The organism is Amycolatopsis sp. 3B14 (assembly GCF_050958625.1).
Taxonomy (GTDB): Bacteria; Actinomycetota; Actinomycetes; order Mycobacteriales; family Pseudonocardiaceae; genus Amycolatopsis_E; species Amycolatopsis_E thermoflava.
This window is the reverse complement of the sequence record NZ_JBHZEN010000031.1, coordinates 55130-112081: the sequence shown is the minus strand read 5'-3', so window position 1 is coordinate 112081 and position 56952 is coordinate 55130. Positions and strand designations below refer to the sequence as shown.

The window sequence follows — 56952 nt, the reverse complement described above, 5'->3', positions numbered from 1 at the left end:
AGCTCGTCGAGCGGCTCCGGCGCGCGGGGGTGCAGCCGGTGCTGCTCGACGGCGACGCCGTCCGCGCGGCGCTCGACGCCCGGTCCTTCGGCGCGGAGGCGCGCAGGCAGCTGGCGGCCACCTACGGGCGGCTGTGCCGGTTGCTCGCCGAACAGGGGCACATCGTGGTCTGCGCGACGATCTCACTGCGGCACGAGGTGCACCAGTGGAACCGCCGCCACCTGAGCCGGTACGCGGAGGTGTTCCTCGACGTGCCGCTGGAGGAGCTGCGCCGCCGCGATCCGAAGGGGATCTACGCCGGCGGCGCGGAGGTGGTCGGCGCGGGGCAGGCCGCCGAGCTCCCGTTGGCGCCCGACCTGCGGATCACCAACTACGGCGCCACCTCCCCGCGCGCCGCGGCCGACCGGATCTTCACCTACTGCGCCCAGGCCGGGTTGTGGTGACGGTGTCCGGACTGCTCGCGGTGACCCAGCGGCTGCAGCCCGCCAACGAACACGGCGAGGTGCGGCTCGCGCTCGACGTGCGGTGGTGGTCGTTCCTCGCCGCATGCGGGTTCGACGGCGTGCCGATGCCGCTCGACCCGGTCGCCGCGGCGAAGCTGCTGTGGCGGACCGGGTGCCGCGGGCTGGTGCTGACCGGCGGCAACGACCTGGGCTCGGCCCCGGAGCGGGACACCCTCGAACGCTACCTGCTGCGCCGCGCCCTGGAACGCGGCCTGCCGGTGATCGGAGTGTGCCGCGGGATGCAGCTGGTGCTCGACGCGTTCGGCGCACGGCTGCGGCGGGTGCGCGGGCACGTGGCGGTCGAACACCGGGTGACCGGGCCGCGCGGCGGGCGGACCGTCAACAGCTACCACGACTGGGCTGTGCTGCAGGCGCCGCCGGAGTTCGCGGTGACCGCGCGGTGCGGGCCGGTGGTGGAGGCGGTGCGCCACCGGTCGCTGCCGCTGGCCGGGATCATGTGGCACCCCGAGCGCGCGGACCCGGTGCACGACGAGGACGTCGACCTGTTCAGCGAGGTGTTCGGAGGTCGGAATGCGGGCGGTGATCCTGGCCGCGGGACGCGGATCCCGGATGGGCGCGGCGACCGGCGACCGGCCGAAGTGCCTCGTCGAACTGGCGGGCCGCACGCTGCTTGACCGGCAGGTCTCCGCGCTGGCGCTGGCCGGGGCGCGGGAGGTCGCGGTGGTGACCGGGTGGTGCTCGTGGCAGTTCGAGCGGGTGCCGCTGACCCGCTTCCACAACGCGGCGTGGGCGGAGTCGTCCATGGTGGACTCGCTGGCCTGCGCCCGCGAATGGCTCGAAGCCGGCCTGGTCGTGGTGGCCTACGGCGACATCGTGTTCACCCCGGCGGCGGTGACCGCGGTGGCGTCGGCGCCGGGGCCGCTGGTGGTCGGGTACGACCCGGACTGGCTCACGCAGTGGTCCCGCCGCTTCGGCGACCCCCTGATCGACGCGGAGACGTTCGCGGTTGCCGACGGCAGACTGACCGACATCGGCGGCACACCGTCCACTCTGGAGGAGGTGGCGGGGCAGTACCTGGGGCTGCTCAAGCTGGAGCCGGCGGGGTGGGCCGAGCTGTCCGCGGAGCTGTCGCGTTCGGACACGCGTCGCGACACCACCGGTCTGCTGCGGCGGCTGATCGCGCGAAAGTTCGCCGTGCGGGCCGTCCCGGTGCCGGGGCCATGGCACGAGTTCGACTCCGCGCGGGACTGCGTGGTGGGGGAGCCGGTGCTGCGAGAGCTGGACGAGGTGCTGTCCGGCGCGGAGGTGGCGTCGTGACGCTCGTGCACGCGCCCGGCCGGACGGTCGTGGTGGCGATCGTGTTGTCGCTGACCAACTTCGTCGCGGTGTTCGACGGGCTCGTCGTCGCCGTGGCGCTGCCCGCGATCCAGACCGGCTTCGGGCTCCGGCCGGTCGACGGGCAGTGGGTGCTGACCGCCTACGCCGTCGCGCTCGGCGGGACCCTGCTCACCGGAGGCCGCTGCGGCGACGCGTTCGGGCGGCGGAGGATGCTGGTCGCCGGGCTGGCCGTGTTCGTCGCCGGCCTGCTGCTCGCCGGCGTCGCCTGGGACGCGTGGGTGCTCTTCGCGGCGCGGGCCGTGCAGGGGTTCGGCGCGGCCTTCGCCGTGCCCAACGCGTTCGCCACCATCAGCGCCCTGCGCCCGGAAGCCGTGCGCGACCGGGTGTTCGCCGCGGTCGCCGTCGCGGGCGGGCTCGGCGCGGCGGGTGGCGCGATCACCGGCGGGCTCATCACGCAGGGCCTCGGCTGGCGTTTCCTGTTCCTGCTGACCGCACCGGTCGTCGCGGCCGTGGCGATCACCGTCGCACGGGTCCTCGACGAGGACCGCCGCCGGGGTGCGCCCCGGCCCGGGATGCTGGGCGCCGCCCGGGCCGTCACCGCGGCCGCGTTGCTGGTGTACGCGATCACCAACCACGACCTCGCCGTTGCCGCCGTCGGGCTCGTGCTCGTCGTGCCGGTCGTGCGGCTCCTGCCGCGCGGGGTCGTGCGGGACCGGTCGCTGCGGGCCGCGGTGGCCGGGCTGCCCGGGTTCGTCTTCGCCTACGACGGCACGGTCTTCGTCGGGCTCCTGTCCCTGCAGCAGGACCTCACCCCGTTGCAGGCCGGGCTCACCTTCACCCCGCTCGGCATCGCCGTCCTGGTCGGCGCGCCACTGGCCGCACGGCTGCTGAACCGTCGCGTGTGGACGACCGTGTTCGGTGGCGCGCAGGCGGTTTGCGCGGCCGGGCTCGTCCTGCTCGCGCTGGAGCACGTCCTGCCCGGGCTGGTGCTCGTCGGCCTCGGCGCGGCCGTCTCCGCGGTCACGCTCAACGGCGCCGCCGGGCGGCACGCCGAGCCCGCGGACCGCGGCAGCGCCTACGGCTGTTACGAGACGGCGAAGTACCTGTGCGGCGCGCTGGTCGTCGCGGTGCTCGCGACCGCGCTGGAGTGCGGCCACGCGTTCGCCTTCCTGCTCGCCGCCGCGGTCGCGGTGCTCGGTGGGCTCGCCGGATGCGCACTGGGGCGGCGGACGACATGACGGACAAGGTGTTCTACCTGCTGCACGGCCTGCAGGACCGCTACAGCGCGCTGTACCAGGACAACATCGCCCGGCTCGGCCCGCGGGACGTGCTCGTCGCCAGCATCGGCAGCTCCGGCCAGTCCTACCTGGGCGGCATCCTCGCCGAACTGGGCCTCAACTACGCCGACGCCTACACCGAGGCCCTGCGGGAGGACGGCGCCAGCGAACCGGTCGCCGCCTACGACGACTACCGCGAGCGCCTGGCGACCCCGGGCGCGCCGCGGCGGCCCTGGCCCCGGTTCGTCAAGACCCACCTCACGCCGCGGTTCTTCACCGGCCGCCCGCTGCTCGGCGTGTGGATCCTGGTGCGCGATCCCCGCGACGCGCTGTACTCGTGGTACCGCTTCCGCAGCGAGTTCGTGCGGGACCCGCTCGACCGGCTGGCCACCTCGTTCGAGGACTGGCTGTGCCGCCCCGGCCCGACCGGTCTCGACCGGCTCGACGACTGGGCGGACTTCCACCGCCGCTGGCTCTGCGGCGCCGGCCGCCTGCCCCGGTCGGCGATCACGACGTTCGAAGACCTCAAACGCGACCCGCTCCCGACGTTGCGGGCCGGACTGCGCGCGTTCGGACTGTCCATTCCGGACTCGGACATCGCCGCGGCGGTGCTGCGCAGCGACTTCCAGACCGTGCGCCGCCGCGAACGCGACCAGGGCGGCGACGGTCCCGGCATCCTCCGGCGGGGACAGCCGGAGGAATGGCGGACGTGGATGAGCCCGTCCACCGCGGACCTCTTCGGACGGGCGCACGTCGCCGCGCTCGCCCGCCGGTTCGGTTACCACCTCGGAGAAAGGGCACGATCATGACCCTGGCGCAGGGTGACTTCACCACGCTCGCGGAAAGCTACTCGCGCTACCGCGAGGGCTACTCGCCCGCGGTGCGGGACGCGATCCTCGGCCTGTGCGCGCGGCCGGTGTGCAGCCTCGACGTGGCCGACGTCGGCGCGGGCACCGGCATCTGGAGCCGGATGCTGGCCGCGCGGCTGCCCGCGTCGCTGACCGCCGTCGAGCCCAACGACGCGATGCGGGAGCAGGGCATCGAGGACAGCTACGGGCTGCGGATCACCTGGCGCGCGGGCAGCGGGGAACGCACCGGGCTGGACGACGCGTCGGCCGACCTGCTGACCATGGCGTCGTCGTTCCACTGGGTCGAGTTCGACGCCGGGCTGCGGGAGTTCCGGCGCGTGCTGCGGCCGGGCGGGTGGTTCGCCGCGCTGTGGAACCCGCGCGACGTCGAGGCGAACCCGCTGCTCGCCGAGATCGAAGGCGAGATCCGGCGGCTCAAGCCCGATTTGCGGCGGGTGTCCTCGGGCCGGTCCGGTGTCACCGCGACGCTGACCGCGCGGCTGGCGGCCGAGCCCGGCTACGGCCCGCCGCTCTACCTGGAGGGCCGCCACGTGGTGCGGCAGACGGTCGAGCACTACCTCGGCGCGTGGCGCTCGGCGAACGACGTGCAGGCGCAGCTCGGCCCCGAGGCGTTCGCGAAGTTCCTCGACCACGCGCGCGAGGCGCTGGCCGGGCACGACGTCGTGGAGACGACGTATCTGACCCGGGCGTGGGCGGTGCGGCGGCTGGCCTAGAGGTTGAGCAGCGTCTGGTCCGGCCCGGTCGCGTTCAGGTCCAGCGCACGCAGCGCCGCCCACACCGTCGCCTGGTTGGCGGTCACGATCGGCTTGCCGAGCTCCGCTTCCAGGGGCGCGATGAGGTCGTAGGTCGGCAGTGCGGTGCAGCTGACGAATATCGCGTCCGCGTCCGGGCGGTCGCCCGCGCGGATCAGCTCCGCCACCTCGGCGTAGCCGGCGGTCAGCACCTGGCGCACCGGGATGCCCAGCGGCGTGCACGCGACGACGTCGAACCCGGCCGTGCACAGGAAGTCGCGCAGGCGGTTGCCCACCGGGCGCTCGTAGGGGTGCACGACCGCGACCCGCTGCGCCTTGACGGTGCGCAGCGCGGACACCGCCGCCCCGGACGTGGTCAGCGCACGGGGCGCGCCTGCGTCCAGCATGGCCTGGCGCAGCGCGGCCTCGCCGAGCGTGCCGCCGACGAAGCTGCACGCGGTGCAGGCGTAGATCACGACCTCGGCGCCGACCGCGCACACCTCACGCGTCGGGCGGCGGACCGTGGCGGGCCGGTTGAGCGCCGACACCGAATCGAGGTTGTCGCCATCGGGCGAGCCGCCGGTGCGGGCGATGAACAGGCTCACGGTCGGCGGCACCCACCGCCACAGCTCGCGGTCACGGGCGAAGTCGTAGGGCGCGACAATGCCGACGCCCGTCTGGGGTTCCGGCCCCTGAACGTGGCGTTTCATACGCGCAGGGTACCCGAACCGTCCCGTATCCTGCGCCCGTGACCGGCGGAATCGACGAGGCGTCGCGGGTGCCCGGATCGGTGGCCGAGCGGGCGCGGGCCGCGTTGCGGTCCCTGCCGCCGAGCGAGGCGCGGGCCGCGCAGGTGCTGCTGGCACGCGGGTCCGACGTGGTGCGGATGTCGGTCAGCGAGATCGCCGCCGCCGCGGGCACCGGGGTCGGGACTGTGGTGCGGGCGTGCCAGAGCCTGGGGTTCAAGGGCTTCCAGGACGCGAAGATCGCGCTCGCGCAGGACCTCGCACCGCTGGTCGGGGACCGGTCGCCGGAGCACATCGACCGCGGCGATTCTCCCGCCGAGGTGCTGGCGAAGCTGGCCGCGAGCAGTGCCGACGCGCTGCAACGCGCCAGGTCGAGCGTGGACGCGGCAGCGCTGGAGCGGGCGGTCGGGTTGCTGACCGCGGCGACGCGGGTGCTGGTGCTCGGGGTCGGGACGAGCGCGCCGCTCGCGCAGGACGCCGCCTACCGGCTGCTGACGCTGGGCATCGCGGCCGAGGCCCCGGCCGACGTGCACGTCCAGCATGTGCGCGCGGGGTTGCTGCGGCCGGGGGACGTGGTGGTGGCGGTGAGCCATACCGGAGCGACCCGGGAGACGGTGAGCGCGGCCCGGCGGGCGAAGGAGTCCGGCGCGGCGGTGGTCGCGGTGACCAGCTTCGCGACGACGCCGCTGACGGAGGTCGCCGACGCCGCCCTGGTCGCCGGGGGACTGGAGACGAGGTACCGCGTGGAGGCGATGACGAGCAGGCTGGCGCACCTGGTGGTGCTGGACGGGTTGTTCGTGAGCCTGCTGCTCGCGGAGCCCGGGCGGTCGGCGGAGGCGCAGGCTTTGGTGGCGGACGTGCTGAGCGAGCACCGCTTCTGACCGAAGGAGCGCATTGAGGAGGCCGGGGTGGAGCGCTCTGGAGGACCGGCGCGGGCCGAGCCGCTGGCGGCCAGCTCCGGGGTGAGCACTACCTGGTGGTGCTGGACGGGTTGTTCGTGAGTCTGCTGCTCGCGGAGCCCGGGCGGTCGGCGGAGGCGCAGGCCCTGGTGGCGGACGTGCTGAGCGAGCACCGCTACTGAGGCAGCCGCCTGGCTCGTGGTGCTGGACCGCGCCGAGAAGGTGGTGGGCACCAGCTGGTGGTGCTGGAGGCGTTGTTCGTGAGCCTGCTGCTCGCGGAGCCCGGCCGCTCGGCGGAGGCGCAGGCTTTGGTGGCCGACGTGCTGAGCGAGCACCGCTACTGAGGCAGCCGCCCGGCTCGGGGTGCTCCTGGCCTGCGTCGAGGGAGCGCGCCGGCTCAGGCGCCGTGGCGGGTGGAGGCTCGTACCACCAGTTCGGGTGTGAACACGACCTGCTGGTGCTCGTGGCCGGGGTCGCTCGTCTCCTGCAGCAGCAGCTCCGCGGCTGTCCGGCCGAGTTGGCGGCGGGGTTGCCGCACCGAAGTCAGCGGCACGGCGGCCGCCGCGGCGAAGTCGATGTCGTCGTACCCCACGATCGCCAGGTCGTCCGGCACCCGCAGCCGCAGGCTGACACACGTCTGCAGCAACCCCAAAGCCAGCAGATCATTGGCGCAGAACGCGGCCGTCGGGCGCAGTGACGACGGCAGCCCGGCCAGGCGCTGCCCGGCGGTCCGGCCCTCCGCCACCGTCAACGCCGACGTGGTCAGGTCGACCAGGTCCGCCGGCCCCAGCCCGGCCTCCTTCATCGCCCGCAGCGCGCCCTCCCGCCGGTCGCGCACCTGCCCGAGCGAATCCGGACCGCCGATGAACGCCACCCGCCGGTGCCCCAGCTCCAGCAGGTGCTGCACCGCGAGCCGCCCGCCCAGCACATCGTCCACGGCCACCGAGCAGTGGTCGCCCGACTGCCCGGTCCGGTCCACGATCACCAGCGGGATCCCGTGCGCGGCCGTCTCCGCGAGCACCGGGGCGTCCGGGTCGACCGGCGTGATCAGGATGCCCTGCACCCGCTGCTGCTCCAGCCGGCTCAGGTAGTCGCGCTCGCGCTCGGCGCGGTTCGCGCTGTTGCACAGGAACAACGACAGATCGGCTTCGTCGGCCGCGTCCTCCACGCCCTCGGCCACGTCGGTGAAGAACGGGTTGCTCCCGTCGAGCATCACGTACGCCAGGATCCGGCTGCGCCCCGCCCGCAGCTGCCGCGCCGTCTCGTTGCGCACGAACTTCAGCTCGGCCATCGCCGCCTCGACCTTCGCGCGCGTGCGCGGGCTGACGCGGTCCGGCCGGTTGAGCACGTTCGACACGGTCCCCAGTGACACGCCGGCCGCCGCCGCGACGTCCTTGATCCCCGCCGCCCGAGGCTCCGGAACAGCGGCCCCATCCGTGGTCGTGCGCGCCACGTGACCCTCCCGTTGAAACGTGTAACAAGCACCGATGTTATCGGATCGCGACCGGGAAAACCCGCCTGAACTGGGCCAAAAACTTGTCGTTGACTTCGTGATCCAGCGCATAGTAGCGTCAGCGCGCCAGGTTTGTGAAACCTTTCATTTCGGAGGTCGCGATGGTGCGGCAGGACCAGGGCGCGGTGCCCTTGCTGGAGGTCCGCGGCGTCACGAAGTCGTTCGGCGCGGTGGCCGCCGTGCAGGGGGTGTCGTTCCCCCTCCACTCCGGCGAGGCCCACGCGCTGGTGGGTGAGAACGGCGCGGGCAAGTCGACCATCGTCAAGATGCTCGCCGGGGTCCACCGCCCGGACACCGGAACGCTGCTGGTCGACGGGCAGCCCGTCGAGTTCTCCTCCCCGGCCGACGCCAAGGCCGCCGGGATCGCGGTGATCTACCAGGAACCCACGCTGTTCCCCGACCTCACGGTCGAGGAGAACATCGTGATGGGCCGCCACCCGCGCAAGCGGCTGGGCATGATCGACCGCGGCGCGATCCGGGCCGAGGCGGAGAAGCTGTTCGCCCGCCTTGGCGTGCGGATCGACCCGGGCCGCCCGGCCCGCGGCCTGTCGATCGCCGACCAGCAGATCGTCGAGATCGCCAAGGCGCTGTCCGCCGACGCCCGCGTGCTGATCATGGACGAGCCGACCGCGGCGCTGTCGCTGGTCGAGGTCGAGCGCCTGTTCTCGGTCGCGCGCAACCTGCGTGACGAGGGCGCGGCGATCATGTTCATCTCGCACCGCTTCGAGGAGATCACCGAGCTGTGCCAGCGCGTGACGATCATGCGCGACGGCAAGCACGTCTCCACCGACCCGATGGACGACCTGACCGTCGACGAGATGGTCCGCCGCATGGTCGGCCGCGAGTTGGACGCGTTGTTCCCCAAGCAGGACGTCACCCCGGGCGAGGTCGTGCTCGAGGTCGAGGGCCTGTCCCGCGAGGGCGTCTTCCGGGACGTCTCGTTCCAGGTCCGGGCGGGCGAGATCGTCGCGTTCGCCGGTCTGGTCGGCAGTGGACGGTCCGAAGTGGTCCAGGCGGTGTTCGGAGTGGACGAACGCGACTCGGGAACCGTGAAGCTGCGCGGGAAGAAGCTCAAGCCGGGCTCGCCGCGCGCCGCGATGGCCGCGGGCATGGCCCTGGTGCCGGAGGACCGGCGCCAGCAGGGCCTGGTCATGGACCTCTCCATCGAGCGGAACGTGACCCTGCCGCGCTCGGGCGCGCTGGCGAAGCTGGGTTTCCTGTTCGGCGGCGGCGAGCGCCGGGAAGCCCTGCGCTGGACCGAGCGCCTGCAGACCAAGTACGGCCGGCTCAGCGACGCCGTCGGCACGCTGTCCGGCGGGAACCAGCAGAAGGTCGTGCTGGCCAAGTGGCTGTCGATGGCGCCGAGCGTGCTGATCGTCGACGAGCCGACGCGCGGCATCGACGTCGGCACGAAGGCCGAGGTGCACCGGCTGATGTCGTCGCTGGCCGCGGAGGGCGTCGCCGTGATCATGGTGTCGTCCGAGCTGCCCGAGGTGCTCGGCATGGCCGACCGCGTGCTGGTGATGCGCGAGGGACGGATCGTCGCGGAGATCGGCCGCGAGGACGCGAGTGAGGACTCGGTGATGTTCGCAGCGATGGGTCAGGGAGCGGCGGCGTGAACGCGACGAAGGTGGTGGCTCCCACGACGACGAGCCGGTCGGTGTCCCGGAAGTTCTCCCTCGGCGGCCTGTTCAAGGCGCGCGAGGCCGGCATCGTCCTCGCGTTGATCGCGCTGGTGGCGTTCACCGCGACGCAGAACTCGCGGTTCCTGTCCGCGCAGAGCATCCGCGACATCCTGCTCGGCACCGCGATCCTGGCCGTGCTCGCGGTCGGCCAGGCGACGGTGATGATCACCCGCAACATCGACCTGTCGGTCGGGTCGGTGCTCGGCCTGTCCGCGTTCGCGGTCGGCTCGCTGTTGCAGGCCAACCAGGGCATGCCGGTGATCGTCGCGCTGGTCGTCGGCGTCGCGGTCGGCGCCGCTTGCGGTGTCGTCAACGGGTTCCTGGTCCGGTTCGGCCAGGTGCCCGCGCTGGTGGTCACCCTCGGCACGCTCTACGCCTTCCGCGGCGCGGCCTACTTCTGGGCGGGCGGCGAGCAGATCAACGCCGACGAGCTGCCCGGGCACTTCCTGAAGTTCGGCAACTCCTCGATCCTGGGCATCCCGTGGCTGGTGCTGATCGCGGTGATCGTGCTGGTCGTGGCCGGGATCGTGCTGCGCAACTACCGCGCCGGCCGCGAGCTGTACGCGATGGGGTCGAGCCCGCAGGCCGCCGAGCTGGCCGGTATCAAGGTCGGCCGCAACACGATCGCCGCGTTCCTGGTCAGCGGCGCGCTGGCCGGTGTCGCCGGTGTCCTGTTCGCCGCGCGCTTCGGCACGATCGACGCCGCCGCGGGCAACGGTTACGAGCTGAACGTGGTCGCCGCCGCGGTGGTCGGCGGGGTCGCGGTGTTCGGTGGCAGCGGCACGGTGTGGGGCGCGGGCCTCGGCGCCCTGCTGCTCACCGTCATCGGCAGCTCCCTGGCGGTACTCGACATCAACCAGTTCTGGCAGCAGGCCATCGTCGGCGCGCTGATCCTGCTCGCGATCGGGGCCGACCGCCTCGTCGCGGTGCGGGTGGCCAAGTCACTGAAGAAGAGGGATTCCCATGTCTGACAAGCGGCCGGCCTGGCTGTCCCGCCTGGCGAGCTGGGACGCCGCCGTCATCGTGATCACGGTGCTGGTGCTGCTCATCGCCTCCGGCGTGGTGGAGAACTTCGGCAGCAGCCGCAACTTCACCTTCCTGCTGCTGGACCTGTTGCCGATCGCGCTGATCGCGCTGCCGATGACGTTCGTGATCGTGACCGGCGAAATCGACCTGTCGGTGGCGAGCACGCTCGGCCTCACCTCGGCCGTGATGGGTGACCTGTGGAACCGCGGCCTGCCCATCGAGACGATCATCCCGCTGTGCCTGGTGCTCGGCGCCGTCCTGGGCGCGCTCAACGGGTTCTTCGTGACCGTGCTGAAACTGCCGTCGCTGGCGGTCACCATCGGCACGCTCGCGCTCTACCGCGGCCTGGCGTTCGTGGTGCTCGGTGACGGCGCGGTGGCCGACTTCCCGCGCGCCTACACCTCGTGGGTGACCGGCACGATCGGCGACGGCCCGATCCCGAACATGCTGATCCCGCTGGTGGTGCTGGCCGTGGTGTTCGGCCTGGTGCTGCACGCGACCCCGGTCGGCCGGTCGGTGTTCGCGGCCGGCGCCAGCGAGCAGGCCGCGCGTTTCGCCGGCATCCGTGTCGCCCGGCTGAAGTTCTGGCTCTACGTCGTCAGCGGTCTCGTCGCCGGCCTGGCCGGGGTGCTGTGGACGCTGCGCTACTCCAGCGCCCGCGCCGACAACGGCCTCGGCATGGAACTCGCCGTCGTGGCGGCGGTCCTGCTCGGCGGTGTGTCCATCTTCGGCGGCAAGGGCACCCTGCCGGGTGTGCTCGCCGGCGTGGTCCTGCTGGCCACGCTGCAGAACGCGCTGCGGCTGCAGGACGTGTCGAACGAGGCGCTCAACATCGTCACCGGGGTGCTGCTGATCATCTCGGTGCTCCTGCCCAACATCGTGATCAGGTTCCGGGCTGCGCTGCGGCGCCGGGCGACCACATAGAAAGGCGAAACGCCCATGAAGAGACGACTCCTCGCCGGTGCGGTGTCGGCAGCACTCGTGCTGACGGTGTCCGCGTGCGGTGGCACCACGAAGAACGACAGCAGCTCGTCCGGCGGCGGTGGCGCCCAGTCGACGGCGCAGGCCGACCCGAACGCCGCCACCAAGGAAGGCGTCAAGATGGCCTTCCTGCCCAAGCAGCTCAACAACCCGTACTCGGACATCGAGGTGGGTGGCGGCAAGACCGCGCTGGACGAGCTCAAGGGCGAGTACAAGCTCGTCGGCCCGAACGACGCCAGCGCGTCCTCGCAGGTCAGCTACATCAACACGTTGATCCAGCAGCAGCAGGACGTCATCGGCATCGCCGCGAACGACCCGAACGCGGTGTGCCCGTCGCTGAACCAGGCGCGCAGCTCCGGCATCAAGGTCGTGGCCTTCGACTCCGACGCGGCCAAGGACTGCCGCGACGTGTTCATCAACCAGGCCACCACCGCGGGCATCGGCGAGCAGCTGGCGAAGATGGCCAGCGAGCTGGCCGGCGGCTCGGGTGAGATCGCCATCCTGTCGGCGACCCCGAACGCCACCAACCAGAACGCCTGGATCGAGGTGTTCAAGCAGCAGCTGACCAAGCCCGAGTACGCGAACCTGAAGCTGGTGAAGGTCGCCTACGGCAACGACGACGACCAGAAGTCGTTCCAGGAGGCCCAGGGCCTGCTGCAGTCCTACCCGAACCTGAAGGCCATCGTCGCGCCGACCACCGTCGGCATCGCCGCGGCCGCCCGCTACATCAGCTCCTCCAGCTACAAGGGCAAGGTCGCGGTGACCGGCCTCGGCACGCCGAACCAGATGCGCGAGTACATCAAGGACGGCACGGTCACCAAGTTCGCGCTGTGGAACCCGGCCGACATCGGCTACCTGGCCGCCTACGCGGGTGTGGCACTGGCCTCCGGCCAGATCACCGGCGTCGAGGGCCAGAAGTTCAAGGCGGGCAAGCTCGGCGAGTACACGATCGGCAAGGACGGCGAGATCGTCCTCGGCCCGCCGACGGTGTTCGACGCGAGCAACATCGACCAGTACAACTTCTGACAGTCTCCCGGCCGGGCCGCACCGGCGGCCCGGCCGGGGCTCCACCGAGGACGGATCATGGCCCGATACTGCTTCTGCCTGCAGGTGAAGCCTGACCGGATGGCCGAGTACGCCGACCGGCACCGTGCCGTGTGGCCGGAGATGCGGCAGGCGCTGACCGACACCGGATGGCGCAACTACTCGCTGTTCCTCCGGGACGACGGCCTGCTGATCGGCTACGTCGAGGCCGACGACCTCGAAGCCGCGCAGGCGGCCATGGCCCGCACCGAGGTCAACGCCCGCTGGCAGGCCGAGATGGCCGAATTCTTCACGGGCCTGGACGGGCGCGGCCCCGACGAGGGGTTCCAGTTGCTCACCGAGGTCTTCCACCTGGAAGGAAAGTGATCCTGTTGTCCGACCTGACCGCCGTGAAAGCAGCCCTGCGCGCTCAGCGGATCGAGACGCCTTCGTGGGCCTACGCCAACTCCGGCACCCGCTTCAAGGTGTTCCCGCAGCCCGGGGTTCCCCGCACGCCGGAGGAGAAGATCGCCGACGCGGCGAAGGTGCACGAGCTGACCGGCATCGCGCCGAGCGTGGCGCTGCACATCCCGTGGGACCGGGTCGACGACTACGGCGCCCTCACCAAGTACGCGCACGACCTCGGCATCGAGATCGGCGCCATCAACACCAACGTCTTCCAGGACGAGGACTACAAGCTCGGCTCGGTCACCAACCCCGACCCGCGGATCCGCCGCAAAGCCACCGACCACCTGCTCGAGGCGATCGACATCATGGACGCCACGGGCAGCAAGGACCTGAAGTTCTGGTTCTCCGACGGCATCAACTACCCGGGCCAGGACGATCTGCGCTCCCGGCAGGACCGGCTGGCCGCGGCGCTGCGCGAGGCCTACGACCGGCTCGGCGACGACCAGCGGATCCTGCTGGAGTACAAGCTGTTCGAGCCCGCCTTCTATGCCACCGACGTGCCGGACTGGGGCACCTCGTACGCGCACTGCGTCGAACTCGGCCCGAAAGCGACGGTGTGCATCGACACCGGCCACCACGCGCCGGGCACCAACATCGAGTTCATCGTCGCGTTCCTGCTGCGCCAGGGCAAGCTCGGCGCGTTCGACTTCAACTCGCGCTTCTACGCCGACGACGACCTGATGGCAGGCGCCGCCGACCCGTTCCAGCTCTTCCGCATCATGTGGGAGATCGTGCGGGCCGACGCGCTGGACCCGTCCTACGGCATCAACTTCATGCTCGACCAGTGCCACAACATCGAGGCGAAGATCCCGGCGATCATCCGCTCGGTGCTCAACGTGCAGGAGGCCACCGCGAAGGCCCTGCTGGTCGACAAGGAGGCCCTGTTCGCCGCGCAGCAGAACGGGGACGTGCTCGGCGCCAACGCCGTGCTGATGGACGCCTACAACACCGACGTGCGGCCGCTGCTGGCCGAGCTGCGCGAGGAGGCCGGGCTGGACCCGGACCCGATCGCCGCCTACCACCGCAGCGGTTACCAGGAAAAGATCGTCGCCGAACGAGCCGACGGCCGGCAGGCCGGTTGGGGAGCCTGAACCACCATGACGAACAATCCCGCCGCCGAACTCATCCAGCGCAGCAACGCCCTCGGCGCCGACCCGCGCAACACCAACTACGCCGGTGGCAACACCTCGGCCAAGGGCAGCGAGACCGACCCGGTCACCGGGCAGCCGACGGAACTGCTGTGGGTCAAGGGATCCGGGGGTGACCTGGGCACGCTGACCGAGGCCGGGCTGGCCGTGCTGCGGCTGGACCGCCTGCGCGCGCTGGTCGACGTCTACCCGGGCGTCGAGCGCGAGGACGAGATGGTCGCCGCGTTCGACTACTGCCTGCACGGCCGCGGCGGCGCCGCGCCGTCGATCGACACCGCGATGCACGGTCTGGTCGAGGCCACGCACGTGGACCACCTGCACCCGGACTCGGGCATCGCGCTCGCCACGGCCGCCGACGGACTCGCGCTCACCAAGGAGTGCTTCGGCGACCGCGTGGTGTGGGTCGACTGGCGCCGCCCCGGGTTCCAGCTGGGCCTGGACATCGCCGCGGTGAAGAAGGCCAACCCGCAGGCGATCGGCGTGATCCTGGGCGGACACGGCATCACCGCGTGGGGCGAGACGTCGGAGGAGTGCCGGCGGAACTCGCTGGAGATCATCCGGACCGCGGAGAAGTTCCTCGCCGAGCGGGGCAGCGCCGAGCCGTTCGGCGCGGTCGTGCCCGGGTTCGAGCCGCTGCCGGAGGAGGAGCGCCGGAAGCGCGCCGCGGCATTGGCGCCGGTGATCCGCGGGCTGGCGTCGACCGACCAGCGCCAGGTGGGCCACTACAACGACAGTGACGTGGTGCTGGAGTTCCTGTCGCGGGAGAAGCTGCAGCCGCTCGCCGCGCTCGGCACCTCGTGCCCGGACCACTTCCTGCGCACCAAGGTCCGCCCGCTCGTGGTCGACCTGCCCGCGACCGCCCCGCTGGAGGACGTCGTCGCGCGCCTGAAGGAACTGCACGAGGCCTACCGCGCGGACTACCGCGCCTACTACGAGCGGCACGCGACACCGGACAGCCCGGCGATGCGCGGCGCGGACCCGGCGATCGTGCTCGTGCCCGGTGTCGGCATGTTCTCCTTCGGCAAGGACAAGCAGACCGCGCGCGTGGCGGGCGAGTTCTACGTCAACGCGATCAACGTGATGCGCGGCGCCGAGGCGGTCTCCCGCTACGCGCCGATCCCGGAGAGCGAGAAGTTCCGCATCGAGTACTGGGCGCTGGAGGAGGCCAAGCTCCAGCGCATGCCGAAGCCGAAGCCGCTGGCCGGGCGCGTCGCGCTGGTCACCGGCGCCGGTTCGGGCATCGGCCGCGCCATCGCCGAACGGCTCGCCGCCGAGGGCGCGTGCGTGGCGATCGCGGACCTGAACGGCGATGCCGCCGAGGAGGTCGCGCGCTCCATCGGGAACACCGACAAGGCGGTTTCGGTGGTCGCGAACGTCGTCGACGCCGAAGCGGTCGCCGCGGCGGTGGACGCGACCGTGCTGGCATTCGGCGGCATCGACCTGGTCGTCAACAACGCCGGCCTGTCGATCTCGAAGCCGCTGCTGGAGACCACCGAGAAGGACTGGGACCTCCAGCACGACGTGATGGCCAAGGGCTCGTTCCTGGTCTCGCAGGCCGCGGCGAAGGCGATGATCGCGCAGGGACTCGGCGGCGACATCGTCTACATCTCGTCGAAGAACTCGGTGTTCGCCGGCCCCAACAACGTCGCCTACGGCGCGGCCAAGGCCGACCAGGCGCACCAGGTCCGGCTGCTGGCCGCGGAACTCGGCGAGCACGGCATCCGGGTCAACGGCGTCAACCCCGACGGCGTCGTGCGCGGCTCGGGCATCTTCGCGGGCGGCTGGGGCGCGCAGCGCGCCGCGGTCTACGGCGTGCCGGAGGAGGACCTGGGCAAGTTCTACGCCCAGCGCACCATCCTCAAGCGCGAGGTCCTGCCCGAGCACGTGGCCGCGGCGGTGTTCGCGCTCACCGGCGGCGACCTGACGCACACGACCGGCCTGCACGTGCCCGTGGACGCGGGTGTCGCGGCCGCTTTCCTCCGTTGATGTAGGAAGGACTCGAGTGATGAACCTGGAGCGGATCACCCCGAGGCGCACCCGCGTCGGCCTCGTCGCAGGCGGGCTCGGGGCGTACTGGCCACAGTTCCCGGAGCTGCTGCCGCAACTCCAGGCCTCCGCCCGGCGGGTGGCCGAACGACTGTCCGGAATGGACTGCGAGGTGGTGGACGCCGGGTTCGTCTCGGACGAGCGGGAGGGCGCGGCCGCCGCGGAGAAGCTGCGGGTCGCCGACTGCGACCTGATCATCGGCTTCCTCACCACCTACCTGACGTCCAGCATGCTCGCGCCGGTCGCGCAGCGCAGCGGATCGCCGGTGCTGCTGCTCAACCTGCAGCCCACCGAGGCGATGGACCACGCGAACTTCGACACCGGCGCCTGGCTCGCCTACTGCGGCGCCTGCCCGCTGCCGGAGATGGCCAACGCCTTCCGCCGCGTCGGCGTCGAGTTCCGGTCGGTGTCCGGGTACCTGGAGGACGAGCGGGCCTGGACCCGCATCGAGCGCTGGATCAAGGCCGCCGGGGTGCGCGCCGCGTTCCGGCACGGCCGGCACGGCCTGCTCGGCCACCTCTACCCGGGCATGATGGACGTCTCCACCGATCCGACGCTGGTGACCGCGCAGCTCGGCGGGCACGTGGAGATCCTGGAGATCGACGACCTGCGGGTGCGGGTCGAGAAGGTCACCGACGACGAGACCGCCGCCCGGATGGATCTCGCGCGGAAGGTCTTCGACCTGGACGATTCGGTCGTCGAGGAGGACTTCGCGTGGGGCGCCCGCGTCTCGGTGGCGCTGGACCGGCTGGTCGAGGACTTCTCCCTGGACACGCTGGCCTACTACCACCGCGGCCTGGACGGCGAGACCCACGAGCGGGTCGGCGCCGGGTTCATCCTCGGCGCGTCGCTGCTCACCGCGCGCGGCATCCCGGCGGCGGGGGAGTTCGAGCTGCGCAACTCGCTGGCCATGCTGGTGATGGACCGGCTCGGCGCGGGCGGCTCGTTCACCGAGCTGCAGGCGCTGAACTTCCGGGACAACGTGGTCGAGATGGGTCACGACGGCCCGGCGCACCTGGCGATCAGCGCGCGGCGGCCGTTGCTGCGCGGGCTCGGCGTCTACCACGGCAAGCGTGGCTGGGGCGTGTCCGTCGAGTTCGACGTCAAGCACGGCCCGGTCACCCTGCTCGGCCTTGGCCAGGAACGCGACGGGCGGTTCACGCTCGTCGCGTCCGAGGGCGAGGTCGTGCCCGGCCCGCTGCTGGAGATCGGCAACACCACCTCCCGCGTGGACTTCGGCGGCAACCCCGGCGAGTGGACCGACGCGTGGTCGGCCGCCGGCGTCAACCACCACTGGGCGCTGGGCACCGGGCACCGCGTCGCGGAGCTGGAGGCGGTGGCCGACCTGCTCGGTCTCGAACTGCGCGTGGTGCGGGTGTGATGCGACTGGCGGCGGTCGACCTGGGCGCCTCCAGCGGGCGCGTCATGGCGGGGACGGTGGGGCCCGGTGTGCTGTCGGTGGCGGAGGTGCACCGGTTCCCCAACGGCGGCGTCCGGGTCGCCCACGCGGGTGGATCGACCCTGCACTGGGACATCCTCGGCCTCTACCGCGAGCTGCTGACCGGGGTGCAGGCCGCGCACAAGGCCGGTGCGCTGGACGGTCTCGGCATAGACTCCTGGGCCGTGGACTACGGGTTGCTCGACGCCTCCGGGGCGCTGCTGGGCAACCCGGTCAACTACCGCGACGCGCGCACCGAAGGCGTGGCCGAGCGGGTTCTGGAGTCCGTGCCGGCGCGGGAGCTGTTCGACGTCACCGGGCTGCAGCAGCTGCCGTTCAACACGCTCTACCAGCTGCTGGCCGAGCGTGACCTGAGCGCGGCCGAGACCATGCTGCTCATCCCGGACCTGCTGAACTACTGGCTGACCGGGGTGCGCGGCGCCGAGCGCACCAACGCCTCCACCACGCAGCTCTACGACGTGCGGTCGCGGGAGTGGGCGGTGGACCTGGCTACGCGCGTCGGCATCCCGCCGCGGTTGCTGCCGCCGTTGCGCGACCCGGGCACGGTGGTCGGCACGCTGCTGCCGGACCTGGCCGCCGAGCTGGCGCTGCCGGAGCTGCCGGTGGTCGCGGTCGGCTCGCACGACACCGCGTCCGCGGTGGTCGGGGTGCCCGCCGAGCCGGGCACGAACTTCGCCTACATCTCCTCGGGCACCTGGTCGCTGGTCGGACTGGAGCTCGACGAGCCGGAGCTGGGCGACGCCGCGCTGGCGGCCAACTTCACGAACGAAGGCGGTGTCGACGGCACGATCCGGTTCCTGCGGAACGTGATGGGCCTGTGGGTGCTGTCCGAGTCGCTGCGCACGTGGGAGGCGCAGGGCACGCCGGTCGCGTTGCCGTCGGTGCTGGCGCAGGCCGCGGAGGTGCCGGCGTTGTCGGCCGTCGTGGACATCGACGCGCCGGTGTTCCTGCCGCCGGGCGACATGCCGTCCCGGATCCGGCAGGCCTGCGCCGAAACCGGCCAGCGGGTCCCGGCGACGCCGGGGGAGATCGTCCGGTGCGTGCTGGACAGCCTCGCGCTGGCCTATCGGCGGACCGTGCGCCAGGCATCGGAGCTGACCGGACGGCCGGTCGACGTCGTCCACGTGGTCGGCGGCGGGGTCCGCAACGAACTGCTGTGCCAGCTCACCGCGGACGCCTGCGGCGTGCCGGTGCTGGCCGGGCCGGTCGAGGCCGCGGCGCTGGGCAACGTGCTCGTGCAGGCCCGCGCGCTGGGCGCGGACCTGCCGGACCTGGCCGCGATGCGGGCGCTGATCCGGGACACGCACGAGCTGCGCCGCTACGAACCGTCCGGCCGCGAGGCCGACTGGGCGCGGGCGGCCGCGCGGATCGATCCGAAGGTGGTGGCATGAAGGTCGCCGTGCAGGTCACCTGCATCAACGACGCGATGTTCCCGGACACCGGCAAGGCGGTGTTCACGCTGCTGCGGCGGCTCGGCGTGCAGGCGGACTTCCCGGCCGCGCAGACGTGCTGCGCCCAGCCGATGGTCAACACCGGCTACCTCGACGAGGCCGTGCCGGTGGTGCGCAACTTCGTCGACGCGTTCGCCGGGTACGACGCGATCGTGACCCCGTCCGGTTCGTGCGCGGGATCGGTGCGGCACCAGCACTCGATCGTCGCCCGGCGCAGCGGGGACGACCGGTTGGCCGCGGCGGTCGCGGAGACCTCGCCGAAGGTGTACGAGCTGACCGAGTTCCTGGTCGACGTGCTCGGCGTGACCGATGTCGGGGCGTACTTCCCGCACCGCGTCACCTACCACCCGACCTGCCACTCGCTGCGGATGCTCGGCATCGGCGACCGGCCGCTGCGGCTGCTGCGCGAGGTGCGCGGGCTGGATCTGGTGGAGCTGCCGGCCGCGGACGAGTGCTGCGGCTTCGGCGGCACGTTCGCGGTGAAGAACGCGGAGACCTCGACCGCGATGGGCGCGGACAAGGCGCGGCACGTGCTGGACACCGGCGCCGAGGTGCTGGTGGCCGGGGACAACTCGTGCCTGCTGCACATCGGCGGGCTGCTGTCGCGGCAGCGCACCGGGGTGCGCGTGATGCATCTGGCCGAGGTTCTCGCCGGAACGGAGGAAGCATGAGCGCCACTTTCGTTGGTATGCCTGCCTTTCCGGCGGCGGCGCGGGAGGCGTTGTCGGACACGCAGTTGCGCCGCAACCTGGCGCACGCGACCGGCACGATCCGCGCCAAGCGCGCGGCGGTCGTCGGCGAGGTCGACGAGTGGGAGGAGCTGCGCCTGGCCGGCGCGGCGATCAAGGACAACACGCTGCGCCACCTCGACGAGCACCTGCTGCGGCTGGAGAAGTCCCTGACCGACCGGGGCGCGACCGTGCACTGGGCGCGGGACGCCGCCGAGGCGTGCGAGATCGTCGCGTCGATCGCGAAGCAGCACGCCGTCGACGAGGTCGTCAAGGTCAAGTCCATGGCAACGCAGGAGATCGGGCTCAACGAGGCGCTCGCCACGCAGGGCATCACCGCCTGGGAGACCGACCTGGCCGAGCTGATCGTGCAGCTCGGCGACGACCTGCCCTCGCACATCCTGGTGCCCGCGATCCACCGCAACCGCGCGGAGATCCGGGAGATCTTCCGCGACAAGATGGCCGCCGCCGGACGCCCGGCGCCCGACGACCTGTCCGACCGGCCGGCGGAGCTCGCCGGAGCGGCGCGGCTGCACCTGCGGGAGAAGTTCCTGCGGGCGCGCATGGCGGTGTCCGGGGCGAACTTCGCGGTCGCCGAGACCGGGACGCTGGTCGTCGTCGAGTCCGAGGGCAACGGGCGGATGTGCCTGACGCTGCCCGAGGTGCTGGTGTCGGTGGTCGGGATCGAGAAGATCGTGCCGACCTGGTCCGATCTGGACGTGTTCCTGCAGCTGCTGCCGCGGTCGAGCACGGGGGAGCGGATGAACCCCTACACCTCGACGTGGTCCGGCGCGACCGAGGGCCAGGAGGCGCACGTCGTGCTGCTGGACAACGGCCGCACCCGCGCGCTGGCCGACGAGGTGGGGCGGCAGGCGCTGCGCTGCATCCGGTGCTCGGCGTGCCTGAACGTGTGCCCGGTGTACGAGCGCACCGGCGGGCACGCCTACGGCTCGGTGTACCCGGGGCCGATCGGGGCGATCCTGAACCCGCTGCTGCGCGGCACCGGCGTCGACGACCAGGTGGACTCGCTCCCGTACGCGTCCAGCCTGTGCGGCGCGTGTTTCGAGGCGTGCCCGGTGCGGATCGACATCCCGGAGGTGCTGGTGCACCTGCGGTCCAAAGTGGTCGATGCGCACCGGTCGGCGCCGAAGGCCGAGGCGGTGGCGATGAAGTCGGCGTCGTGGGTGCTGGCGGACTCCAAGCGCCTGGGTCTGGCCGAGCGCGGTATGGGTCTCGCGGGCCGGTTGCTCGGGCGGTTCGGGCGCAAGGTGATGCCCGGCGGGCGGCGCGCGCTGGGCCGGTTGCCGTGGCCGGGTTCGTTGTGGAGCAACGCGCGGGACGTGCCGGCGCCGCCGGCGGAGTCGTTCCGCGCGTGGTGGCGCCGGGAGGGACGTCGATGAGCGCGCGGGAGGAGATCCTCGGCCGGGTGCGGTCCGCGCTGGCCGCGGCGGACCCGTCGCTGGCGCCGGTGCCGCGCGGCTACCGTTCGGTAGTGCCGGCGGGCGATGTGGTGGAGTTGTTCGCCGAGCGGCTGGTCGACTACCGGGCCGAGCTGACGCGGTGCACGGCGGACACGCTGCCCGCGGCACTGGCGTCAGCGCTCGGCGACGCGGGTTCCGTGCTGGTGCCGGACGGTTTCCCCTGGGAGGTGCCGGGTGGCGTCCCGGACACCGGGCAGTCCGCGGCGGAGCTGGACCGGCTGGACGCGGTGGTGACGCTGGCGGCGCTGGCGATCGCGACGACGGGCACGATCGTGCTGGACCACGGGCCGGGGCAAGGGCGCCGGGCGGTGAGCCTGGTGCCGGACCGGCACGTGTGCGTGCTGCGGACGGACCAGATCGTGCCCGGCGTGCCGCAGGCCGTGGCTGCGCTGTCCCCGGCCCGGCCGCAGACGTGGATCAGCGGCCCCAGCGCGACGAGCGACATCGAGCTGAACCGGGTCGAGGGCGTGCACGGGCCGCGCACGCTGCACGTGCTGCTGGTGTCGTCGTGACGACCGCGCAGCGCCCGGACACGTTGCCGCGGGCGGACCTGGAGCTGCTGGAACTGCTCGCGGACGGCCTCCCGCTGGACGCCATCGCCCGGCGCGTGGACCTGTCGGAGCGCACGGTGCGGCGGCGGTTGCGGGCAATCTGCGACCGGCTCGGCTTCGCCGCCCCCATCCAGGCCGCGGTATGGGCCGCCCGGCGCGGATTGATTTGATCCGGCGCCGGGTGGCGAGAAATCGTCAATGGTGTATTAATTCTCCCGTAGAATAGCGGTGCGCGGGGAATCAGCGGTCGCTGACGCCGCCCGGGCTCTGGCATGACGTCGGCCGGTCCGCGGCGGGTCCGGTGCATTGGCCACTCTGACCGGCCCCGTTGCCGCCGTTGGTCGGCGGGCTGGGCGCGGCGAAGGCAGGTGCGATGCCGCCGACCGAGGCGACGGCAGCGAGGGTGGCCGCCACAGCGGCGCGGCGCACGGTGCGTTTCGACATCGGAACACCTCGTTCCTGGGGTTTGGGGAGCCTGCTGGAACAGTTTGAACCCCTGGGTTTCCGGGTCAAGAAACAATTCACCCAGGCGGGGGAACGGGTATTGAGAAATTGCGAGAGATTCATTAGCGGAGTCTTTTCGGATGTGGTGATTGATTCGGTGGGGTGCCCGCCCGGAATTTGCCGAGAACCCCCCGGATGAGGGGTCCTGATCCCGGCGAGGTGGCCGGAATCGGACACCGATCTTGTTCCAGACGTGAAGTCCCCGTAACGTTCCCTCAGGTTTGAAACGATTCACCGTCGAATCAGCGGCCGTCTCCCCACCGGCCGAGGAGGAGCAGCACCGATGCGCTCTCGTTCTCGTCTCCGCAGAATCCTGATCCCGGTCACCGTCGCCGCGGCGCTGGTGTCCGGGGTCGCCCCGCCGGGCGTCGCGCAGGGCGGGCTCGTCTCCGTCACCGACCTGCGCACCGCGCACCAGGACCGTCCACTCGGGACCGACGACACCACACCCGTACTGTCCTGGCAGAACACCGCTCAAGCCCGCCGCCGCGAGCAGTCCGCCTACCAGATCCAGGCCGCCACCTCGCGCGAAGTCCTCGAACACGGCCGCGCCGACCTGTGGGACACCGGGCGCGTGCCCAGCGCCGACGTCGAAGCGACCTACGCCGGCCAGGCCCTCACCGGCCGCCAGCGCGTCTACTGGCGCGTGCGCACCTGGTCCGGCCCCGCGCCGTCGGCGTGGAGCGAGCCGACCTGGTTCGAAACCGGCCTCACCGAGCAGAAGGACTGGACGGCGGGCTGGATCACCAACCACGACTGGCAGCTCAGCCGCAAGCCCGCGGAGCCCGTGGTCGTCACCCTCCCCGCGCAGACCGCGCGCTACGTCCGCCTCGACGTCACCAAGCTCGGCCTCCCGCTCGCCGAGCAGCCCATCGACAGCAACAACCGCCTCGTCACCACCGGCACCCCGCGCCGCTTCCCGGACCTGACCTACCGGCTGCAGCTCGCCGAGATGCAGGTGCGCAGCTCCGCCGACCCGGCGGTCAACTTCGCCGCCGGGCGCGAAAAGTTCGTCACCGCCTCGGAGACCGAGACCATCCGCAAGGAGTGGGAGCCCGGCCTGATCGCCGACGGCCTCACCACCTCCAACCCGGAGGAGGCGAGCAACGCCGGCTACCAGAGCGCCGCGCACGACAACCCGAACGCGCCAGTGTGGGTGACGATCGACCTCGGCTCCGACCGCACCTTCGACCAGGTCGTGCTCTACCCGCGCACCGACACCCTCACCGCCGATGGCAGGACTGCGAACTTCCCGGTCGACTACACGATCCAGACCGCGGCCGCCGCGACCGGCCCGTTCACCGTCGCCGCCACCGTCAAGGACCAGCCCACGCCGGAGAACTGGCTGCCCGAAGCCCTGCCGCTGTTCGCGAAGGACTTCACCGTCCAGGGCCGCGTGCGGCAGGCCCGCCTGTACGTCAGCGGCCTCGGCGTGTACGTGCCGAGCCTCAACGGCGCCCGCGTCGGCGACGCCGTCCTCGAACCCGGCAACACCGACTACGCCGACCGGGTCACCTACGCGGCCTACGACGTGACCGGCCAGCTCCGCGGCGGTGCGAACACGATCGGCATCGCGGTCGGCAACGGCACCGCGGACGCGCTGCACACCTCCGGCCGCTACCGCAAGTTCGCCCGCACGGCCAGCGACCCGCAGGTGATCGCGCAGCTCGAACTGACCATGGCCGACGGCAGCGTGCAGCGCATCGCCACCGACCCGAGCTGGCGCACCACGCTCGGCCCCACCACCGCGTCCAACTGGTACGGCGGCGAGGACTACGACGCCCGCCGCGAGATCCCGGGCTGGGACGCGCCGGGCGCGAACCGCGCCGCGTGGACGCCTGCCACGGCCGTCGCCCCGCCCGCGCCGACCACCAAGCTCACCGCGCGCAGCGGCGAGCCGGTCCGCGTCGTCGAGCAGCTGCCCGGCGCCGAGGTGTCCCGGCCCGCGCCCGGTGTCCGGGTGTTCGACCTCGGCCGCAACATCGCCGGCATCCCGCAGATCACGCTGACCGCCCCGGCGGGTACCACGGTGCGTGTCTTCCCGGCCGAGGCGTTGCGCAACGGGCGGGTCGACCAGTCGAAGTCCAACGTCGGCGCGCCGATCTGGGACAGCTTCACCGGCAAGGGCGGTACCCAGACCTGGCACCCCGAGTTCTCCTACCACGGCTTCCGTTACCTCGAGGTCGTCGGCGTCCCTGACGACGCGCAGCTGTCGGTCACCGGCCTGCGCACGATGGCCGACAACGACTCGGCGGGCGAGTTCACCACGTCCAACGAGATCGTCAACGGCATCCACCGGCTCACCCGGCACGCGCTGGAGAACAACATGCAGAGCGTGCTCACCGACTGCCCGAGCCGGGAGAAGCTGGGCTGGCTGGAGCAGGACCACCTGGCGTTCGACACGATCGCCCGCAACTACGACGTCGAGGCCTACCTCGGCAAGATCGTGCAGGACATCGCCGACGGCCAGGAGGCCTCCGGCATGGTGCCCAGCACCGTCCCGGACTACGTGACGCTGGCAGGCAGCTACCGCGACGACCCGAACTGGGGCGGTGCCCTGGTTCTGCTGCCGCTCAAGGCCTACCGCACCTACGGCGACGACGAGCTGCTGCGCACCTACTACCCGGCGATGCAGCGGTACCTGTCCTATCTGGAGGGACAGACCGCGCGCTGGATCGACGGCGGCGTCTACGACTACAGCCTCGGCGACTGGATCACCACCGAGAAGCCCGTGATGCCGCGTGCGATCACCGGCACCTTCGGGGTGTGGGCCATCGCCGACGGGCTGGCCCAGGTCGCGCAGGCACTCGGGCGGGACGCCGACGCGGCCGCCTACCGCACCCGCGCCGACGACCTCGCCCGGAAGGTGTGGGCGAAGTACTACAACCCGGCCACCGGCCTGTTCGGCGGCGGCGGGCAGGGCGCGACCGCGCTGGCGCTGGACATGGGCGCCGTGCCCGCGGACCTGCGGGCCGCGCAGGTGCAGCACCTCGTCGACAGCATCGAGGCCACCGGCCGGCACCTGATCATGGGCGAGATCTCGTTCCCGTCCGTGCTGCGCGTGCTGTCCGCAGCCGGGCGCGACGACGTCGTCTACCTGATCGCGACCCAGACCACGAGTCCCAGCCTCGGTTTCCAGGTCAAGGCCGGGCTGACCGCGCTGGGCGAGACCTGGGACGGCGGCAGCGGCCAGTCGCAGGACCACTTCATGCTCGGCGCGATGGACGGCTGGCTGCAGACGCGGCTGACCGGCATCGAGCAGGCGGCCGGTTCCACCGGGTTCCGGCGCCTGCTGATCGACCCCGCGGTGGTCGGCGACCTGACCTCGGCGGCGGGCAAGTACGAGACCACCTACGGCGAGATCCGCACCTCCTGGACCCGCACCGGCGGCGAGTACCGGCTGGACGTCACCGTCCCGGTGGGCGCCACTGCCGAGGTGCACGTGCCGTTCGCCGGTGACGTCCCGCCGGTCGCCGACGGCGCCCGCTTCGTCCGCGTGGACGGCGGGGAAGCGGTGTTCGAGGTCGGCTCCGGTTCCTGGACCTTCCGCTCGCGAGTGTCCTGAGAGGACAGCACCATGAAACGACTCGTCTCCGTCCTGCTCGCGGCTGTGACGGCGGCCGGGCTGGCCGCCGCGCCCGCCGTGGCCCAAACACCCGATCGCCCGCCCGCCGCGACCACCGACCTGTCCCGCTTCGACCCCGCCGCCTTCGCGAACCCGCCGAAGGACAGCCGCCCGAGCGTCTACTGGTACTGGAACAACACGATCACGCCGGAGATCACCGACCGGCAGATGGCCGAGATGCGGGACAAGGGCATCTACGAGGCCGTGGTCTTCCCGTACGGCGGCGCGTCGATGCAGCCTGCCTTCCTCACCGAGGAGTGGTTCACGCTCATCGAGCACGTCCTGCGTGAAGCGCAGCGCACGGGCATGAAGATGTGGCTGTTCAACGACAACAACTTCCCGAGCGGCCGGGCCGGCCTGAAGGTCGCCGAGGAGCACCCGGAGCTGCGGCTCAAGGGACTGCTGCGGTCCAGCCGCGTGGTGACCGGTCCGGCGGCGGTGACCCTCGCCGAGACCACCGGACTGGCCGTGGACACCGGGAAGCTCGTCGTCGACCCGGCGACCAAGCCCGGCGGCGCGGCGATCACGACCGGCGCCGGCTGGACCGACTACACGGTCACCGGCAAGGTCACGCTCACCACCGGTGGCACGCAGCTGATGGTGCGCAGCGACGGCACGAACGGCTACCTGGTCGACGTGGACGTCAAGGGCAACACCACCGTGTGGCGGGTCGACGGGGACCGGCGCACCCGGCTGACCACCGGCATTCCGACGCCCGGGTTCTCCGCGACCCGCGCGCAGACGATCACGGTGACGGTCTCCGGGAACACGATCACCCCGAAGATCAACAACACCGTGCAGCCCGCGGCCACCGATGCCACGTACGCCACGGGGTCGGTCGCGGTGTCGGCCGAGGGCACCCAGCGGTCGCAATGGGACAACCTGTCGGTGACCGCGCCGGACGGCACGGCGTTGTGGTCGTCGAACTTCGACGACGCCCGGGTGCTCGCGGACTTCCCGGCGACGCGGGTGAACCTGGCCGGGATCACCGCCGCGGCGGCGCGCCCGGCGGGCACGGCCGACCACCGGACCGCGGTCGAGCTGGACCCGGCGAAGGGCACCTGGCAGGTCCCGGCGGGCCAGTGGCAGGTCGACGTGTACGCGCAGGCGCTGCTGCGCGACGACTCCAGCGGCTACGTGCGCGGCTACCTGGACCTGCTCGACCCGGCGGCGACGGACGCGTTCATGGACACCGTGCCGGGCGAGTACGTGCGGCGGTTCCCGTGGGCGATGGGCACCGTGGTGCCCGGGTTCTGGGACGACGAGCCGTTCATCGCCTCCGCGCAGCCGCACCCGTTCAAGCGGCTGCCCGCCTCACCGGGCCTGGCTCAGGCGATCATCGCCGCGGGCGGCACCCCGGGTGTGGCGTACATGGGCGCGGCGGACGGGCTCGACCCCACCGCCGACCCGGCCGCCGGCTACTACTGGCGCGCGGTGAACAACCTGTTCGCCACGAACTACTACCAGCGCGAGGCCGACTGGATGGCGCGGCACGGGCTGCAGCTGCTGACCAACCCGCTGCTGGACGAGGAGGGTCCGCAGCAGCGCATGCACTCCACCGGTGACCTGAGCAAGGACAACCAGTGGGCGCAGGTGCCGGGCAGCGACATGATCACCGGCGACTACACGCTCGGCGAGCAGACCATGCTGGGCCGCAACGCCGCGTCCGCCGCGCACCAGAGCGGCGCGCCGCGCGTGGTGATGGAGACGTTCGGCAACTCGGGCTGGCAGGTGGCGCCGGAGTTCATGCACGCGACCACGGGTGCGCTCGCGGCGCGCGGCGTGAACCTGACGTTCCTGCATGCCATGTGGACGGACGAGAACTCGGTGAACTTCCCGCCGCCGTTCGGTCCGCGCAGCACGTTCTGGGCGGACATGCCCGCGGTCGACGAGTGGATCGGCCGCGTGATGGAGCTGGGCCGCGGCGAGAACCTGGCGCGGACCGTGCTGGTGCAGCCGCAGCGGGCGGCCGAGCAGACCCGGGTGGCCGACGCGGAGCACTCGCTGGACGGGCAGTTCGCGGACGCCGCGTACGCGCTGGAGCGGGGGCAGGTCGACTTCGACCTGGTGAGTGACTCGTCGTTGTCCGGCGATCCGGTGGCGCGGTTCCAGGCCGTGGCGCGGGCCGGTCGGCTGCACGTCGGCGAGGCGTCCTACGAGCTGGTGGTGCTGCCCGAGACGCCGGTGCTGGACCTGGAGACGGTGCGCACGCTGGCGCGGTTCGTGCAGGTCGGCGGGCACGTGGCGGCGGTCGGCCCGCTGCCGGCACGCGAGGCGCGTGGCCGGGACGCCGAGCTGGCGGGCGAGCTGCGCCGCCTGTTCGGTGACGCGGGTGCGGCGTGGCAGCGCCGGGGCGCCGGTTCGGTCTCGGTCGTCGGTGATGCCGATGCCCTGCCGGGTCTGGCCCGGGCGTACGCGGCGGCGCAGCTGGAGCCGGCGGCGTCGAGCGTGCGGGTCTCGCGGACCGCGCGCGGCAAGGACGTCGCCTACCTGCTGAACAACGAGAGCGACCAGGTCGTGACGACGACGGCGACGTTCCCCAGCGGGGGCGTCCCGGAGATCTGGGACCCGCGCACCGGCTCGACCCGCACCGCGACGGCGTACCGGGCGGAACGGGACGGCGTGGCGGTGCCGGTGCGGCTGCAGCCCTACGAGACGCTCGCGGTGGTCTTCCGCCACGGCGTCGGGGAGACGGCTCACCTGACCGACGGCACGTTGCGGGCGGACGTGGTCACAGTGGACGGACGGTCCATGCAGGCCACGGTGATCGCCGACGCGCCCGGCGAATACCGCCTGTCCGGCGCGGCGAACGGCCGGAGCTACGGCGGCGTGGCGACCGTGACGGACACGCTGACCCCGATCCCGCTGGCGGGCCCGTGGCGGGTGCGGCTGGAGAAGCCGGGCGCCGTGGAGGCGGAGCGGCCACTCGGTTCGTGGACGACCTTCGACCCGACGTTCTCCGGCAGCGCCGTCTACTCGACGACGGTTTCGCTGACCGCGCAGGACCTGGCGAACCGCCGCCTGGTCCTGGACTTGGGCGAGGTGCACGACCTGGCCACGGTGACCGTGAACGGCGCCGCCCTGCCGGCAGCGCTGTGGCGGCCGTACACAGTGGACGTGACCGCGTTGCTGAAGCCCGGCGAGAACACGATCGCGGTCCGGGTGACCAACACGCTGGCCAACTCACGCAACAAGATCCTGCCGTCGGGCCTGGCCGGTCCCGTGGTGCTGCGGCCGCAGGTCGTGCTGACCACGCGGCTGGACCAGGGCCGCTGAGCCCCCGGTGCTGTCCTCGGACAACGCCGGGGGCAGCACCGGCTCGATTTCCCCATCCCCCGACTTTCCCCGGAGTCTCCTCATGACCGGACTCACCCGGCGTACGTTCCTCGGCGCCACCGCCGCCTTCGGCGTCGCCGCAGCGCTTCCCGCCGTGCCGCCCGCGCTGGCCGCACCCGGCAGACCGTTCGTGCAGCGCTTCGCCGCCCCCGGCACCGACACTGCCGCCAAGTTCCGCTGGTGGTGGCCGCACGGCATGGTCGACCTGCGGGAGATCGCCCGCGAGGTCGACCAGATCGCCGACGCCGGCTTCGGCGGCGTCGAGATCCAGGACGTGCACCACAGCGTCCGCGCCGACCTCGACCCCGCCGGCCACGGGTGGGGCACCCCGGCCTGGCTCGCCGCCGTGGAGACCGCCCTGCGCCGCGCCCGCGACCGCAAGCTCCGCGTCGACCTCGCACTCGGCCCGTGCTGGCCGACCGCCGTCCCCACCATCACGCCCGACGACCCGGCCGCCTGCAAGGAACTCGCCCACGGCGTGACCTTCGTGCCGGGCGGCACCGTCTACTCCGGACCGCCGCCGGCCGCCGTCGAGCCGCCCGAGGAGGGCGTGCACAAGCAGGACCTCCTCGCCGTGCAGGTCGCCAAGGTCGTCGGATCCACCACGGCCGCCACCGTCACCCTCGACCCCGCGACCGTCCGCACCCTCGGCGACGGCGAGACCTGGACCGCGCCCGAGGGCACCTGGGCCGTCATCGCCTACTGGCTGCGGGGGTCCGCGCAGCAACCGGAAGCCGGCCCGCACACCGAGCCGGCGTCCTACGTCGTCGACCACTTCAGCCGCGCCGGCGTGCAGGCCGTGATCGACGTGTGGAACTCGGTCATCCTCACCCCGGCGATCCGCCGCCTGCTCCGCGAGACCGGCGGCGACCTGTTCGAGGACTCGCTGGAGATCGAGACCGAGGCGACCCCCTGGACACCCGATCACCTCGCCGAGTTCCGCCGCCGCGCCGGCTACGACCTGCTGCCGTACCTGCCGGTCATCGTGCAGCGCAACGAAAAGTACCCGTTCACCTTCGACGCCGAGACGACCAACCACGTCCGCGACGACCACAACCAGGTCCTCTCCGACCTCTACCACGACAACCACCTGCTCCCGCTGCGCGACTTCGCGCACAGCCTCGGCATGACCCTGCGCGTCCAGCCCTACGGACTGCCCACCGACGCGATCCGCAGCGCCGCGCTGCTCGACGTGCCGGAGAGCGAGTCGCTTGGCTTCAAGAACCTCGACGACTACCGCGTGCTCGCTTCCGGCCGCGACATGGGCGGACGGCAACTGCTGTCGTGCGAGTCCGCCGCCTACGCCAACGGCGCCTACAGCACGACCTGGGACAAGGTGCTGCAGACGATGGGCAGCGTGTTCGCCGGTGGGGTCAACCAGGCCGTCCTGCACGGGTTTTCCTACGCGTCGGCGCCTGGCGCGGCGTGGCCGGGTTTCGCGGCGTTCTCGCCCTACAACGGCAACGGCATCGGCTACGCCGAGGCGTGGGGTCCGCGCCAGCCGACCTGGGGCCACGTGCCCGACATCGCCGGCTGGTTCGCCCGCACGCAACTCGTGCTGCGCGCCGGGGTCCAGAAGACCGACATCGCGTTCTTCCGGCAGAAGGGCTGGACCTCCACCGGCATCGGCGCGCCGTGGGCGACCAACGACGGCATCCCCGTCGGCTGGACCCACGGCTTCCTCAGCGAGGCGATGCTCGACCTGCCCAGCGCGGTCGTGCGCGACGGCCGCCTCGCCCCCGACGGTCCGGCGTACAAGGCGCTGATCCTCGACGGCGACATCTTCCGCAACAAGGAACACACCCTGTCCGTGCACGCCGCGCAGCGGTTGCTCGACCTCGCCCGCGCCGGCCTGCCGGTCGTGGTGGTCGGCAGCTGGACCGACGTGCACGCCGCCGGCATCGCCCTGCCCGGCGAGAACGACCAGCTCCGGACCCTGCTGGCCCAGCTCGTCGCCCAGCCGCGGGTGCGGGTGGCCGCGGACGCCAACGGCATCCCCGGCGCGCTCGCCGACCTCGGCGTGACCCGCGACGTCGAGTACGACCGCTCGACGATCATGACCGTGCACCGGGTCGAGGACGGCGTGGACTACTACTACCTCGCCAATGCCAGGCACGCGGAGAACCGCCGGATCACGGCCGTGGACCAGGACGTCTGGCTCACCTCCCGCGACCGCTCGGCCGTGCCGTACCTGCTCGACGCCTGGACGGGGCGTGTCGAGCGCATCGGCCGGTTCGAGCGCGCCGGTGACCGGGTGCGCGTGCGGGTCGCGCTCAACCCGGGGCAGTCGATGCTGATCGGCTTCGGCCCCGGCGACCGCGCCCCGCACGCCACCGCCTCCGACGGCGAGGTCCGGTTCGACGGCGGCAAGCTGGTCCTGCGCGCCACCGCGGCGGGCGCCTACTCGACCACGTTGTCCACCGGCCGCGTCGTCCGCACCACCGTGGACGCGGTGCCCGCGCCGGTGCCGCTGACCGCGTGGGACCTCGAGGTCGAGGACTGGCAGCCGGGCGCGACGCCCACCGAGACGGTCAAGACGACGCACCGGCTCAGCCTGACCGCCCTCGCCGCCTGGTCGGCGATCCCGGAACTGCAGGACGTCTCCGGTGTCGGCCGTTACCGCACGACCGTCGACCTCGGCTCGTGGCGTCCCGGCCTCGGCGCCTACCTCGAACTCGGCGAGGTGTTCGACACCTACCGCGTCCAGGTCAACGGCCGCGCCCTACCGCCCGCCGACGTGCTCGACCCGGTGGTGGACGTCGGGCCGTGGCTGCGTCCCGGCCGCAACACCATCGAGGTCGAGGTCGCCACGACCCTGCTCAACCGGCTGCGCGTGAGCAACCCCGCCGTGTTCGGGATCGCCACCCGTCAGGCCTACGGGCTGGTGGGCCCGGCCCGGCTCGTGCCCTACCGCCAGGAGGAGATCCGATGACCGCGTTCACCCGTCGCGGCGTGTTCGGGCTGGCCGCGGCGGCGGGGCTGGTCGCGGCGCTGCCACCCGCCGCCGCGACCGCGGACACCGCCCGGCCGCGCCCGCTCGAACTCGGCCGGGTCCGCCTGCTCGACTCGCGCTACCGGCAGAACATGGAGCGGACCGTCGCGTACCTGCGGTTCGTCGACGCCGACCGGCTGCTGCACATGTTCCGGGTCACCGCGGGCCTGCCCAGCACGGCCGAACCCTGCGGTGGCTGGGAGGCGCCGGGCATCCAGCTGCGCGGCCACACCACCGGCCACCTGCTGTCCGGCCTGGCCCTGGCGGCCGCGAACACCGGCGACACCGAGCTGGCCGGCAAGGGAGCGCGGATCGTCGCCGCGCTGGCCGAATGCCAGGCCGCCGCGCCCGCCGCCGGGTTCACCGAGGGCTACCTGTCAGCCTTCCCCGAGCAGGCGTTCGCCGATCTCGAAGCGGGCAAGGTCGTGTGGGCGCCCTACTACACCATCCACAAGATCATGGCCGGGCTGCTCGACCAGTACCGCCTGCTCGGCAACCGGCAGGCGCTCGACGTGCTGCTCGGCATGGCGCGGTGGGCCCGCGCCCGCATGGCGAACCTGTCGCGCGAGGCGCAGCAGAAGGTGCTGCACACCGAGTTCGGCGGCATGAACGAGACCCTGGCGAGCCTCGCCCTGGTGACCGGCGACCGGCAGCACCTGGAGACCGCGAAGCTGTTCGACCACGACGAGATCTTCGTGTCGCTGTCCCAGCGGCGGGACACGCTCGCCGGGCGGCACGCCAACACCGACATCGCCAAGATCGTCGGCGCGGCGGTCGAATGGGACGCCACCGGCGAGGAGTACTACCGCACGATCGCGACCTATTTCTGGGACCAGGTCGTGCACCACCACACCTACGTCATCGGCGGCAACGCCAACGCCGAGTTCTTCGGCCCGCCCGACCAGATCGTCAGCCAGCTCGGCGAGAACACCTGCGAGAACTGCAACAGCTACAACATGCTGAAGCTGAGCCGCCTGCTGTTCCTGCGGGACCCGTCGCGCACCGACTACCTGGACTACTCGGAGTGGACCCTGCTCAACCAGATGCTGGGGGAGCAGGACCCGGACTCCGCGCACGGGTTCGTCACCTACTACACCGGCCTCGTCCCCGGCGCGCAGCGCAAGGGCAAGGACGGCGTGGTGTCGGACCCCGGCACGTACTCCAGCGACTACGGCAACTTCACCTGCGACCACGGCACCGGCCTGGAGACGCACGTGAAGTACGCCGAGAACGTCTACTATGCCGCCGACGACGGGTTGTGGGTCAACCAGTTCATCCCGTCCGAAGTGGACCACGGCGGCGCCCGGATCCGGCTGGAGACCGAGTACCCCTACGACGAAACCGTGCGGCTGCACGTGTCCGGTTCCGGCGCGTTCGCGCTGCGGGTGCGGATCCCGTCCTGGGCCACGCACGCGAAGCTGTTCGTCAACGGCGAGGCGGTGCGCGCCGAGCCCGGCCGGTTCGCCGTGGTGCGGCGGCGGTGGCGCGACGGGGACGTGGTGGAGCTGCGGCTGCCGATGACCGTGGAGTGGCGGCCGGCGCCGGACAACCCGGCCGTGCACGCCCTCACCTACGGTCCGCTGGTGCTCGCCGCCCGCCACGGCGACACCGTGCCCGCGGTGATCCCCACGGTCGACCCGAGGTCGCTGCGGCGCGAGCCGGGACGCGTGGAGTTCAGCGTGCAGGCCGGGGACCAGCGGCTGCGGCTGAGCCCGTTCCTGGACGTGCACCACGAGCACTACAGCGTGTACTTCGCGCTGCCGCCGTCGCGTCCCGCGCCGCGGACGGTGGCCGTGTTCCCGCTGCGGGACGCGCGGGAGAGCAGCGGCCGGTGGCCGGACGCGGAGCTCGCCGGCGGCGCGGTGTTCGGTGACCGCGGCGTGGAGCTCAACGGCGCCGGCGCCCACGTGCGGTTGCCGTCGGGGCTGCTGGCGAACCTCACCGGGGCGACGATCGCGATGTGGGTGCGGGCCGACACCATCGTGAACTCCACGCGCGTGTTCGACCTCGGGTTCAACGCCCAGTCCTACGCCTTCCTCACGCCACGCACCGGCCTCGGGCGGGCCCGCTTCGCGATGAAGCTGGCCGGCATGGAGGGCGAGGACTTCGCCGACGCCGCGGTGCCCTTGACCGCCGGAGTGTGGACGCACGTAGCGGTGACGCTGGGCGAGCGGATCCGGCTGTACTTCGACGGCGAGCTGACCGGCGAGAACCCGGCACCGCGCATGAGCCCGCTCCTGCTCGGCGCGACGCAGCTCAACTACCTGGGCCGCTCGCAGAACGTCAAGCACCCCTACCTGGACGGCGCGGTCGCGGACTTCCGGCTGTACGGCCGCGAGCTGACCGCCGCCGAGGTCCGTGAGGTGGCCACGGGCAGCTGACGCGACGTCCGGAAACCGGCGGCCAGGCCGGTGCCATGACAACTGTGAGGTCGCCCGGTCGAGCGAATCCACGCCGACGGCGGGGACTGCGGTGGGCCCGCGCGCACGGAGGAGTACCCGCGGGAGTGGCTGAGCCGGCCGCAGGTGCTGCGCGCGTACGACCACCGCGGCTGGATCCACCCCGCGACCACCCTGCACGACGGCACCGGCCCGGTCGCCGCGCTCGGCGAGGTGCCGGCCGCGCCCGGGGTGGTCGAGGTGCACAGCCGCAACGTCGCCTACGGCTGCTTCATGTTCGCCGCGACCGCCGGGTGAAGCCCTGCGGCCCCGGCCCGGCGCCCATACCATCGCTGCATGCGTCTCGATCTGAGCGGGAGGACGGCCCTGGTCACCGGTTCCACGCAGGGCATCGGCGCGGCGATCGCGCTCGGGCTGGCGCGGGCGGGCGCCCGGGTCGCCGTGAACGGCCGCGGCGCGGACAAGGTGACGAAGGCGATCGAGCAGCTGACCGCCGAGGTGCCCGACGCCCAGGTGGTGCCGGTGGTCGCCGACCTCGCGAGCGAGCAGGGCGCGCGGGACGCGGTGGACCAGCTGCCGCGCGCCGACATCCTGGTCAACAACCTGGGCATCTTCAACTCGGCCGATCCGCTGGAGATCACTGACGACGAGTGGCGCCGGTACTTCGAGGTGAACGTGCTCGCCGCGGTGCGGCTCACCCGCGCCTATTTGCCCGGTATGACCGAGCGGGGCTGGGGCCGCGTCCAGTACATCGCTAGCGACTCGGCGATCGTCATCCCCGCGGAGATGATCCACTACGGCATGTCGAAAACGGCGCTGCTGGGCGTGTCCCGCGGGTTCGCGAAGGCCGCCGCGGGCACCGGGGTGACCGTGAACGCCGTGATCGCCGGGCCGACGCACACCGGCGGCGTGGAGGACTTCGTGTACCAGCTCGTCGACCGGAACCTGCCGTGGGACGAGGCGCAGAAGGAGTTCATGCGTAAGCACCGGCCGCAGTCGTTGCTGCAGCGCCTGATCGAGCCGGAGGAGATCGCGAACATGGTGGTCTACCTCAGCTCGCCGCAGGCCTCGGCGACGACCGGGGCGGCGGTGCGCGTGGACGGCGGATACGTGGATTCGATCGTGCCCTGACCGCCCCTGGGAGGCGTCGTGACCAAGCGCATCGTGATCGTCGGCGGCGGTTTCGCCGGCTTTTCGGCGGCCCGTGCACTGCTCAAGACGCTCCCGCCGGATTCCGGCACGGAGATCGTGCTGGTCAACCGCACCGACTACTTCCTGTACCTGCCGCTGCTGCCCGAGGTCGCGGCCGCGGTGATCGACCCGCGGCGCGTCACCGTGTCGCTGCCCGCCGCGCTGCCCGGGATCCGGCTCGCGCTCGGCGAGGTGACGGCGCTGGCGCTGGACGACCGCAAGCTGACGTACGTGGACCCGGAGGGCACGTCGCGCGGGCTCGAGTACGACCGGCTGATCATCGCGGTCGGCAGCGTCAACAAGTTGCTGCCGATCCCGGGCATCGCCGAGCACGCGCACGGGTTCCGCAGCGTGTCGGAGGCGTTGTTCCTGCGTGATCACGTGATCCGGCAGGTCGAGCTGGCGGCCGCCGCGGACGACCCGGCGGAGCGGGACGCGCGCTGCACCTTCGTCGTGGTCGGCGCCGGCTACACCGGGACCGAGGTGGCCGCGCAGGGGCCGCTGTTCACCAGCGCCATCGCGCGGCACCACCGCGAGCTGGACGGTCAGCGGATGCGGTGGCTGCTGCTGGACCTGGCGCCGAAGGTGCTGCCCGAGCTGGACCGCAGGCTGTCGCGCGCCGCGGACCGGGTGCTGCGGCGGCGGGGCGTGGAGATCATGACGGAGACGTCGGTGAAGGAGGCGACGACCGACGGAGTCCTGTTGACGACCGGGGATTTCGTGCCCACCCGGACGCTCGCGTGGTGCGTCGGCGTGCGCCCCGACCCGCTCGTGGAGTCCGCGGGTGTGGCGACGCAGCGCGGGCGGCTCTGCGTCGAGCCCACGCTGGAGGTGCCCGGCCACCCGGAGGTGTTCGCCTGCGGGGACGCCGCGGCGGTCCCGGACCTGACCCGGCCGGGCGAGGTGACGGCGATGACGGCCCAGCACGCCACGCGGCAGGGCACGCTGGCCGGGCTCAACGTGGCGGCGACCCTGGGGTACGGCGAGGTGCGCCAGTACAAGCACCACGACCTCGGTTTCGTGGTCGACCTGGGCGGCGCACAGGCGGCGGCCAACCCGTTGCACATCCCGCTGTCGGGCCTGCCGGCGAAGGCGGTGACCCGCGGCTACCACCTGCTGGCGATGCCGGGGAACCGCATCAGGACCGCGGTGGACTGGACCCTCGACGCGGCGATCGGCCGCCAGACGGTGCAGCTGGGGCTGGTGCGCTCGGACGAGGTACCACTGGAGACGTCGAGCGTGCGCTGACGGTCCGGTTTGGACTTCGCGGAGATCCGGTCCCGGTCGACCGGCCGCGGGCACTGACAAACCGGGCCATCGGAGTCCTGGTGAAAACCTGCCATAAATTCCAGGGGTATCTGAATTCGTTGTAACGGTGGCGGGGGAAAGCGCGATCTGTGAGCCAGAACGGGACCGAGAAAGGCACGGCATGGAGATCGCGGAGCGCGCCCAGGCGCTGGCACTCAAGATTCGGAAGCACAAGGCGGGCATCGAAACAGAGGAAGCCACGAAGAACGCGTTCGTGATGCCGTTCATCAGCACCGTTCTCGGATACGACGTCTTCAACCCGGCCGAGGTGATCCCCGAATTCACCGCGGATGTCGGCACCAAGAAGGGCGAGAAGATCGACTACGCCATCGTGCACGATGGTCAGGTCCAGGTGCTCATCGAGGTCAAGAAGATCAATGATCCCTTGCGCATCGAGCACGCATCGCAGCTCTTCCGGTATTTCGCGGTCACGAACGCGCGCATCGCGATCCTGACGAACGGTGAGGTCTACGAGTTCTACACCGACCTCGACGCGCCCAACCGCATGGACTCCAAGCCCTTCCTGGTGCTGAACTTCTCGGACGTCGACGAGACCCTCCTGCCGGAACTCGCCAAGCTCGCGAAGGATTCCTTCAACCTCGAGTCGGTCATCAGCGCCGCGGGTGAATTGAAGTACATCGGCCAGTTGAAGCGCGTGTTGGTGGCTCAGTTCAAGCAGCCCGAGGACGAATGGGTGCGTTTCCTGACCACCCGCGTCTACGACGGCTCCTTCACCCAGCGGGTTCGCGACCAGTTCGTGCCCTTGGTCGACAAGGCCATGCGGCAGTTCCTCAACGAGCAGGTCAACGACCGGTTGAAGAACGCACTGGGGGGCCCGGACGCGTACGTCAGCGTGTCGGCAGACGCGCCCGACCTCGCAGCCGCCCAGCCGGCTCCGGCTGCGCCTGCCGGTGAAACGCCGCGGGATGTGACGACGACGGAGGAGGAGCTGGACGGTTACCGGATCGTCCGCGCGGTCGTCTGCAGCGAAGTCCCGGCTGCACGTGTGGTGGGGCGTGACACGAAGACGTACTTCGGCGTCCTGCTCGACGACAACAACCGGAAGCCCATCGCGCGGCTCTGGTTCAACCGCAGCCAGAAGTACCTCGGCGTGTTCGACGAGAACAAGGTCGAGACACGCATTCCCATCGAATCGACCGAGGACATCTACCAGCACGCTGACCACCTGCGGACGACCGTGCGCCGGTATCTGGGTCGCGCTGCGGCGGTTGTGGAGCCGGACGCCGGCGCCAGTCCGGTTCCCCTGCAGGCCTGAGCGACAGCTCGCCCGGCCCGCTGGGTGGGGTCGGGCGAGCTGCCCCTTTCACACACCTCGAACCTGCACGCCGCCCGCGCCCTTGACTTCCGCGCCGCGCGGGGCCAGGCTGTCCGTCAAGCGGACGATGGTCCGGATGACGAAGAGGTGCGGTGATGGACCTCGGTCTGGCGCTGCTGCGGCTGCTGCTCGCCGCGCTGCTGTTCGGCCACAGCACGCAGAAACTGCTGGGCTGGTTCCACGGCGCCGGCCGCACTGGCACCGCCCAGGTCTTCGAACAGTGGGGCTTCGTTCCGGGGCTCCGGCTCGTCGTCGTCGCGGGGGTGGCTGAGTTCGCGGGCGCCGCGAGTCTCGCGCTGGGGTTGCTCACCCCCGGCGGTTCGGCGGTGATCATCGGGACCATGGCCGTCGCCGCGGTTGCCACCGCTTCCAACGGCTTCTGGGCGCAGCGGGGCGGCTGCGAGGTCCCCTTCTGCTACGGCGCGCTCGCCCTCGTACTCGCCTTCACCGGGCCCGGCGCCTGGTCCGTGGACCACGCCCTCAACCTGACCTTCGGCCCGTGGTGGGGCCTCGGCGCGCTCGCGCTCGGGCTGCTCGCCGCCGCCGTCCCCCTCACCGCCCGCGCCCGCGTGCTCCGCGCGCGGGCCACGACCACCACGAGGTGACCCATGGCCGGCCCCATCCTGTTCCGCGACGCCACGATCCTCTCCATGGACCCGGCGATCGGCGACCTCGACGGCGGCGACCTGCTCGTCCGCGGCGAACGCATCGAGCAGGTGGGGCACAACCTGGAAGCACCGCCCGGCACAACCGTCATCGACGCACGAGGTGGCATCCTCCTGCCCGGCATGGTCGACACCCACCGGCACATGTGGCAGACCGCCCTGCGCGGCCTCGGCGCCGACTGGACCCTGTCCCAGTACTTCGTCTTCTACTACCTGAACTGGGGCAAGATCTTCCGCCCCGAGGACATCCACGCCGGCAACCTGCTGTCCGCCATCGAGGCCCTCGACGCCGGCGTCACCACCACCGTCGACTGGTCCCACGGCCTGCAGACCCCCGAGCACGGCGACGCCGCCGTCGAGGCCCTGCGCGCGGTGCCGGGCCGCTTCGTCCTGGCCTACGGCAACCTCCTCGGCGCACCGTGGGAATGGGCCAACTCCACGGAGTTCCGCGCGTTCGTCGACCGCCACTTCACCTCCCGCGACGACATGCTCGGCCTGCAGCTGGCCTTCGACGTCACCGGCGACGCGGCGTTCCCCGAGAAGGGCGCCTTCGAGGCCGCCCGCGAACTCGACCTGCGCGTCACCACGCACGCCGGCGTCTGGGGCGCCACCGGTGACGACGGCATCCGTCTCATGTGGGACAACGGTTTCTGCACGCCCGGCGTCACCTACGTGCACGCGGCGACCCTGAGCGAGGACTCCTACCAGCGCATCGCCGCGTCCGGCGGCACCGCGTCGGTGTCCACCGAGAGTGAGCAGAGCGCCGGCCAGGGCTACCCGCCCACCTGGCAGCTGCGCAGGCACGGCATCCCGGTGTCCCTGTCGATGGACACCAGTGTGTGGTGGAGCGGCGACCTGTTCTCCGCCATGCGCGCGACGCTGTCCGCGGACCGGTCGCGCGAGCATCTCGAAGCCCACGCGGCGGGCGAAACCGTGGTGCACAACAAGCTCCGCGCCCGCGACGTCGTCGAGTGGGCCACCATCGGCGGCGCCCGCGCCCTCGGCCTGGACGAGCAGATCGGCTCGCTCACCCCGGGCAAGAAGGCCGACCTCGTGCTCATCAAGAACGACCGCTCGCCGGTGATGTTCCCCGTCCTGCACCCCTACGGGCACGTCGTCTACCAGGCCGGCCGCGGCGACGTGCACACCGTGCTGGTCAACGGGACCGTCGTCAAACGCGATCACCAGCTCGTCGTGCCGGGCCTGGACCGGGCCAGGGCCGCGGTCGAGGCGACCGTGTCCTACGCGCGGTCCACGATGGGCGAGGAGGCCTGGCAGCAGGCCCGCGAGCCGGAGATCCCGGCGACCGAGGTGATCCCCAACCCTTACACCTACACGGACTACACGGGCGACGGGGTCGCCGTGCAGCACGCGGACGCATGACGGACATGAGTCCGAAGAACGGCCCGCTCTCGGGTGTCCTGATCGCGGACTTCTCCCGGATCCTGGCGGGCCCGTACGCCACGATGCTGCTCGCCGACCTGGGCGCGGACGTGGTCAAGGTGGAAGGCCCGGCCGGGGACGACACGCGCTCGTGGATGCCGCCGGTGCGCGACGGCGTGTCGACTTATTACCTCGGCATCAACCGGGGGAAGCGCTCCATCGCGCTGGACCTCCGCGACGAGGCCGACGCCGGCGTGGCACGGGAGCTGGCGCGGCGGGCGGACGTGCTGATCGAGAACTTCAAGCCGGGCGGGCTGGGCAAGTACGGCCTGGACTTCGATGCCGTGCGGGAGGGCAACCCGGGCATCGTCTACGCCTCGATCAGCGGCTTCGGCTCCGGCGCGGGCCGGGACGTGCCGGGTTACGACCTGATGGTGCAGGCGATCTCCGGACTGATGTCGCTCACCGGCGATCCGGACGGGCCGCCGTACCGGGCAGGCATCTCGGTGTTCGACGTGATGGCGGGCAACCACGCGGTGATCGGGATCCTGGCCGCGTTGCGGCACCGGGAGGCGACCGGGCAGGGACAGCACGTCGAGGTGAACCTGTTGTCCTCGGCGCTGACCGGGCTGGTCAACCACAGTTCCGCGTACGTGGCGGGCGGCACCGTGCCCTACCGCATGGGCAACGCGCATCCCAGCGTGTTCCCGTACGAGCCGCTGCCGACGGCGGACAACGACCTGATCGTGGCCGCGGGCAACGACGCGCAGTTCGTCAAGCTGTGCCAGGTGCTCGGGATCCCGGAGGTCGCGGAGGACCCGCGGTTCGCCCGCAACGCCGATCGCACCGAGAACCGCGAGGAGCTGCGGCCGATCCTCGTGGACCGGCTCAGGCGCCGTGGTGCGGTGGAGTGGTTCGACCTGCTGGTGGCGGCCGGGGTGCCGTGCGGGCCGATCAACACCATCGACGGCGGGTTCGCGATGGCCGAACGGTTCGACCTGGACCCGGTCGTGACAGTCGGCGGCATCCCCACGACACGGCACCCGATCCGGTTTTCGGCGACCCCGGTGTCCTACCGGCTGCCGCCGCCGGAACTGGACGAGCACGGCGCGGAGATCCGCAAGTGGCTGGAGGGGGAAGGTGCCTGAGTATCCGACTGCCCAGTACCCCACAGCACTGGGTGCTTCGTCGCTGGAGAAGATCACCCTGCTGGGCCAGGACCTGGCGCGCGACGTGATGGGCGAGGTCGGCTTCGGCGAGCTGGCGTTCTGGCTGGCCACCCAGCGGCGGCCGGGCAAGGGCGAGACGCGGGTGTTCGAGGCCGTGCTCGCCGCGCTGGCCGACCACGGGTTCACCCCGACCGCGATCGTCACGAGGCTGACCTACCTGTCGGCGCCCGATTCGATCCAGGGCGCGCTGGCCGCCGGACTGCTCGGCGGCGGTTCGCGGTTCCTCGGCGTGACCGAGGACTGCGGCCGGTTCCTGCACGACGCACTGTCCACAGCGGATCGTCCGGTCGACGACGAGCTGGCGCTGGAAATCGTGCGGGCCGAGCGCGCGGCGGGCCGGTTCATCCCGGGCCTCGGCCACCACGTCCACAAGAACGGCGATCCCCGCACCGCTCGGCTGTTCGAGATCGCGCGCGAGGAGGGCAAGTTCGGGCCGCACCTCGCGTTGTTCGAGGCCATCGGCCGCGTGCACCCGCAGGTTCTGGGGAAGACGTTGCCGCTCAACGGAGCCGGCGCCTGCGGCGCGGCGCTGGCCGATCTCGGGCTGCCGCTGGAACTGCTGCGCGGGTTCGCGCTGCTGGCCCGCGCCGCCGGGCTGATCGGGCAGCTCGCCGAGGAACTGCGTACCCCCGTCGCGAACGAGATCTTCCTGTCCGTCGACCTCAACAACCGGCCCGTCCCGCCGGCAGGAGGCAGCCATGGCTGAACTGGTCGCGGTGATCGCGTCCACGCACCACCCGTTCTACTACCGGGCCAGCACCGCCACCGGCGCGGACCGCCCGGACTTCGCGGACGAGTGGGTCCGCAAGGTCGAGGCGTTCCGCGAGACCCTGACCCGGGCTCGCCCGGACGTGCTCGTGATGGTCGGCTCGGACCACTTCCACCAGCTGTGGCTGGACAACATGCCACAGTTCCTGGTCGGCAAGGCGCCCTTCTACGACGCGAACTTCTACAACGAGGAACGCGAGTTCGGGCTGCCGCGGATGCTGCTGAGGGGCCAGGAGGACCTGTCCGCGTACGTGCTGCGGGAAGGCCTCGACGCCGGTTTCGACCTCGCGTTCTCCAACGAACTGCGCATCGACCACTCGATCACGTGCCCGATCATCACGTTGCGGCCGCAGAACGACCTGCCGATCGTTCCGATCTACACCAACATCTTCGCGCCGCCGCTGCCGCAGCCGAAGCGGTTCGTCCAATTGGGACGGACGATCCGGCAGCTGATCGAGTCCTGGCCGTCGGACCAGCGGGTCGCCGTCATCGGCACCGGGCACCTCTCGCTCGAACTCGGCGGTCCGCGCCAGTTCGGGCCGCACGGGCCGGATCCGGAGTTCGACCGCAAGGCCGTCGACTGGATCGCCAACGGGGACATCGAGAAATGCCTCGGCGAGGTCACGCTGGAGAGCCTGCACCTGCCCGGCAACGCCACGCACGGGTTCATGGACTTCATGCTGATGATGGGCGTGGCGGGGGAGGGGCAGCGGGTCGACTACGTGGACACCTACGACCTGTTCCACACGATGGAGGCCTACTTCACCTGGTACCCGGGAGGTCCGCGGTGAGCAAGTACCTGCTGGACAAGTTCCTGTTCACCGTCGACCGCGACCCGGAGCTGGTCGAGCGCTACCGCGAGGACCCGGCCGGGACGGTCGCGTGGTGGGAGGAGACGCAGGCGAACCGGATCCTGAACTGCGTTGGCGCCGAATCCTCGACGTGGCTGGCGTTCGAGGAGGAGGAGCGCGCGGCGTTGGCCGGGCACGACTACGTGAAGCTCTTCGAGCTGGGCGCGCACCCGTTCCTGACGCTGACCCTGTTCATCGGGATGTTCGAGCGGGACCACGGGCCGCTGGAGTTCCAGAAGGAGTACGCGCGGCGGCTGGCGCATTTCTCGTTGCCATACCCGGACATCGCGACGTAGGCTGACGCCGTGATCACCGGAACGGCCTCGCGCCACACACGGGAAGGCGATCCGGTGACGGTCTGATCGGTGCGCGTGGACCGCCGGGAGCTTCCGCTTCCGCGCCGTCCACCCAACCGATCGAAAGGACTTCGTTGACCGTCACCTTCAACCACACCATCATCGCCGCCAAGGACCGCCACGAGTCGGCCCGCTTCTTCCGCGAACTGCTGGAAGTCGCCGAAGCCCCGTCGTGGGGGCCGTTCGTCAACGTCATGCTCGACGGGGGCGTGCTGCTGCAGTTCGCGGAACCGCCGGTCGAGATCCAGATGCAGCACTACGCCTTCCTCGTCGACGACGAGCTGTTCGACCGGGCCTACGCGCGGCTCGTGGAGCGGGGGATCGAGCACTGGGCGGATCCGCAGACGACCAGGCCCGGGGAGATCAACCACGAGCACGGCGGGCGCGGGGTCTACTTCAAGGACCCCGCCGGGCACGCGATCGAGCTGATCACGCGGCCCTACCTGTAGTGGATGTGCTGTGGCGGCTTGCTTGGCGGTGCGAGTGGCGGTGCGAGTGGCGGTCCCTCCCGCCAGCCCACCACCACCCTCAACGGACGCGCTGCGCGCGGCTGAGCCGACTCGGGCGGCCCCTCGCTGTGGGATCGCCTCCTCATGAACGCCAGTTCACCACGTCGGCGCTGTCCTCGAGAGGAACCACCTCAGAACCCGCGGCGGTGCGGGCCGCTCGGGTGGTGAGGCGGCTCCGCCGCTGAAAGACAACGTCTAGGAAACCGTCTTGATGGGGCGGGCGTGCCAGGCGTCCCAGTCGGAGCCGATCGCGCCCGCCGTCTTCAGCAGCAGCGGCAGGTGGTGGCCGATCAGCGTGTCCATCGTCGTCTCGGCGGCGTGGGCGTTCACGTTGACCGCGGCCACCACCCGGCCGTCCCCGTCCCGGATGGGGGCCGCCACCGAGCGGATGCCCAGCGCCAGCTGCTGATCGGTGGCCGCCCAGCCTTTCGTGCGCACGTCCCGCAGCAGTGCGTCGATCTCGTCGCGCCCCGGCTGCCAGCGGGGTTCGACGCCGGAGCGGCTCGGCTCGGCCAGTACCCGGTCCAGCTCCTCCGGCGTCAGCGCGGCGAGCAGGACCTTGCCCAGCGAGGTCTGCACGGCCGGGAACCGCGTGCCGATGGTGACAGCCAGCGCGACCAGCTTCGGCACCGCCACCCGCGCCACGTACACGATGTCGGACCCGTCGAGCTGCGCGATCGAACACGACTCGTTCGTCCGCGCGACCAGGTCCTCCAGGTGCGGCCGGGCCAGGTCCCACAGGTTCGCCGAACCGATGTAGGCCATGCCGAGGTCGAGCACGCGCGGGGTGAGCGAGAAGCCGCGCTCGCCGCCGCGCACGTAACCGAGCTGTTCGAGGGTGATGAGGATACGCCGCGCGGTGGGGCGGGCGAGCCCGGTCGCCGTGGCGACCTCGGACAACGTCATCACCGGATGGCCGGGCCGGAAGGCGCACAGGACGTCCAGGCCGCGGGCCAGGGCCTCGATGAAGTCCGGATTGCCGTCTCGACGCATACCAGCAGGTTAGCCGCCACGGCCGGGCGTCGCGGACAATGGCGTCCATGAGCGTCTACGCGAACCGGATCCGGCCACGGCTCATCGACGTCACCTGCGGGGCCGCGCAGGCGCACCCGCACCGGGAACGCGCCTGCGCCGGGCTGCGCGGCCGGGTGCTGGAGATCGGCTTCGGCTCCGGCCTGAACGTTTCCTTCTACCCGGCGGCGGTCGCGGAGGTCGTCGCCATCGAGCCGTCGGACGCGGCCTGGCGGCTGGCGAGCGGACGGCTCGCCGCGTCCGCCGTGCCGGTCGAGCGCGCCGGCCTGGACGGGCAGTCGCTGCCCGTGCCCGCGGCCAGCTGCGACACGGCGCTGACGACCTGGACGTTGTGCGCCATCCCGGACCCGGCCGCCGCGGTGCGGGAGATCCGGCGGGTCCTCAAACCCGGCGGCACACTGCACTTCGCCGAACACGGCCTCGCGCCGGACGCGGGCGTCCGGCGGTGGCAGCGCCGGCTGAACCCGCTGCAGCGCGCGGTGTTCGGCTGCCGCCTCACCAACCCCGTCGCGGACCTGCTGACCGGGGCCGGGTTCGACATCCGGGAACTCGACGAGTTCTACGAGGCCGGCTCGCCGCGGCCGTTCGGCGCGCAGTCGGTCGGCGTCGCCGTCGCGCCCTAGATGTGCTGTTCGGGGACGTTGGTGATGGGCTGTCACGCTGATCAACGCCGTCACGGCCTGCCGCCGCTGGCCGCGTGTGATCGGGGCACCGGCGAGCCGATCCGCCGCTGTCAACGCGACCGCCCGGGCGAGCTGGTCCACCGCACCCTGCTCGAGGAATGGCCCTACCACCAGCCCTGCACCTCAGAAACCCACCGCCAACCAGCCCGCCCCGGCCGGCTGCACCGGTACAACTACCACCGACCCCACACCGGCATCGACGGCCACACCCCAGCCGGCCGCGAAACCAACCTCACCAAACAACACACCTACACAGCCAGGCGAGCGACCAGCTCGGTGAGCGCACGGCCCAGTGGCAGGTCCACCCGCACGTCCGCGTACTTGTCGCCGCGGGTGGGGCCCTGGTTGATGATCGCCACCGGCTTGCCCGCCTCGGCGGCGCGGCGGACGAACCGCAGCCCGGACATGACCGTCAGGGACGAGCCGAGCACCAGCAGGGCGGACGCCTCGTCCACCAGCCGGAAGCAACGGTCCACACGGGACGGTTCGACGTTCTCGCCGAAGAACACCACGTCCGGCTTCAGCACGCCCGCGCACGCGGTGCACGGCACGACGCGGAAGCCACGCACGTCGTCGTCGGCCAGTTCCACGTCGCCGTCCGGGTTGACGCGCGTCGCGGTCGCCGTGAAGCCCGGGTTCGCCTCGCGCAGGCGGCGGTCCAGCTCCTCGCGGGGTGACAACGCACGGCAGGACAGGCACACGACCCGGTCCAGGCTGCCGTGCAACTCGACGACGTCCGGCGTGCCGGCCGCCTGGTGCAACCCGTCGACGTTCTGCGTGATCACGCCGCCGACCACGCCCGCGGCCCGCAGCGCCGCCACCGCGCGGTGGCCGTCGTTGGGGTGCGCCCGCGCGATCGTGCGCCAGCCGAGGTGGCTGCGCGCCCAGTACCGGCGCCGCGCGTGCTCGGCCGCCACGAACTCCTGGTACGTCATCGGCGTGTGGCGCCGTAGGCTGCCGGTGGCGCCGCGGTAGTCCGGGATCCCGGACTCGGTCGACAGCCCGGCGCCGCTCAGCACGACCACGCCGCCGGTGCCGGCGATGCGGACAACGTCGTCCAGGCTGGTCGTGCGGGGCAGCGGCTCACCGGCCGGCGTCCAGCTCAGGGTCGGTCGCGTCCGCACCACACGAGTGTACGTGCGGAAATCCGGTTGGCCGCCCGGACTGGGCGCTGCGATCATCCGGCCGTGTCCCTCCTGCGCTGGCAGTTCGACCTGACCTGGTTGCTGGCCGACCTCCACCTGAGCGCCCTCACCCCGGCGGACTTCCGCTGGGAGCCGGGGCCGCTGACCTGGCACGTCCGGCGGGCCGGGGACGGCTGGACGATCGACTGGGCGGACACCGAACCGGACCCGGTGCCGGTGCCCACCATCGCCTGGATCACCTGGCACGTCGGCTGGTGGTGGAGCGTCGCGCTGGACCACGCGCACGGCCGCGCGCCCCGCGAGCGCGAGTCGGTCGGCTGGCCGGGCGACGAGAACGCTGTGGCCTGGCTGCGCGAGTTGGCCGCCGACTGGGTCGGCGTCCTCGACCGACTGTCCGATCCGGACGCTCCCGCCGCCTTCCCGTGGCCCGCCGAGGCCGGGCTCACCGTGGCGCACCAGGCCGCGTGGGTGAACGCGGAACTGATGAAGAACGCGGCCGAGATCGGGCAGCTGCGCCTGCTCCGGGCCGCTCAGGCCACGTCGGGCTGACGGCCCTGCCGCACGATGTCCAGATACTCGCTGATGGCGTCCCGGTTGCGGGTGAGGCAGTCGATGCGCCGGGTCATCCGGTCCCGCTCCTGTTCCAGCGTCGCCAGCATCTCCGGCGTGGCGTCGGGGAAGTAGATCGTGCGCGGCTTGTCCAGGCACGGCAGGATCTGCTTGATGATGCGGGTGGGCAGTCCGGCGTCGAGCAGGCCGCGGATCTGCAGCACCCGGTCGACGTTGTACTCGTCGTAGTCGCGGTAGCCGTTCGGCAGGCGCCGGGACACGATGAGCCCCTGCTCCTCGTAGTAACGCAGCAGGCGGCGGGGCGTTTCGGTGCGTTCCGACAGCTCCCCGATGCGCATGTGGTTCCCCTCACAGCGATTTGACCTTCACATCTGTGTGATGGTTCCAGCATAACGCCGTGATCGATGTGCTGACCCCTTCCCGACTCCGGCTGCGGTCCCTGCTCGCGTTGACGACCGCGGCGTTCATCACCGTCCTCACCGAAGCCCTGCCCGCCGGCGTGCTGCCCGCGATGAGCGCCGACCTGCGCGTCGGCGAGTCCGCGATGGGGCAGGCCGTCACGATCTACGCGATCGGCACCGCGCTCGCGGCGATCCCGCTGTCCGCGGCGACGGCGGGCTGGCGCCGCAAGCGCCTGCTGCTCGCCGGGGTGGCCGGGTTCGCCGTCGCCAACACCGTCACCGCGGTGTCCGGCGCCTACGTGCTGACCATGGCGGGCCGGTTCGCCGCCGGGGTGGCCGCCGGCGTGGTGTGGGCGCTGCTCGCCGGGTACGCGCGGCGGCTGGCGCCGGAACACCTGCAGGGCAAGGCGATCGCGGTCGTGATGGCCGGCATCCCGCTTGCGTTGTCGCTGGGCGTCCCGGCGGGCACCTTCCTCGGCGAGGTCGTCGGATGGCGCGTGACGTTCGGCGTGATGTCGGTGATCGCCGTCGTGCTGATCGCCTGGATCGTCGCGACCGTGCCGGACCAGCCGGGGCAGCGTGACGGCGGCCGGATCCCGGTGCGGCGCGCGGTCGCCGTCCCGGGCGTCGCGCCGGTCCTGGTCGTCACGCTCGTGTTCGTGCTGGCCCACAACATCCTTTACACCTACCTGGCCACATTCCTGCACGGCGTCCGGATCGACGTGGTGCTGCTGGTGTTCGGCGTCGCGTCCGTGCTGAGCATCGCGATCGTCGGCGCGCGCATCGACCGGCAGCTGCGGGCGCTGACCGTCGCCGCGACCCTGCTGGTCGCCGTCGCCGCGGTGATCCTGGCCGTGCTGTCCGGCAGCGCGGTGCTCGTCTACGCCGGGGCCGCGCTGTGGGGCCTGGGCTGGGGCGGGGTGCCGACGCTGCTGCAGACGGCCGCCGGGAACGCGGGCGGCGAGGCGGCGGACACCGCGCAGGCCGCACTGGTGACGTTGTGGAACGCGGCCATGGCAGGCGGCGGCGTGGTCGGCGGGATCCTGCTCGACGCGTTCGGGCCCGGCGTGTTCCCGTGGACCGTGCTGGTGCTGCTCGTGCCGGTGCTGGCCGTGGTGCTCGGCGCCCGGCGGAACGGCTTCCCGGCTAGTTCGTGACCGTCACGTCCTCGGGCACGAGGACGAGCTCGCAGCGGACCGGGCCGTCGCCGACCCGCACCGGAACGGCGGCGGTCCGGTAGCCGCGCCTGGCCACGGCGAGCGCGTAGCGGCCGGGCAGCAGGCCCGGCAGCTGGAACGAGCCGTCCGCGCGGGAGGTGACGCTGCCCGCGACCTCGCCGCGCTCGTCGGTGGCGATCAGCAGCGCGCCGGCCACCCCGACGGTGCCGGTGATGGCGCCGGTGGCCGACAGCGTGAAGTCCACTTCGCCCGGACCGCTCACCGGCGCCGCCTCCGGCTGGAAGCCGGCGGCGGAGCAGACGAGGACGTGCTCGCCATCCGGGATGTTCAGCGAGTACCGGCCGCTCACGTCGGTCGACGTGGTGCCGGTCTGCTGCCCGTCCTTGCTGATCAGGGTCACCGCCGCGCCTTCGAGGACGCCTCGCGGCGACCGCACGACGCCCAGCAGCAGGGTCTCCGCCGGGCGCGCGCGGCCGGGGATGAAGAACGCGATCAGCAGCGCGGCCACGCACGCGGCGCAGCCGATCAGGAACGTCGTGCGGAACCCGTCGAGGCTGGGCACCGGCGTGCCGCCGAAGTCGATCGTCATGCCGGCGAGCACCATGCCGACCACGGCGCTCGACGACGACGTGCCGATCGAGCGCATCAGCGTGTTGAGGCCGTTTGCCGCCGCGGTCTCGGTGGCCGGCACCGCGCTCATGATCAGGCTGGGCATGGCGGCGTAGGCGAGGCCGACGCCCGCGCCCGCCATCGCCGAGAAGATCGCCATCTGCCAGCCCGCGCCCATCAGCGTGAGGCCGAGCCCGTAACCGGCGCCGAGCACGGTGATGCCGCACAGCAGCGAGACCTTCGGGCCGCGCGCGGCGATCAGGCGGGCCGCGAGCGGGGACATCGCCATCATCAGCAGGCCCGACGGCGCGACGCACAACCCGGCGACGACCATCGACAGCCCGAGCCCGTAGCCGGTCGCGGACGGCAGCTGCAGCAGCTGCGGCGGCACCAGCTGCGTCGCGTACAGCGCGAAGCCGACCATGATCGAGGTCAGGTTGGTGAGCAGGACCGGCCGCCGCGCGGTGGTGCGCAGGTCGACCAGCGGTTCGGCGGTGCGCAGCTGCAGGAACCCCCACGCCACGAACAGCACCACCGCCGCGCCGCCGAAGCCGAGGGTGCGGGTGCTGCCCCAGCCCCAGTCGCCGCCCTTCGAGATCGCCAGCAGCAGGCACACCAGTGCCGCGGACAACCCGATCGCGCCGGGCAGGTCGAAGCGGCCGGGGGAGCGGACCGCGGACTCCGGCACCACGAGCACGATCAGCACCAGGCTGACGAGCCCGAGCGCGGCCGCGCCGAGGAACAGGATGTGCCAGTTGAAGTGCTCGGCCACCAGCGCGGCGACCGGGAGGGCGAACGCGCCGCCGATGCCCAGCGACGAGCTCATCAGGCCCACCGCGCCGCCGAGGCGTTCCGGCGGCAGTTCGTCGCGCATGATGCTGATGCCGAGCGGGATCGCGCCGATGGCGAAGCCCTGCAGCCCGCGGCCGATCATCATGGGCAGCAGCGCGGTCGTCAGGCCGCACACCAGGGAGCCCGCGACCTGCAACGACAGCGCGACCAGCATCATGCGGCGCTTGCCGTACATGTCGCCGAGGCGGCCCAGCACCGGGGTGGCGACCGCGCCGGTGAGCAGGGTGATCGTGATGACCCAGGCGGTGTCGGAGCTGTCGCTGTGCAGCAGCGACGGCAGGTCGGCCAGCAGCGGCACCATGAGGGTCTGCATGACGGCGACGACGACACCGGCCAGCGCGAGAACCGCCGTGAGGCGGCCGGGAGACGAGGACATGCGACTCCGGAGTTCGTGCACGGATGGTTGCCTTGTGAAAGTACCTTCCGGAACGTCCGGTGCCGAGTGGGTTGTCCCGAAGCTCACTGCGTCCGGACGCGGTGTAACGCAGTGGCGAGCGGTCCGAACCGAGTGCCGCCATCGCAGAGACCTTCGACCCGCCGAAACAAGCGTCCATCGCCAACGAGTACTTCCAGCGCGCCGAGCCGGACGCGGCGTCGCGAGTGGTCGCGAACCTGCTGCGCCGGGCGCTCTACCAGGAGGCGAGCTGGCGGGGCGGCGACTACCCCGCGGCGATCGCGCAGTTCTGCAAGGAACGGGGACGGCGCCTACCGGTTGTCCCAGTACGGCATCCGGCTCGACCACGACGACGAGCGGATGAACACGCTGATCCGGCTGCTGACCGGCACGGGCCGGGAACGGCTGCAAGCCGGTTAGGTTGGAAACCCCGGCGGCGGGCTCGTCCGCTCGAAGCCCGCCGCCGGGGTGGCTCAGCTCTTCGGCACCCCGAGGGCGCGCTCGAAGCCAGGCGGGATCACCACGTCGTCGCGGGTGAGGTCGTGGATCGACGTCTTGCCGAGGCCCAGTACGGCCGAGTCGATGCCGCCGCGGAGGATGTCCAGCACGTTCTCCACCCCGGCCTGCCCGTTGGCCGCCAGGCCCCACAGGTACGCGCGGCCGATGAGCACGGCCTTCGCGCCGAGGGCGATCGCCTTGACGACGTCGCTGCCGCGCCGGATGCCGCCGTCCAGCAGCACCTCGACGTCGCCGCCGACGGCGTCCGCGATCGCGGGCAGCGCGCGGATCGGGGCCGGTGTGCCGTCCAGGTTGTTGCCGCCGTGGTTGGACACCGAGATCGCGGTGACGCCGGCGTCCACGGCCCGCTTGGCGTCGTCCACCCGCATGACGCCCTTGAGCATGAACGGCCCGCCCCACTGCTCCCGCAGCCACGCGACGTCCTCCCACGTCGGCAGCGGCGTCTGCATCCACTCGCCGTAGGCGCCGAAGAACGTCGGGGCCGTGCCGCCGGGCGGCGTCAGGTTCGGGGTGGTCAGGTCGGGCAGCTTGCGTGTCTTCGCGAAGTCCCACAGCCACTTCGGCCGTGTGATGCCCTCCGGCGCGAACCGCATCATCGCCTTCAGGTCCAGCTTCTCCGGGATGACCGGGCTGCCCCAGTCGCGGCCGGTGGAGAACGACCAGTCCAGCGTCATGATCAGCCCGACCGCGCCGGCGGCCCTGGCGCGCTCCATGCGCTGCACGAGCACGTCCCGGCTGCCGACCCAGTACATCTGGAAGAAGGTCTGCGGGTTGGCCGCCGCGACCTCCTCGATGGACTTGCTGGCGAACGAGCTCAGGCCCATCGCGGTGCCGCGCGCGGCCGCGGCGCGCGCCACGGCCACCTCGCCGTCGGGGTGCACGGCCTGGACACCGGTGGGGGAGATGACGACCGGCAGCGAGATCGGCTGGCCCATCACCGTCGTGCCCAGCTCACGCTTGTCGGACAGCCCGGCCACGTGCGGGGCGAAGCCGAGTTCGGCGAACGCGGCGATGTTGTCGTCGACCGTGATCCCGCGTTCGGAACCCGCCACCAATGCGCCGTAGACCGACTTCGGCAGCCGCTTCCTGGCCCGCCGCTGAGCTTCGGCCACCGTCTCGAACCAACCGTTGGACATCTCGCCACTCCGCCTCGCCGATGAGGGACACCATTTTGGCACTTGATGCCATATTAGGCCACACGGGTTCGCCGGACGCAAGACCGGGCTTTGCGCGGTCAGCTCGTCGCGGTTAGATACGAACGGTGTCCACCTTCCAGCCGAACGAGCCCGTCGCGCACGTGGACGTGCACGTGGAGCACCTGCCCGGCGCGACGCTCGTGCGCGTTGCGGGCGAACTCGACCACCTGACGGCGCCCGCGTTCGAGGCCGTCGCCCTGCCCGCGGCGCGTGCCTGCCCGCAGCGGCTGGTGATCGACCTGACCGAGGTGAGTTTCCTGGCGTCGGCCGGGATCGCGGTCGTGCTGGCCGCGGGCGCCGAGGCGCCGGGGAAGGTGCACGTGGTAGTCGGATCCGGCTTCACGCGGCGGCCGCTGGAGATCACCGGGGCCGGCGAGGTCGTGCGCCTGTGGACCACGCGCGAGGAGGCACTGGCCGAGGGGTGACCGCGCGCGCCGCCACGTGCGGATGGACTTCCTGCGCGGGGTGTTCGGCCGTTTCCTGACCGACCCGGGCGAGATCGAGGCGCGCAGCACGCTCGCGTTCGGCAGGCACTGCGACCACCTGCCGCGGAGCTGAACCCTACTCCCGCCGCAGGCGGATGACGCCACGCTCGAGGTCGAGGGCCGGGGGAGCGCCCTGGGCGTCCTCCTCGCGCATCATCGACATCGAGTCGCGGTGTTCCAGTTCGAGGCGCTTGGTGCCGTAGAACATCGCCGTCACCTCATCGGCGTACGTGGCGGCCAGCGGGGTGCCCGTCCGCTTGCCCCGCTTCTTTCGGATCAGCTCGACGGTCCCCACGGCGACCAGCAGCAACGTCCCGCCGGGAATCCCCCACGCGATCACGGTCTCGACCGGGTCCACGAGGCCTACAACGAGCGACCACGCGGCGCGGTTCCGTCACGCGGGCACCGTGAGGGCGCAGACGGTCGATGATCCTCTGGTTGGAGCTGAGGAACAGCCGTTGTTCAGTCGGCGGGAACACCCTCCAGGTGCTTCGGGCGCTCGTGGACCCCCACGCTCATCAACGCGATGTCGACGTAGCGCCGGGCGACCTCCTCAGGAGTCATCGGGTCGACCGCAAGAAGGACATGATCGTGACGGGTGGGTTCAACGTCTTCCCGAGGCAGGTGGAGGACGTCCTGGCGCAGCACCCCGCGGTGGCGCAGTGCGCGGTGTTCGGCGTGCCCGACCCGAAGTGGGGTGAGGCGGTCAAGGCGGTCGTGGTGCCGAAACCCGGGTCGGATGTCGGGGCCGAGGAGCTGATCGCTCTGGTCAAGGAGCACAAGGGGAGCGTGTGGGCGCCCAAGTCGGTGGACTTCGTGTCCGCGTTGCCACTGAACGCGTCCGGCAAGGTGGACAAGAAGTCGCTGCGCGCGCCGTACTGGGCCGGGCAGGGGAGGCGCATCGGCTGAGGCGTCAGCACCCGGCGGCGGGCGTGCCCGGCGGGCTGAACTGCAGCCACACCGTGTTCGTGCGGGGGAGCAGGTACGTGGCGTCCTCGGGGCGGCGCCAGCCGTCCGGGACCAGCACGTACTGGCCGCCCGACTGGAGCAGCAGCTTCAGCCCTGGGTAGCGGTACTGGAACGCGCCGTCCGGGGCCGGGCAGTGCACCTCGCCCGGGAGGTTGAGCTTCTGGGCGCTGAAGAGGACCACCGCGGGGCGGGCGGGCAGCGCCTGCTCCGTCTCGAACGCGCGCCGGACGCCGACCTGGCCCGCGTAGTCGGCGACCGCCCAGAACAGGCCGAACGTCACCAGCGCGTAGGCCACCAGCCACTCCGCCACGCCGAGCGCGCTGCCGGCCGGCGCGGTCCACCGGCGCCACGCGAAGATCAGCAGCACCACGGCGAGCGCGAAACCCAGACCGGGCAGCGCGGTGAACCGCCGGTAGGGCACCGGGTTCAGCGCGATCGCGAACGTCACCGCGAGCAGCGCCGCGCCCAGCACCGCGGCCACCGGCGTCGCCCGGCGCAGGAGGGACTGCCAGGCCCGCCGCGACAGCCGGAAACGCAGGAAGCGGATCACCCCGAGCACCAGGAACACCGCCGCGGAGATCTCGGCGATCGGCAGCAGCAGCCCGTCCACCCCGCGCGCCAGGATTTCCGGCGTGGTCTGGCCGAGCAGCGTGTAGTGCACGCGGAAGTAGCTGAAGAACACTTGCGTGGTAAGGAAACCGAAGTAGTACAGCAGGCCGGTCAGCAGCGTCGCGTTCGCGGCCAGCGTGCCGACCACCCGCAGCGCTCTGGCCGGTCCGGTCTGCGGCGGCGTCCGGGGTCGGGGTGGCGACAGCCGGGTCCTAGCCACCGGACTCGGTGGTGCCGGAAGTGGATTCCTCCGAAGTGGACTCTTCCGTGGTCGTCTCGTCCGTGGTCTCGCACGGGGCAGCCGTGATGGTGATCGTCCCGCCGGGGTACACCGGGTCCGGCGAGATGTCCGGCACGCACTCGCCTGAGCCGACGATCCGCACCCGCACACCGCACCGGTCCGGGCCGCAGAACTCCGCGAGCTCGCGGAGGATCGCGCCCTGCGCGCTGGTCGGTCCCGCCGCGCGGACCGTGCTGTCGTAGTTGATGGGGCTGCCCGGCACCCCGGGCGGTTCGTTCTTCGACGTGCGCGTGTGCCCGCTCGTGGGCGTCGAGCCGGTGGTCTCACCGGTCGCCGTGGTTGTGGTGGTGGTGTCGGCCGGGCTGTCCGCGGTCTGCTCGCCGGGGATCGGCGATCCGCCCGCGCACCCCGCGAGGGCCGCGGCCAGCAACAACGCTCCGTAATACCTCCGCATGGTTCACCGTCCCGGAGGGAGTTCTTGCTTACAGGACGCACATGGGGCGCCACGTGATACAGCGGTTGGCTAGTCCCTTCGGGTGAATCGATGCGGTTGCAGCGCGGTGCTCGCCCGTGCCGGGACGGCGTACCGCCCCTTTCCGGATGCCAGCCGGTGTGGCGCACCGAGCGGTACCGCCGGGTCCGGCTCACCGCCGCGAACGCGGCGACCAAGGTTACGGCGACCCCGGCCAGCAGCGGGACGTGGTTCCAGAACGACCGGACATCGTCCGCGTTCTCGTCGTCCAGGGTGCGGACGCGCGCGGGGTCGGCGGGGTCGTAGACGACCACGACCTGTTCGTACACCTTCTACCGCTGGCGGGTGCTGAGCTTGATCATCGCCGCCCGGCGGGTGTCCCCGGCCGGGTACGTCACCTCGATCGTCGCGTTTCCCTTGCGCGGGTCCGGCGCCGTCACGACGGTCGCGCTGACGCGCGTGCCGTGCTCCAGTAGTTCCCGCGCGTCGCGGGATTGCCGGTCCCGGCCGGCTACCGCGACGACCAGCAACCCGGCACACGCCACCGCGACGGCTGCCGCTCGCCAAGTCGGGCCGCGCAACCGGGCCAGGTGTGCGTCCGGACGAGGTCGCCGGGACCGGGCGGCACCCAGCGCTTCGGCAGGGCGGCGGGCCGCCCGGTCGCCGTGGCCACCGCCAGCTCCCGCACCCGCGTCATGGCGAACCTGTGCCAGTGGAGGGCCTGGGTCGCCAGGACCGCCGCCGCGCACAGGAAGAGGGCGATCGCCGGCACGGCACCGGCTACGCCTCCGGAGAGACCATCCGTGAACGCTCCCGTCACGACCGTGCCGGTCACGGCTGCGACGACGAGGCAGGCGCCCACGAACCGGTTCCGCGTCCGACAGCGTCTTCGGACGTCGGCGTCGGTTCCCGGTGTCATGATCCCAAGGCGCACATCTGTGACCCGGACCACTTTGACAACCTCGCCGCGGCTGGCTGAGGATCTGCAATTAACCATTTGGTCCATTGAGAAGGAGCACGACGTGGTGGCTCAGCCGGGTGCCGACAGGGCGCGCTCGAGGAAGGCGGCACTCGCCGCCTGGGTCGGCAGCGCCCTCGAGTACTACGACTTCTTCATCTACGGCACGGCGGCCGCGCTGGTGTTCGGCAAGATCTTCTTCCCGGCCTCGGACCCGGCGACCGGTACGCTGCTGGCTCTGTCCACGTTCGGCGTCGGCTACGTGTCGCGGCCGCTGGGCGCCGTCCTGCTCGGCCACCTCGG

At 71.8% G+C, this 56952-nt stretch carries 53 protein-coding genes (2 of these 53 only partly in view); 41 read left to right on the top strand and 12 right to left on the bottom strand.

From position 1 onward, the window contains the following. The 6 genes in view from ACCP09_RS19730 to ACCP09_RS19705 are tightly spaced (at most 2 nt apart) and all read left to right on the top strand, a layout consistent with a single transcriptional unit that may run on beyond the window. On the top strand, positions 1-443 hold the 3' portion of the coding sequence (locus ACCP09_RS19730) for an adenylyl-sulfate kinase (protein ID WP_433748680.1). The gene continues 64 nt to the left of window position 1, outside the view; the window shows 443 of its 507 coding nt (coding positions 65-507); its start codon lies off the left edge, out of view; the stop codon is at positions 441-443. A 2-nt stretch (positions 444-445) separates the two neighbouring features. Further along, positions 446-1138, top strand: coding sequence for a gamma-glutamyl-gamma-aminobutyrate hydrolase family protein (locus ACCP09_RS19725; RefSeq protein ID WP_433748676.1), 693 nt, complete (start codon positions 446-448; stop codon positions 1136-1138). Then, the gene (locus ACCP09_RS19720; RefSeq protein WP_433748673.1) at positions 1074-1781 is read left to right on the top strand and encodes an NTP transferase domain-containing protein; all 708 of its coding nucleotides are present in this window, start codon (positions 1074-1076) and stop codon (positions 1779-1781) included. The genes ACCP09_RS19725 and ACCP09_RS19720 overlap by 65 nt, the downstream gene beginning before the upstream one ends. Next, the gene (locus tag ACCP09_RS19715; RefSeq protein ID WP_433748670.1) at positions 1778-3040 is read left to right on the top strand and encodes an MFS transporter; all 1263 of its coding nucleotides are present in this window, start codon (positions 1778-1780) and stop codon (positions 3038-3040) included. Before ACCP09_RS19720 ends, ACCP09_RS19715 begins: the two co-directional genes overlap by 4 nt. Continuing rightward, positions 3013-3888, top strand: coding sequence for a sulfotransferase domain-containing protein (locus tag ACCP09_RS19710; protein ID WP_433748667.1), 876 nt, complete (start codon positions 3013-3015; stop codon positions 3886-3888). Before ACCP09_RS19715 ends, ACCP09_RS19710 begins: the two co-directional genes overlap by 28 nt. After that, a complete protein-coding gene (locus tag ACCP09_RS19705) occupies positions 3885-4661 on the top strand; it encodes a class I SAM-dependent methyltransferase (RefSeq protein WP_433748664.1) in 777 nt (258 codons plus the stop codon). The genes ACCP09_RS19710 and ACCP09_RS19705 overlap by 4 nt, the downstream gene beginning before the upstream one ends. Here ACCP09_RS19705 and ACCP09_RS19700 read toward each other — a convergent pair. After that, complete coding sequence (locus tag ACCP09_RS19700; protein WP_433748662.1) at positions 4658-5389, bottom strand: maleate cis-trans isomerase family protein; 732 nt, start codon at positions 5387-5389, stop codon at positions 4658-4660. The genes ACCP09_RS19705 and ACCP09_RS19700 overlap by 4 nt on opposite strands. Positions 5390-5427: 38 nt before the next feature. Here ACCP09_RS19700 and ACCP09_RS19695 point away from each other — a divergent pair, with 38 nt between their 5' ends. Beyond that, positions 5428-6306: a MurR/RpiR family transcriptional regulator gene (locus ACCP09_RS19695; RefSeq protein ID WP_433748659.1), complete on the top strand. Its 879-nt coding sequence runs from the start codon at positions 5428-5430 to the stop codon at positions 6304-6306. A gap of 415 nt (positions 6307-6721) precedes the next feature. Here ACCP09_RS19695 and ACCP09_RS19690 read toward each other — a convergent pair whose 3' ends face one another. Further along, on the bottom strand, positions 6722-7723 hold the full coding sequence (locus ACCP09_RS19690) for a LacI family DNA-binding transcriptional regulator (RefSeq protein WP_378336343.1): 1002 nt from the start codon (positions 7721-7723) through the stop codon (positions 6722-6724). 215 nt (positions 7724-7938) lie between these two features. On the opposite strand from ACCP09_RS19690, the gene ACCP09_RS19685 reads away from it, so the two are divergent. Genes ACCP09_RS19685 through ACCP09_RS19625 form a run of 13 tightly spaced genes read left to right on the top strand, consistent with a single transcriptional unit; the run spans position 7939 to position 22054 of the window. Then, positions 7939-9456 carry a sugar ABC transporter ATP-binding protein gene (locus ACCP09_RS19685; RefSeq protein ID WP_400981565.1) on the top strand — a complete coding sequence of 506 codons (1518 nt, stop codon included), beginning with the start codon at positions 7939-7941 and terminating at the stop codon, positions 9454-9456. Continuing rightward, the gene (locus tag ACCP09_RS19680; protein ID WP_027931382.1) at positions 9453-10493 is read left to right on the top strand and encodes an ABC transporter permease; all 1041 of its coding nucleotides are present in this window, start codon (positions 9453-9455) and stop codon (positions 10491-10493) included. Before ACCP09_RS19685 ends, ACCP09_RS19680 begins: the two co-directional genes overlap by 4 nt. Next, positions 10486-11472 carry an ABC transporter permease gene (locus ACCP09_RS19675; RefSeq protein WP_027931381.1) on the top strand — a complete coding sequence of 329 codons (987 nt, stop codon included), beginning with the start codon at positions 10486-10488 and terminating at the stop codon, positions 11470-11472. The genes ACCP09_RS19680 and ACCP09_RS19675 overlap by 8 nt, the downstream gene beginning before the upstream one ends. A gap of 15 nt (positions 11473-11487) precedes the next feature. Next, the gene (rhaS, locus tag ACCP09_RS19670; RefSeq protein WP_433748654.1) at positions 11488-12555 is read left to right on the top strand and encodes a rhamnose ABC transporter substrate-binding protein; all 1068 of its coding nucleotides are present in this window, start codon (positions 11488-11490) and stop codon (positions 12553-12555) included. 57 nt (positions 12556-12612) lie between these two features. Beyond that, positions 12613-12939, top strand: a complete 327-nt coding sequence (locus ACCP09_RS19665; RefSeq protein ID WP_433748651.1) for an L-rhamnose mutarotase — start codon at positions 12613-12615, stop codon at positions 12937-12939. After that, positions 12936-14111 (top strand): L-rhamnose isomerase, encoded by a 1176-nt coding sequence (gene rhaI, locus ACCP09_RS19660; protein ID WP_027931379.1) that lies wholly within the window; start codon positions 12936-12938, stop codon positions 14109-14111. Before ACCP09_RS19665 ends, rhaI begins: the two co-directional genes overlap by 4 nt. Positions 14112-14117: 6 nt before the next feature. After that, positions 14118-16154 (top strand): bifunctional aldolase/short-chain dehydrogenase, encoded by a 2037-nt coding sequence (locus ACCP09_RS19655; protein WP_433748648.1) that lies wholly within the window; start codon positions 14118-14120, stop codon positions 16152-16154. A 19-nt stretch (positions 16155-16173) separates the two neighbouring features. Next, positions 16174-17595 carry an L-fucose/L-arabinose isomerase family protein gene (locus tag ACCP09_RS19650; RefSeq protein ID WP_027931377.1) on the top strand — a complete coding sequence of 474 codons (1422 nt, stop codon included), beginning with the start codon at positions 16174-16176 and terminating at the stop codon, positions 17593-17595. Further along, positions 17595-19064: a rhamnulokinase gene (locus ACCP09_RS19645; RefSeq protein ID WP_433748694.1), complete on the top strand. Its 1470-nt coding sequence runs from the start codon at positions 17595-17597 to the stop codon at positions 19062-19064. Before ACCP09_RS19650 ends, ACCP09_RS19645 begins: the two co-directional genes overlap by 1 nt. Next, entirely contained in the window at positions 19061-19795 is a 735-nt protein-coding gene (locus tag ACCP09_RS19640; RefSeq protein WP_433748645.1) for a (Fe-S)-binding protein, read from the top strand. The genes ACCP09_RS19645 and ACCP09_RS19640 overlap by 4 nt, the downstream gene beginning before the upstream one ends. Continuing rightward, positions 19792-21252 (top strand): lactate utilization protein B, encoded by a 1461-nt coding sequence (locus ACCP09_RS19635; protein WP_433748642.1) that lies wholly within the window; start codon positions 19792-19794, stop codon positions 21250-21252. Before ACCP09_RS19640 ends, ACCP09_RS19635 begins: the two co-directional genes overlap by 4 nt. After that, complete coding sequence (locus tag ACCP09_RS19630) at positions 21249-21845, top strand: LutC/YkgG family protein (RefSeq protein ID WP_433748639.1); 597 nt, start codon at positions 21249-21251, stop codon at positions 21843-21845. The genes ACCP09_RS19635 and ACCP09_RS19630 overlap by 4 nt, the downstream gene beginning before the upstream one ends. Next, on the top strand, positions 21842-22054 hold the full coding sequence (locus tag ACCP09_RS19625) for a helix-turn-helix domain-containing protein (protein ID WP_123683159.1): 213 nt from the start codon (positions 21842-21844) through the stop codon (positions 22052-22054). The genes ACCP09_RS19630 and ACCP09_RS19625 overlap by 4 nt, the downstream gene beginning before the upstream one ends. 70 nt (positions 22055-22124) lie before the next feature. Here the strand turns inward: ACCP09_RS19625 and ACCP09_RS19620 are convergent, their stop codons facing one another. Next, positions 22125-22328 carry a hypothetical protein gene (locus ACCP09_RS19620; RefSeq protein WP_378363059.1) on the bottom strand — a complete coding sequence of 68 codons (204 nt, stop codon included), beginning with the start codon at positions 22326-22328 and terminating at the stop codon, positions 22125-22127. 343 nt (positions 22329-22671) lie between these two features. Between ACCP09_RS19620 and ACCP09_RS19615 the strand changes: the two genes are divergently transcribed. From ACCP09_RS19615 to ACCP09_RS19545, 15 genes are all read left to right on the top strand, one after another. Further along, on the top strand, positions 22672-25953 hold the full coding sequence (locus ACCP09_RS19615) for a family 78 glycoside hydrolase catalytic domain (RefSeq protein WP_433748634.1): 3282 nt from the start codon (positions 22672-22674) through the stop codon (positions 25951-25953). A gap of 12 nt (positions 25954-25965) precedes the next feature. Further along, positions 25966-29289: a glycosyl hydrolase gene (locus ACCP09_RS19610; RefSeq protein WP_433748631.1), complete on the top strand. Its 3324-nt coding sequence runs from the start codon at positions 25966-25968 to the stop codon at positions 29287-29289. A gap of 82 nt (positions 29290-29371) precedes the next feature. Continuing rightward, a complete protein-coding gene (locus ACCP09_RS19605) occupies positions 29372-32281 on the top strand; it encodes a glycosyl hydrolase (RefSeq protein WP_433748628.1) in 2910 nt (969 codons plus the stop codon). Beyond that, positions 32278-34722 carry a beta-L-arabinofuranosidase domain-containing protein gene (locus ACCP09_RS19600; protein ID WP_433748625.1) on the top strand — a complete coding sequence of 815 codons (2445 nt, stop codon included), beginning with the start codon at positions 32278-32280 and terminating at the stop codon, positions 34720-34722. The genes ACCP09_RS19605 and ACCP09_RS19600 overlap by 4 nt, the downstream gene beginning before the upstream one ends. A gap of 66 nt (positions 34723-34788) precedes the next feature. Continuing rightward, complete coding sequence (locus tag ACCP09_RS19595) at positions 34789-35037, top strand: DUF1203 domain-containing protein (RefSeq protein WP_433748692.1); 249 nt, start codon at positions 34789-34791, stop codon at positions 35035-35037. Positions 35038-35076: 39 nt separating this feature from the next. Further along, positions 35077-35871 carry an SDR family NAD(P)-dependent oxidoreductase gene (locus tag ACCP09_RS19590; protein ID WP_400981604.1) on the top strand — a complete coding sequence of 265 codons (795 nt, stop codon included), beginning with the start codon at positions 35077-35079 and terminating at the stop codon, positions 35869-35871. A gap of 18 nt (positions 35872-35889) precedes the next feature. Continuing rightward, positions 35890-37179 carry an NAD(P)/FAD-dependent oxidoreductase gene (locus ACCP09_RS19585; protein ID WP_400981607.1) on the top strand — a complete coding sequence of 430 codons (1290 nt, stop codon included), beginning with the start codon at positions 35890-35892 and terminating at the stop codon, positions 37177-37179. Positions 37180-37360: 181 nt separating this feature from the next. Continuing rightward, positions 37361-38515, top strand: a complete 1155-nt coding sequence (locus ACCP09_RS19580) for a type I restriction endonuclease (RefSeq protein ID WP_433748621.1) — start codon at positions 37361-37363, stop codon at positions 38513-38515. A 155-nt stretch (positions 38516-38670) separates the two neighbouring features. Beyond that, positions 38671-39180 (top strand): DoxX family protein, encoded by a 510-nt coding sequence (locus tag ACCP09_RS19575; protein ID WP_433748619.1) that lies wholly within the window; start codon positions 38671-38673, stop codon positions 39178-39180. A gap of 3 nt (positions 39181-39183) precedes the next feature. Continuing rightward, a complete protein-coding gene (locus tag ACCP09_RS19570; protein WP_433748616.1) occupies positions 39184-40623 on the top strand; it encodes an amidohydrolase family protein in 1440 nt (479 codons plus the stop codon). A 5-nt stretch (positions 40624-40628) separates the two neighbouring features. Then, positions 40629-41771, top strand: a complete 1143-nt coding sequence (locus ACCP09_RS19565; RefSeq protein ID WP_433748689.1) for a CaiB/BaiF CoA transferase family protein — start codon at positions 40629-40631, stop codon at positions 41769-41771. Then, positions 41764-42558 (top strand): citryl-CoA lyase, encoded by a 795-nt coding sequence (locus ACCP09_RS19560; protein WP_027931362.1) that lies wholly within the window; start codon positions 41764-41766, stop codon positions 42556-42558. Before ACCP09_RS19565 ends, ACCP09_RS19560 begins: the two co-directional genes overlap by 8 nt. Beyond that, positions 42551-43411, top strand: a complete 861-nt coding sequence (locus tag ACCP09_RS19555) for an extradiol ring-cleavage dioxygenase (RefSeq protein WP_378363069.1) — start codon at positions 42551-42553, stop codon at positions 43409-43411. Before ACCP09_RS19560 ends, ACCP09_RS19555 begins: the two co-directional genes overlap by 8 nt. Next, complete coding sequence (locus ACCP09_RS19550) at positions 43408-43767, top strand: hypothetical protein (protein ID WP_027931360.1); 360 nt, start codon at positions 43408-43410, stop codon at positions 43765-43767. Before ACCP09_RS19555 ends, ACCP09_RS19550 begins: the two co-directional genes overlap by 4 nt. A gap of 134 nt (positions 43768-43901) precedes the next feature. After that, the gene (locus ACCP09_RS19545; RefSeq protein WP_027931359.1) at positions 43902-44276 is read left to right on the top strand and encodes a VOC family protein; all 375 of its coding nucleotides are present in this window, start codon (positions 43902-43904) and stop codon (positions 44274-44276) included. A 255-nt stretch (positions 44277-44531) separates the two neighbouring features. On the opposite strand, the gene ACCP09_RS19540 is transcribed toward ACCP09_RS19545, so the two are convergent. Next, a complete protein-coding gene (locus tag ACCP09_RS19540) occupies positions 44532-45329 on the bottom strand; it encodes an IclR family transcriptional regulator domain-containing protein (protein ID WP_027931358.1) in 798 nt (265 codons plus the stop codon). A gap of 47 nt (positions 45330-45376) precedes the next feature. Here ACCP09_RS19540 and ACCP09_RS19535 point away from each other — a divergent pair, with 47 nt between their 5' ends. Then, complete coding sequence (locus ACCP09_RS19535) at positions 45377-45991, top strand: class I SAM-dependent methyltransferase (protein ID WP_433748609.1); 615 nt, start codon at positions 45377-45379, stop codon at positions 45989-45991. A gap of 308 nt (positions 45992-46299) precedes the next feature. Here ACCP09_RS19535 and ACCP09_RS19530 read toward each other — a convergent pair whose 3' ends face one another. Next, the gene (locus tag ACCP09_RS19530; protein ID WP_027931356.1) at positions 46300-47175 is read right to left on the bottom strand and encodes an NAD-dependent protein deacetylase; all 876 of its coding nucleotides are present in this window, start codon (positions 47173-47175) and stop codon (positions 46300-46302) included. Positions 47176-47238: 63 nt separating this feature from the next. On the opposite strand from ACCP09_RS19530, the gene ACCP09_RS19525 reads away from it, so the two are divergent. After that, positions 47239-47745, top strand: coding sequence for a DinB family protein (locus tag ACCP09_RS19525; RefSeq protein ID WP_433748606.1), 507 nt, complete (start codon positions 47239-47241; stop codon positions 47743-47745). On the opposite strand, the gene ACCP09_RS19520 is transcribed toward ACCP09_RS19525, so the two are convergent. Next, on the bottom strand, positions 47727-48104 hold the full coding sequence (locus tag ACCP09_RS19520) for a MerR family transcriptional regulator (protein WP_027931354.1): 378 nt from the start codon (positions 48102-48104) through the stop codon (positions 47727-47729). The two genes, ACCP09_RS19525 and ACCP09_RS19520, sit on opposite strands and share 19 nt — an antisense overlap. Before the next feature lie 59 nt (positions 48105-48163). Here ACCP09_RS19520 and ACCP09_RS19515 point away from each other — a divergent pair, with 59 nt between their 5' ends. Continuing rightward, positions 48164-49324, top strand: a complete 1161-nt coding sequence (locus tag ACCP09_RS19515) for an MFS transporter (RefSeq protein WP_433748602.1) — start codon at positions 48164-48166, stop codon at positions 49322-49324. On the opposite strand, the gene ACCP09_RS19510 is transcribed toward ACCP09_RS19515, so the two are convergent. Both ACCP09_RS19510 and mftD read right to left on the bottom strand, forming a co-directional pair. After that, positions 49314-51182, bottom strand: coding sequence for an MFS transporter (locus tag ACCP09_RS19510; protein WP_123683146.1), 1869 nt, complete (start codon positions 51180-51182; stop codon positions 49314-49316). The genes ACCP09_RS19515 and ACCP09_RS19510 overlap by 11 nt on opposite strands. A 491-nt stretch (positions 51183-51673) precedes the next feature. After that, positions 51674-52855, bottom strand: a complete 1182-nt coding sequence (mftD, locus tag ACCP09_RS19505; RefSeq protein WP_020418891.1) for a pre-mycofactocin synthase MftD — start codon at positions 52853-52855, stop codon at positions 51674-51676. Between the two features lie 125 nt (positions 52856-52980). Here mftD and ACCP09_RS19500 point away from each other — a divergent pair, with 125 nt between their 5' ends. Continuing rightward, positions 52981-53340, top strand: a complete 360-nt coding sequence (locus ACCP09_RS19500) for an STAS domain-containing protein (protein ID WP_027931351.1) — start codon at positions 52981-52983, stop codon at positions 53338-53340. 136 nt (positions 53341-53476) lie between these two features. On the opposite strand, the gene ACCP09_RS19495 is transcribed toward ACCP09_RS19500, so the two are convergent. Then, positions 53477-53758 (bottom strand): DUF6191 domain-containing protein, encoded by a 282-nt coding sequence (locus tag ACCP09_RS19495; RefSeq protein WP_433748597.1) that lies wholly within the window; start codon positions 53756-53758, stop codon positions 53477-53479. 233 nt (positions 53759-53991) lie between these two features. On the opposite strand from ACCP09_RS19495, the gene ACCP09_RS19490 reads away from it, so the two are divergent. Beyond that, positions 53992-54309 (top strand): AMP-binding enzyme, encoded by a 318-nt coding sequence (locus tag ACCP09_RS19490; RefSeq protein ID WP_231960605.1) that lies wholly within the window; start codon positions 53992-53994, stop codon positions 54307-54309. A 4-nt stretch (positions 54310-54313) separates the two neighbouring features. Here ACCP09_RS19490 and ACCP09_RS19485 read toward each other — a convergent pair whose 3' ends face one another. The 3 genes from ACCP09_RS19485 to ACCP09_RS19475 form a co-directional block, all read right to left on the bottom strand. Continuing rightward, on the bottom strand, positions 54314-55126 hold the full coding sequence (locus tag ACCP09_RS19485) for a hypothetical protein (protein WP_433748594.1): 813 nt from the start codon (positions 55124-55126) through the stop codon (positions 54314-54316). A 64-nt stretch (positions 55127-55190) separates the two neighbouring features. Further along, on the bottom strand, positions 55191-55673 hold the full coding sequence (locus ACCP09_RS19480) for a hypothetical protein (RefSeq protein ID WP_433748591.1): 483 nt from the start codon (positions 55671-55673) through the stop codon (positions 55191-55193). Between the two features lie 350 nt (positions 55674-56023). Beyond that, positions 56024-56272: a hypothetical protein gene (locus tag ACCP09_RS19475; protein ID WP_433748589.1), complete on the bottom strand. Its 249-nt coding sequence runs from the start codon at positions 56270-56272 to the stop codon at positions 56024-56026. 441 nt (positions 56273-56713) lie between these two features. Between ACCP09_RS19475 and ACCP09_RS19470 the strand changes: the two genes are divergently transcribed. Then, a protein-coding gene (locus ACCP09_RS19470; protein ID WP_378363094.1) for an MFS transporter crosses the window boundary here: on the top strand, positions 56714-56952 show its start. Its footprint extends 1099 nt past the window's final position; only the first 239 of its 1338 coding nucleotides appear in the window; it begins with the start codon at positions 56714-56716; its stop codon lies beyond the right edge, outside the window.

What these genes read in the sequence shown, in the direction of transcription:
- ACCP09_RS19630 (WP_433748639.1), top strand. Translation starts at nt 21,249, where the DNA reads ATGAGCGCGCGGGAGGAGATCCTCGGCCGGGTGCGGTCCGCGCTGGCC.
- ACCP09_RS19720 (WP_433748673.1), top strand. Translation starts at nt 1,074, where the DNA reads ATGGGCGCGGCGACCGGCGACCGGCCGAAGTGCCTCGTCGAACTGGCG.
- ACCP09_RS19635 (WP_433748642.1), top strand. Translation starts at nt 19,792, where the DNA reads ATGAGCGCCACTTTCGTTGGTATGCCTGCCTTTCCGGCGGCGGCGCGG.
- ACCP09_RS19535 (WP_433748609.1), top strand. Translation starts at nt 45,377, where the DNA reads ATGAGCGTCTACGCGAACCGGATCCGGCCACGGCTCATCGACGTCACC.
- ACCP09_RS19580 (WP_433748621.1), top strand. Translation starts at nt 37,361, where the DNA reads ATGGAGATCGCGGAGCGCGCCCAGGCGCTGGCACTCAAGATTCGGAAG.
- ACCP09_RS19520 (WP_027931354.1), bottom strand. Translation starts at nt 48,104, where the DNA reads ATGCGCATCGGGGAGCTGTCGGAACGCACCGAAACGCCCCGCCGCCTG.
- ACCP09_RS19590 (WP_400981604.1), top strand. Translation starts at nt 35,077, where the DNA reads ATGCGTCTCGATCTGAGCGGGAGGACGGCCCTGGTCACCGGTTCCACG.
- ACCP09_RS19665 (WP_433748651.1), top strand. Translation starts at nt 12,613, where the DNA reads ATGGCCCGATACTGCTTCTGCCTGCAGGTGAAGCCTGACCGGATGGCC.
- ACCP09_RS19705 (WP_433748664.1), top strand. Translation starts at nt 3,885, where the DNA reads ATGACCCTGGCGCAGGGTGACTTCACCACGCTCGCGGAAAGCTACTCG.
- ACCP09_RS19655 (WP_433748648.1), top strand. Translation starts at nt 14,118, where the DNA reads ATGACGAACAATCCCGCCGCCGAACTCATCCAGCGCAGCAACGCCCTC.
- ACCP09_RS19480 (WP_433748591.1), bottom strand. Translation starts at nt 55,673, where the DNA reads ATGCGGAGGTATTACGGAGCGTTGTTGCTGGCCGCGGCCCTCGCGGGG.
- ACCP09_RS19640 (WP_433748645.1), top strand. Translation starts at nt 19,061, where the DNA reads ATGAAGGTCGCCGTGCAGGTCACCTGCATCAACGACGCGATGTTCCCG.
- ACCP09_RS19575 (WP_433748619.1), top strand. Translation starts at nt 38,671, where the DNA reads ATGGACCTCGGTCTGGCGCTGCTGCGGCTGCTGCTCGCCGCGCTGCTG.
- ACCP09_RS19710 (WP_433748667.1), top strand. Translation starts at nt 3,013, where the DNA reads ATGCGCACTGGGGCGGCGGACGACATGACGGACAAGGTGTTCTACCTG.
- ACCP09_RS19700 (WP_433748662.1), bottom strand. Translation starts at nt 5,389, where the DNA reads ATGAAACGCCACGTTCAGGGGCCGGAACCCCAGACGGGCGTCGGCATT.
- ACCP09_RS19615 (WP_433748634.1), top strand. Translation starts at nt 22,672, where the DNA reads ATGCGCTCTCGTTCTCGTCTCCGCAGAATCCTGATCCCGGTCACCGTC.
- ACCP09_RS19565 (WP_433748689.1), top strand. Translation starts at nt 40,629, where the DNA reads ATGAGTCCGAAGAACGGCCCGCTCTCGGGTGTCCTGATCGCGGACTTC.
- ACCP09_RS19510 (WP_123683146.1), bottom strand. Translation starts at nt 51,182, where the DNA reads ATGTCCTCGTCTCCCGGCCGCCTCACGGCGGTTCTCGCGCTGGCCGGT.
- ACCP09_RS19605 (WP_433748628.1), top strand. Translation starts at nt 29,372, where the DNA reads ATGACCGGACTCACCCGGCGTACGTTCCTCGGCGCCACCGCCGCCTTC.
- ACCP09_RS19610 (WP_433748631.1), top strand. Translation starts at nt 25,966, where the DNA reads ATGAAACGACTCGTCTCCGTCCTGCTCGCGGCTGTGACGGCGGCCGGG.
- mftD (WP_020418891.1), bottom strand. Translation starts at nt 52,855, where the DNA reads ATGTCCAACGGTTGGTTCGAGACGGTGGCCGAAGCTCAGCGGCGGGCC.
- ACCP09_RS19620 (WP_378363059.1), bottom strand. Translation starts at nt 22,328, where the DNA reads ATGTCGAAACGCACCGTGCGCCGCGCCGCTGTGGCGGCCACCCTCGCT.
- ACCP09_RS19650 (WP_027931377.1), top strand. Translation starts at nt 16,174, where the DNA reads ATGAACCTGGAGCGGATCACCCCGAGGCGCACCCGCGTCGGCCTCGTC.
- ACCP09_RS19685 (WP_400981565.1), top strand. Translation starts at nt 7,939, where the DNA reads ATGGTGCGGCAGGACCAGGGCGCGGTGCCCTTGCTGGAGGTCCGCGGC.
- ACCP09_RS19555 (WP_378363069.1), top strand. Translation starts at nt 42,551, where the DNA reads ATGGCTGAACTGGTCGCGGTGATCGCGTCCACGCACCACCCGTTCTAC.
- ACCP09_RS19570 (WP_433748616.1), top strand. Translation starts at nt 39,184, where the DNA reads ATGGCCGGCCCCATCCTGTTCCGCGACGCCACGATCCTCTCCATGGAC.
- ACCP09_RS19675 (WP_027931381.1), top strand. Translation starts at nt 10,486, where the DNA reads ATGTCTGACAAGCGGCCGGCCTGGCTGTCCCGCCTGGCGAGCTGGGAC.
- ACCP09_RS19540 (WP_027931358.1), bottom strand. Translation starts at nt 45,329, where the DNA reads ATGCGTCGAGACGGCAATCCGGACTTCATCGAGGCCCTGGCCCGCGGC.
- rhaS (WP_433748654.1), top strand. Translation starts at nt 11,488, where the DNA reads ATGAAGAGACGACTCCTCGCCGGTGCGGTGTCGGCAGCACTCGTGCTG.
- ACCP09_RS19645 (WP_433748694.1), top strand. Translation starts at nt 17,595, where the DNA reads ATGCGACTGGCGGCGGTCGACCTGGGCGCCTCCAGCGGGCGCGTCATG.
- ACCP09_RS19600 (WP_433748625.1), top strand. Translation starts at nt 32,278, where the DNA reads ATGACCGCGTTCACCCGTCGCGGCGTGTTCGGGCTGGCCGCGGCGGCG.